A 56,289-nucleotide genomic window follows, 5' to 3' on the forward strand; every position below is an offset into this window, starting at 1 on the left:
CGTTGGCCGAGGACACGGACCTCACCATGAAGGTGCTCCGGGCCGGCTGGCGGGTGGTCTACGAGGAGTCGGCCATCGCCTGGTCGGCCCTCGACTGCGTAGCGCCATTGGTGGCGCAATCAGGAAGGATGTACCTGTGAGTTCAGGACCGCAGGGCGGAGACCGTCCCCGTCGCTACGAAGACCGTACTGACGGTGCGGGCGGACGCGACCGCGGCCCGCGCCGCGATGACCGAGACCGGCCCCCGTACCGGGGAGACCGCGACAGCGGCGGCGGCGCCCGAGGTGGCTACGCCGGCGGCCGCGACTCTGGTTCCCGTGGTGGAGACCGGGACAGCTCGCGTTCCAGCGCTCCCCGTGAGGGCGGTTACCGGGGTGGTGACCGCGACGGTTCGCGTTCCGGCGCCCCGCGTGAAAGTGGTTACCGGGGCGGTGACCGTCGTGAAGGCGGTTTCCGCGGTGGTGACCGCGACGGCTCCCGCACGAGTGCCCCCCGCGAGGGCGGTTTCCGCGGCGGTGACCGCGAGGGTGGCTTCCGCGGTGGTGACCGTCGTGAGGGTGGCTTCCGCGGCGGTGACCGCGACGGTTCGCGTTCCAGCGCCCCGCGTGAGGGTGGTTTCCGCGGTGGCGACCGCGACGGTTCGCGTTCCGGCGCCCCGCGTGAGGGTGGTTTCCGTGGCGGCGACCGCGAGGGCGGCTTCCGCGGCGGTGACCGTCGTGAGGGTGGTTTCCGCGGTGGTGACCGCGACGGTTCGCGTTCCGGCGCTCCGCGTGAGGGTGGTTTCCGTGGCGGCGACCGCGAGGGCGGCTTCCGCGGCGGCGACCGTCGAGAGGGCGGCTATCAGGGTGGCGATCGCACCCGTTCCGGCTCCTCCCGCGAGGGCGGCTTCCGCGGTGGTGACCGCGAGGGTGGCTTCCGCGGTGGCGAGCGTCGTGAGGGTGGTTTCCGCGAGGGAACCCGACCTGGTGCCCCCCGCGAGGGCGGCGGCTTCCGGGGCGGCGACCGTCGTGAAGGCGGCTTCCGTGGCGGTGACCGGGACGGCTCCCGCACGAGTGCCCCCCGCGAGGGTGGTTTCCGTGGTGGCGACCGCGAGGGTGGTTTCCGTGGCGGCGACCGTCGCGAGGGCGGCTTCCGCGGTGGTGACCGTGAGGGCGGCTTCCGTGGTGGCGACCGCGATGGTTCGCGTTCGGGCGGCCCGCGCGAGGGTGGCTTCCGTGGCGGTGACCGTGAGGGCGGCTTCCGCGGTGGTGACCGTCGTGAGGGCGGCTTCCGTGGCGGTGACCGGGACGGTTCCCGGCCGAGCGGCCCGCGTGACGGCGGCGCACCGCGCGAGGGTGGCTTCCGCGGTGGTGACCGCGAGGGTGGCTTCCGCGGTGGTGACCGTCGTGAAGGTGGCTTCCGTGGTGGCGACCGCGATGGTTCGCGCTCGGGCGGCCCGCGCGAGGGTGGCTTCCGGGGCGGCGACCGCGAGGGTGGCTTCCGCGGTGGTGACCGTCGTGAAGGCGGCTTCCGTGGTGGCGACCGGGACGGCGCCCGTTCCAGCGCCCCGCGTGAGGGTGGCTTCCGGGGCGGCGATCGGGCCGGTTTCCGGCCGAGCGGACCGCGTGACGGCGGCGCGCCTCGTGAAGGCGGCTTCCGTGGCGGTGACCGTCGTGAGGGCGGCTTCCGGGGCGGCGAGCGTGAGGGCGGCTTCCGGGGCGGTGACCGCCGTGAAGGCGGCGCATCTCGCGAAGGCGGCTTCCGCGGTGCTCCCCGTGAGGGTGGTTTCCGGGGCGGCGACCGTGACAGCTCTCGGCCGAGTGGACCGCGTGACGGCGGCGGCTACCGGGGCGGCGACCGCGAGGGTGGCTACCGGGGCAGCGACCGGGCGGGCGCTTCCCGTGCCGACGAGCGGCCTCGTCGCGAGGGCGAGTTCCGTCGCGACGACCGTGCTGGCGGCTCCGACTCGTTCGACGGTGGACGTAGCTCTGCCCCTGCCCTGCCGGACGACATCGTCGCGACCGACCTCGACAAGGACGTTCGCGCTGAGTTGCTCTCGCTGAACAAGCCGGTCGCCGAGACGGTGGCCCGGCACCTGGTCGCGACCGGTCAACTGATCGACGAGGACCCGGCCGAGGCGCTGGCGCACGCGCTGGCCGCCCGGCGGCTCGCATCGCGCATCTCCGCGGTCCGTGAGGCCGTGGGCTTGGCCGCGTACCACGCGGGGGAGTGGCAGTCGGCGATCGCCGAGCTGCGCACGTACCACCGGATGAGTGGTCTGCAGAGTCATCTGGCCGTGCTGGCGGACTGTGAACGGGCTCTCGGCCGGCCGGAGCGGGCCATCGACCTGTTCCGTGGCGCTGACCGGGAGAAGCTGGACCAGGCCGTCGCGATCGAACTGCTCATCGTCGCCGCGGGTGCCCGGGGCGATCTCGGGCAGAAGGACGCCGCTGTCGCGATGCTCCAGGTACCCGACCTCACAAGTGAGGCCACGGTGCCGTGGACGGCTCGGCTGCGGTACGCCTACGCCGACGCGCTGCTCGCCGTGGGCCGACGTGAGGAAGCCCGCGAGTGGTTCTCCCGCGCTGCTGACGTGGACACCGAGGGCGAGACCGACGCCGCCGAGCGGCTGCTGGAACTCGACGGAGTGGTCATCGAGGGCGACGACGAGGACGAGGCCGCCGAGGAGATCGCCGCAGGACCGGGCGCTCCCGGAGCGGTTCCGGCCCACCCGGACGCCGACCTGACCGGCGAGGACCGCGACGACGACGACGAAGAAGACGACGACCGCGACGACGACGAAGACGACCGCGACGAAGACGACTTCGACGAAGACGAAGACGAAGACGAAGACGACGACGAAGACGACGACGAAGACGACGACGACGACGACGACGAGGACTTCGACGACGACGAGCAGGACGGCGCTGTCGGCAGTCCTGGCGACGACGAGGACCGCGTCGACGAGGATGAGGACCGTCACCCGGACGCGGCCGCCAACGCCGACGCGGACACCGCCGTCGACGGCGGTGTGACGTCCGGCGACACGGTGAACGCCGACGAAACCGCCCCCACCCGGGGCGACGAGTCGGAGCCGACGCAGCGGTGAACGCGGGCGCGGGGGAGCGGCTGGTCGACGGGTACACCCTTGTCGTTTTCGACCTGGACGGGGTGATCTACCTGATCGACCGGCCGATCCCCGGCGCCGTCGAGGCGGTAGCCCGGCTGCACGACGAGGGTCGGGCGGTGGCGTACGCCACGAACAACGCGTCCCGCCGGTCCAGCGAGGTCGCCGACCTGCTGACCGGGATGGGTGTGCCGGCCCGGCCGGAGGAGGTGCTCACCTCCGCGGCGGCGTCGGCCGAGCTGTTGCGGGATCGGCTGCCCGCCGGCGCGCCGGTGCTGGTGGTCGGGGCGGAGGCCCTGCGTGCGGAGCTGCGCGCGGTCGGCCTGACCCCCGTCGACAAGGCCGACGAGAACCCGGCAGCGGTGGTGCAGGGGTACGGCCCGCAGGTCGGCTGGGCCGAACTGGCCGAGGCGTCGATCGCGGTGCGCTCCGGTGCGCTCTGGATCGCCACCAACACCGACCGGACGCTGCCCAGTGGGCGAGGACCGTTGCCGGGCAACGGGTCGCTTGTCGCGGTGCTGCGCACGGCGTTGGAGCGGGACCCGGACGTGGTGGTCGGCAAGCCGGAGTCGGCGCTGTTCGAGACCGCCGCTCGGCGTGCGGGAGGTGGCCGGAGCCTGGTGGTGGGTGACCGGCTGGACACCGACATCGAGGGTGCCCGGCGTGCCGGGCTGGACAGCCTGCTCGTGCTGACCGGCGTCCACGGCGTACCGGATCTGCTGGCCGCCGTCGCACAGCGGCGTCCCACGTACGTGGCGAGCGACCTGGCGGGGCTCTTCGACCCGGCGGCCGCCGTGCGGGTCCCGGGTTCGCCGGACACTGGCGGCTGGTCCGTGACCGACCGCGACGGCACCCTGGAGCTGGCCGGCTCAGGGCGGCCACTGGACGCGCTTGCGGCGCTCTGCGCGGTGGCCTGGTCGGCGTCGGAGCCGGCGCTGCCGAAGATCCGCCCGATCGGCCCGGACGCGGCACACGCGGTGGAGAGCTTCGGTCTCCCCGCCGCTGCCTGACCTGGGTCGGGTGACCGGGTTCGTCAGAGCAGTTTGCGCAGCTTCAGCAGATCGAACGGGTTGGCCTTGATCGACACCCGGCGGGAAGTCACGGCGCTTGTGACGTCCAGGTCACCACGGACCAGAGCGAGCAGGTCATCGCTTGACGTGCTCAGCGCGATCTTGGCCTTGGGGTCGTCGCCGTCGGTCAACTCGACAAGCCGACCGCCGGTGATCCGGCCGTGGAAGGCGGTGTCCAGGTCGGTGATCCGGCAGGCCAGTGTCCGGTCCAGGTCGATCCGTTCGCGCACCGTCTCGGCGTTGCGATCCAGTCGGGCGGCCAGCTCCTGCAAAGCCTGCCGGCACTCGTCCACGCTGGCCACATCTCCCCCTCGTTGATCGCCACGCCGTCCTCGGCACCGTACCGCACGGCACAGTCCGGGGTGCCCGGTAGCGTGACACCTGCACACCCCGCCCCGTGGAAGGACTCAGGCATGCAGGACGCGTGGCGCGCCTACCTCGAACTGGCCATGGGCCTTGCGGAGGCGCCCCGGAAGAAGGCCCAGGACGTGGCACGTCGTCTCGTCGGCTCGGGCGGCGCGACCGCCGCCCAGCTCCAGGCCCTCGGTGAGGAGCTGGTCACCACCGGCGCCGCCAACCGGGAGGCGCTGACGAAGCTGGTCCGTTTCGAGGTCGACCGGGCCCTCGGCGCGGTCGGGCTGGCAACCGCCGACGAGGTGGCCGAGCTGACCCGCCGGGTGCACGACCTGGAACGGCAGCTCCGCGAGGCGCGCGCCGTGGAGTCGACAACCACACCGGCTGCCGCGCCGGCCGCCGGCGGCGCGACACCGCACGCCGACCCCACGTTGGCCGCGCAGCCCGGCACCGGTCTCGTGCCCTCCGACGCCTCGGCGGGTGCCCCGGTGGCCAAGAAGGCCGTCGCGAAGAAGGCCGTGGCGAAGAAGGCGATCGCCAAGAAGGCCATCGCCAAGAAGTCGCCAGCGACGATCAGCACCACCGACGAGGCTCCCACTCCCGCAGACATGCCGGCCAAGAAGGCGGTCCGCAAGCAGCCTCCGGACGACGCCGAATGAGCCAGCCCGGTGCACCGGCCGGCGGGTCGTTCCCGGCCCGGCCCGGCCCACCAGCCGGCGCAGCGGCCCGGCCCGGCCCACCGCCCGGCGCGGCGGCCCGGCCTGGCCCACCGCCCGGCGGAGCGGCCCGACCTGGCCCACCGGTCGGCGGAGCAGCTTGGCTCGGCCCGCTGCCCGACGGCGGAGACGAGGACGCGGCGCGGCATCCGGCGGTGGACGCCGCGGTGCGGGCCATGGACAACGCGGCGACGCTGGCCCCGGCCGATCAGATCGCCCAGTACGAGGCGGCCTACGAGACGTTGCGCGAAAGCCTCGCCACCATCGACCAGACCTGAGTGCGACGACCAGGCCTGAGCAGACCGGAGAACCACAGATGGCACGTCGTAACCGGCTGGACGCCGAACTCGTCCGCCGCGGTCTGGCCCGCTCCCGGGAGCAGGCCGCCGCGTTGGTCGAGGCCGGCCGCGTCCAGTTGCGTGGGGTCGTGGCGCGCAAGGCCGCCGCGATGGTCGACCCCGCCGATCCGCTGCTGGTCACCGGCGAGGACCCGACCGAGGAGTACGTCTCCCGAGGCGGGCACAAGCTCGCGGGCGCGCTCGCCGCGTTCGGGGCCGGTGGGCTGCGCGTCGCCGGCCGGCGCTGCCTGGACGCCGGCGCGTCGACGGGTGGCTTCACCGACGTGCTGCTGCGCGCCGACGCCGCCGAGGTGGTGGCCGTTGACGTCGGCTACGGGCAGCTCGCCTGGTCACTGCGCACGGATGAGCGCGTCCGCGTCCTGGAGCGCACGAATGTCCGTACCCTTGATCCGGACGTGATCGGCGGGCCGGTCGACCTCACGGTGGCCGACCTGTCGTTCATCTCGTTGCGGCTGGTGCTGCCGGCGTTGGCCGGTTGCACCCGGGACGACGGTGACCTGGCGTTGATGGTGAAGCCGCAGTTCGAGGTCGGCAAGGACCGGGTCGGCGCCGGTGGCGTGGTCCGCGATCCGGAACTGCGCGCCGAAGCGGTGCTGGACGTGGCGGCGGCGGCCGAGCGACTCGGCCTCGGGCTCGCCGACGTGGCGGCCAGCCCGCTGCCCGGGCCGAGCGGCAACGTGGAGTTCTTCGTATGGTTGCGCCGAGGCGCACCACCGGCCGACCCACAGCGGGTGCGGGCGGTGGTGGCGGCCGGGCCGGACGGTCCGACGGCCGGCGACGTGCCGGACGTGGCGGCGGAGGAGGTCGCAGGGTGAACGCGCGTAGCGAGGGCACCGCAACGCCCCGCGGGGGTGCACGCGGTCGGGCGACGACGACGGTGGCGCGACGCCGCCGACCGGGCCGGGTCGGGCGGGCGGCCCGATGAGCCGGACCGCGCTGCTGGTGACCCACACCGGCCGACGGCGCAGCACCGAGCACGCCCGGTCGGTCGCCGCCGACCTGATCGCCGCGGGTTTCGAGGTACGGGTGGTCGCCGACGAAGCCGACGACCTCGACCTGCCCGGCGTGGTGCCGGTCGCCGGTCCGCAGGCCGCCGAGGGCGCCGAGATCGTCTTCGCGCTCGGTGGGGACGGGACCTTCCTGCGCGCCGCCGAGCTGGCCCGGCCGGCGAAGGCGCCGCTGCTCGGCATCAACCTCGGCAAGGTGGGCTTCCTGGCCGAGGCGGAGATCGACGACCTGGACAGCGCGGTGCGGGACGTCGTCGACCGCAACTACACGGTCCACGAGCGGCTCACCCTGGACGTGACAGCGGAGTTCGACGGTGGGCCGACCATCGAGTCCTGGGCGCTCAACGAGATCAGCGTCGAGAAGGGCGAGCGGGCGCAGATGCTCGAACTGCTCGTCGACGTGGACGGGCGGCCGCTGTCCCGCTACGGCTGCGACGGTGTCGTCTGCGCCACCCCCACCGGCTCCACCGCGTACGCGTTCTCCGGCGGCGGCCCGGTGGTCTGGCCGGAGGTGGAGGCGCTGCTCCTGGTGCCGATCAGCGCGCACGCGTTGTTCAGCCGCCCGTTGGTCACCGCCCCGACGTCCACCTTCGTGATCACCGTCGACCCGTTCACGACCCTCGCCGTGCTGTCCTGCGACGGGCGGCGCGTCTACGACCTTCCCCCCGGTGCCCGGGTGACGGTGCGTCGGGGTGCCCTGCCGGTGCGCATCGTGCGGCTGCGGGCCCGCCCGTTCACCGACCGGCTGGTCGCCAAGTTCGGCCTTCCCGTGCACGGGTGGCGCGGCAGCCGCCGGTGACCGCGGCGTACACCGTCGGTGGACGGCGGTTGTCCACCTGACGACATGTCGCCGCTGCGGCGGCTGGCGACTAGTGACCTGGTGACAGGCTCCGTCGCAGACTCCGATCGGCCCTCGTCTACGGATGGGGGCCTGGAGGAGTAGAGGAGCACATCGCATGCACTGGTCCCCCCGCTGGCTCGCCGTCGGCGCGGTCGGCGCGTTGGTGGTCGGCCTCGCCGCACCGGCGTCCGCCGACCCGCCCGTCCGGCCCACCGGCCCGAACTCGGGCACTCCCACCTCGGGCGCCGCGCCCGTTCGTGTCACCCTGATCACCGGCGACCAGGTCGACCTGCTGCAGGCGGCACCCGGCCGGGTCACCGCCAGCGTCCGCCCCGGCCCCGGCCGGAACCGGGTCACCTTCCAGACCGTGCAGGTGGACGGCGGGCTGCGGGTGCTGCCCAGCGACGTCATGCCGTACCTGTCCGCGGGGGTGCTCGATCCCAACCTGTTCGACGTGCAGGAGTTGGCCGCCGCCGGCTACGGCGACGCCGCGCAGGGCAACCTGCCGCTGATCGTCCGCTACCAGGAGCCGGCCGCCGGCCGGGTCCGGCCGCTCGCCGGCGTCACCGACGCCCGTCCCCTGCAGAGCATCAACGGCGCGGCCCTGCGGATCGGCAAGGGTGACCTCGGCGGCCTGTGGAGCACGCTCGCCGGCACGCCGACCACCCGGACCACGACCGCCGCGCCCCGGCTGGGCAGTGGCATCGCCCGGATCTGGCTGGACGGGAAGGTCCACCCGACGCTTGAGCACAGCGTGCCGCAGATCGGCGCCCCGATCGCCTGGGCGGCCGGCCGGGACGGCACCGGCGTGAAGGTGGCGGTGCTCGACACCGGCGTCGACGCCACCCACCCCGACCTGGCCGGTCGGATCGCCGAGGCGCGCGACTTCTCCGCGAGCGGCAGCGCCCGCGACGGGCACGGCCACGGCACCCACGTGGCGTCCACCATCGCCGGCAGCGGCGCGGCGTCCACCGGGCTGCGCAAGGGCGTCGCCCCGGGCGCGCAACTGCTGATCGGCAAGGTCCTCGACGACGGTGGCTCCGGCTACGACTCGTCGATCATCGCGGGTATGGAGTGGGCCGCCCACTCCGGCGCGAAGGTGGTCAGCATGAGCCTCGGTGGCTCCCCGACCGACGGCACCGACCCGATGAGCCAGGCCGTCAACGACCTGACCGCCGAGACCGGCGCACTGTTCGTGATCGCCGCCGGCAACGAGGGCGCGGCGCGTACCGTCGGCGCTCCGGGCGCGGCCGCCGCGGCGCTCACCGTCGGCGCGGTGGACCGGGACGACAACCTGGCGGAATTCTCCAGTCGTGGTCCGCGCGTCGGTGACAACGGCCTCAAGCCGGAGATCACCGCGCCGGGCGTCGGCATCGTCGCCGCGCGGGCCGCCGGCACGACAATGGGTACGCCGGTGGGCGACGCGTACACGACCGCGTCCGGCACCTCGATGGCCACTCCGCACGTGGCCGGGGCGGCGGCGATCCTCGCCCAGGAACACCCGGACTGGCCCGCCGCGAAACTCAAGGACGCGCTGGTCAGCACCACGAAGGCGAACCCGGCACTTACTGTCTTCGAGCAGGGCGCCGGCCGGGTCGACGTGGCCCGGGCGCTGGGCCAGCGGGTGTACGCGTCGGGCACCGCCGACTTCGGTCGGGTCAGCACCGGCGGTGCGACGGTCGAGCGGGCCGTGACGTACACCAACGGCACCACGGCACCGCAGACCCTGCGGTTGGCCCTGGAACTGCGCAACCTGGACACCCGCGCGGCCGAGACCGACGGGGTCACCGTCGGCGGCACCGAGGTGACAGTGCCGGCCGGCGGCAGCGTCGCCGTGCCGCTGCGCGCCGACCCGGCGAAGCTGGACCGGGGTCTGCACAGCGGATGGCTGGTGGCCACCGGCGCGGACGGCGTCGCGGTGCGCACCGCCGTCGCGCTCACCCTCAGCGGCCCGCTGCACATCGTGACCGTGCGGGCGCTGGACATGCAGGGCCAGCCGGGTCTCGCGTCGGTGCTCACCCTCTTCGGCGAGCAGCCCGAATCCGACTGGCTCGGCTGGGTCGGCGGCGAGGTACACGTGCAGGTCGAGGAGGGCCCGTACCTGCTGGAGGCGCTGATCGAGCACGGTGCCCCGCTGGACGAGCAGGTCACCCTGGTCACCGACCCGGAGCTGCTGGTCGACCGGGACCTCACCGTCGTGCTCGACCCGCGCAAGGGCACCCCGGTGCGGATCGAGACGCCGAAGCCCTCGGAGCAGCGGTCGACGATCAGCTTCTACGAGCACCGGGTCTTCGGCAACGGCCGGCAGGTCGACCACGGGGTGATGACCTTCAGCACCGTCCAACAGGTGAACGTCACCCCGACCCGTCCGGTGCGCGAGGGCGAGTTCGAGTTCTCGTCGCGTTGGCAACTTGTCGCGCCGATGGTGGACGCGACGATCAGCGGGGTGTCCGGTCCGCTGGACATCAACCTGATGGGCTACTCGCCGGCGCCGGCCGACCGGCGCAAGCTGCCGCTGGTCTGGGCGGGCACCGGCACCGCCGCCGAGCTGGCCCGGGTCCGTGGCGCCGCGGCGCTGCTCACCGCCAGCCCGGACGCGTCGGAGGAGGACCAGATCGCCGCGGCGGCCGCCGCCGGTGCGAAGGTGGCGCTCATCGTCCGGCCGGCCGACCAGAGCGCCTGGACGTCCTGGACCCCGTTGGGTGACCGGTTGCCCATTCCGGCCCTGGCGGTGGCGTACGACGACGGGCAGGAGGTGATCGCGGCGGCCCGGAAGGGCCGCACGACGCTCGACCTGACGCTGACCGTGGAGAGCCCCTACCTGTACGACGTGTGGCAGGTCTCGAAGGACCGGATCCCGGAGCGGATCACCCACCGGGTCACCGCGCAGAACACCGCCGAGGTGACCGCCCGCTACGGCGGCGTCGGCGCCGAGTGGGCCAGCGAGCAGCGGTTCGGTTGGCGTCCGTGGCAGGAGACCTCCTGGAACGACAACCAGCGGCTGGTGCGGGCCGGCACCACCCGGCAGGAGTTCGTCAGCGCCGGTGACTCCTGGTGGCAGCACCAGGTCATGCACAAGATCATGTTCATGAGCTGGGGGCGGTTGAACGGCGGCCTGAGCCAGCAGCCCCGGCGGTACGCCGCCGACGACCGGGAGACCGAGACCTGGCACGCCCCGGTGGTCCGGCCGGCCGTGCCGGCCGGCGGCGGGGTGCCGGTGCCCACCCGTAGCGGGGACACGCTGGACCTGCGGGTGCCGGAGTTCGTCGATGCCGAGGGGCACTACAGCCCGGCCGGAAGCAGTGAGGAGTCGGACACCGTCGAGGCCCGGGTCAGCCGGGACGGCGAGCAGCTCGCCGACCTGTCCGCCGGGTGGGCGCCGGTGCCCACCACCGCGGGTCGGGCCCGCTACCGGCTGGACCTGACCACGAAGCGGTCCTCGGCCGACTGGCGCTACGCCACCCGGACCGACACGGCCTGGGAGTTCACCTCGGCCCGCCCGACGGGCGACACCGCCACGCCGTTGTCGCTGTTGCAGGTGGACTACCAGGTGCCGGCGGACCTGCTCGGCACGGTACGCGGCGACCGGCCCCACCAGCTGGGGCTGACCCTGCGTCAGCCCTCCGGGGTGCCCGCGCCGACCGGCGCCAGCGTCCGCGTGCAGGTCTCCTTCGACGGGGGCGTCACCTGGCGGGACGCGACAACCAAGGGGTCGGGTACCCGGTACACCGCGACCGTGCCGGCCGGGCGCGGAACGGTGTCGCTGCGGGTGCACGCCGCCGACCGGGCCGGGAACACCGTCGACCAGACGGTGCTCCAGGCGTACGGGCTGCGCTGATCCGGGAGGGCGGGGCGGTCACGCCGTCCCGCCCACCCGCCGAGGGGTCCGCCGTTCTCCGACGGCGGGCCCCTTCGGCGTCAGAGCCAGCCGCGTCGGGCGACCTGGAACGCCAGCCCGGGCCGGGTGTCCACGCCGGCGGCGGCCATCAGGTCGGCGATCCGCCGCTGCACGGTCCGCCGGCTCACCCCGAGCTGGGAGGCGATGGACTTGTCCGGTACGCCGGCCACGAACAGCGACAGCAGCCGTGCCTCGTCGGCGTCGGGCTGGTAGCCGTCGCTCGGATGGTCCTCGGGCTCCGGCCGCCGGTTCTCGGCGGCCGTGACGTTGAGGGGGTCGTCGAGCCGCAGTCGGGTGGCGACCCGCCAGTGGCTCTCGAAGAGGGCGAGCAGCGCGTCGAGCAGTTGGCTACGACCGATCACGGCGGCGCTCGGTTCACCGCCGTCGCGGTCCGGCACCAACGGGCAGATGGCGATGCGGGCGTCCACGATGGCCAGTCGGACCGGCAGCCGGTCCAGGACCCGGGCCTGCTCTCCGGCGGCCACACCCTTGGCCAGGTCGGGCAACGCGCCCGGTTCCAGCAGCAGGTCACGCTCGTAGATGGCCCGGTAGCTCACCCCGCGGGCCAGCGCGTCGAACTCCTCGACGTTCTCCGGCCCCGCCATGGCCAGGGGGTTGGCGCGGCAGAACCAGAGCACCTCGGTGCGTGCCGCATTCTGCAGATCGCGCAGACGGTCCCGGAGCACCCGGGCGCCGGCGATCACCTCGACGAGGTGGTCGACGTGGTGCCGTCGCAGCCCGGACCGGTACTCCTCGGCCAGTTGGGTGACCCGTCGGCGGGCCGCCTCCAGGTCCTCCTGGCGGCGCAGGAGCGTCCCGCCGAGGGCGACGTCCGGGGCGGTCGGGCGCAGCGGCGCGTCCGGGTCGTTGTCGGTGGGCTGCACCAGGCCCTTGGCGCGCAGCGCCTGGACCTCGGCGACGACCTGGTCGCGGGGCCGGTTCAGCCGGCGGACCAACTCGTCGATGCGGGCCGTGGTGAGCTGGAGCAGGCAGCGGTAGAGCTCCTCCTCAGCCGTGGTCAGGCCGATCACATCCAACACGGGGCAGAACTGTACGGCGGCCGGGTGTCGGCCGCACCCGGGCCCGTCGGCTGGTCAACTGTCGGGCCTCGCGTCTACTGTCGGTGGCTGTGCTGGAAGAGCTGCGCATCACCGGACTGGGCGTCATCGACGACACCACGCTGCCGTTGACCGGCGGGATGAACGTCATCACCGGCGAGACCGGTGCGGGCAAGACGATGGTGGTGACCGGCCTCGGCCTGCTCTTCGGCGGCCGGGCCGACGCCGGGCGGGTCCGCGCCCAACCCGGCCGGGCGGTGGTTGAGGGGCGGTTGCGCCTGAACGGGCGGGTCGCCGACGCCGTGCACGCGCGGATCGTCGAGGCCGGTGGTGAGCCCGACGAGGACGGCTCGGTGCTGCTGAGCCGCACGGTGACGGTGGAGGGGCGTTCCCGCGCCCACGTCGGCGGCCGGAGCATGCCGGTGTCGATGCTCGGTGAGGTCGGCGAGCAGGCCGTGGCCGTGCACGGCCAGTCCGACCAGTTGCGGCTGCTGCGCCCGGCCGAGCAACGCGCCGCACTCGACCGCTTCGCCGGCCCCGCGCACGAGAAGCTGCTCGACGCGCTGCGCGAGGCGTACACCGGGTGGCGGCGGGTCGTCGACGACCTGGCCGACCGGCGGCGCAACGCCCGTGAGCGCAACCAGGAGGCCGACCTGTTGCGGCTCGGCCTCGACGAGATCACCCGGGTCGATCCGCAACCGGGTGAGGACGACGAGTTGAAGACCGAGGCGCAGCGGCTGGAGCACGCCGAGGGGTTGCGGACCGCCGCGCAGATCGCCCAGCAGTGCGTGGCGGGCGGTGCGGAGGCCGCCGAGGAGGCACCCGACGCGACGGCGCTGCTCGGCACCGCCCGGCGGACGTTGGAGGCGCAGTCCGGCACCGACCCGGCGCTCGGCGAGCTGGCGGCCCGCCTGGAGGAGGCGGCCACGCTTGTCACCGACGTGTCGGCGGAGCTGTCGGCGTACCTGGCGACGCTCGACGCGGATCCGGCCCGGTTGCAGCACGTCTACGAGCGGCGGGCGGCGCTGCGGGCGCTGACCCGCAAGTACGCCGACGACGTCGACGGGGTGATCGCCTGGGCCGATCGGGCGCGGACCCGACTGTCCGATCTGGACACCTCCGACGATCTGCTGGACGAGTTGGAGCGGGAGGGTCAGCGGCTCGCCGTGGAGGTGGCCGACCTGGCCGGGCGGGTGTCGGCGTCCCGGCAGGAGGCGGCGGTCCGGTTCGCCGACCAGGTCACCGTGGAGCTGGCCGGGTTGGCCATGCCACACGCGCGGATCGAGGTGGCGGTGGTGCCCCGCCCGGCTGGTCGTGCCGAGCCGACGCTGTCGGTCAACGGCGTCGAGGTGGGTGTCACGCCGGACGGTGGTGACGAGGTGGAGTTGCGGTTGCTGGCGCACCCGGGCGCGCCGTCGTTGCCGTTGCAGCGCGGTGCCTCCGGCGGTGAGTTGTCCCGGGTGATGCTCGCCATCGAGGTGGTCTTCGCCGGCTCGGGTGGCCCGCCCACGTTGGTCTTCGACGAGGTCGACGCGGGCGTCGGCGGTCAGGCGGCGGTGGAGATCGGCCGGCGGCTGGCCCGGCTGGCCCGCAGCCACCAGGTGCTCGTCGTCACGCACCTGCCGCAGGTGGCCGCGTTCGCCGACCGGCACCTGGTGGTGGCGAAGGACACCGGCGGCGCGGTGACGACAAGCGGGGTGCGGGTCGTGGAGGACACCGAGCGGGCCCGGGAGTTGGCCCGGATGTTGGCGGGTTTGCCCGATTCGGATCTGGGTATCGCTCACGCTGAGGAGCTTCTGGCCGTGGCCGCCAAGGAAAGGCGGCTGTGACGCCGCGTATTGTGAGCGCAAGCACACCGGCTTGTGCCGTCGTGTGCTTCCCTGGGTAGGCGGCCCTGCTCAGGCATGTCGCGACAGAAAAGCCTGCCTCACATGCCAGGATGGTCACGATGCGTCTACCCACGTTGCGCCGGAACCGGAACTCCGACCCGGGCAGAGTCCTCGGCACCGCGCGCCTTGATCGCCGGACGAAACGCCTGGTCGGTCGGCTGCGCCCTGGTGACATCGCGATCATCGACCACGTCGACCTGGATCGGGTGGCGGCCGATTCGTTGGTAGCGGTCGGGGTCGGCGCGGTGCTCAACGCCAAGCCCTCGGTGTCCGGCCGTTACCCGAACCTCGGCCCGGAGGTGCTTGTCGCCGCCGGCATCCCGCTCCTCGACGACCTCGGGGAGGGCGTCTTCGAGCAGATCCGCGAGGGCGACCAGGTGCGCATCGAGGGCAACACGGTCTTCGCCGGTGACGAGCCGGTGGCCCACGGCAGTCTGCAGGACGCCGAGTCGGTCGCGAAGGCGATGGCCGACGCCCGGGAGGGCCTGTCGGTGCAGTTGGAGGCGTTCGCCGCCAACACGATGGACTACCTGCGCCAGGAGCGCGACCTGCTGCTCGACGGTGTCGGGGTGCCGGACATCGAGACCCAGATCCAGGGGCGGCACTGCCTGATCGTGGTGCGCGGCTACGACTACAAGGCCGACCTGGACGTGCTTCGCCCGTACATCCGGGAGTTCAAGCCGGTGCTCATCGGCGTCGACGGCGGCGCGGACGCGCTTGTCGAGGCCGGCTACACCCCGGACATGATCATCGGGGACATGGATTCGGTCACCGACGACGTGCTGCGCTGCGGCGCCGAGGTGATCGTGCACGCGTACCCGGACGGGCGGGCGCCCGGTCTGCCCCGGGTCAACGGTCTCGGCGTACCGGCGATCACCTTCCCGGCCGCCGCGACAAGCGAGGACCTGGCCATGCTGCTCGCCGACGAGAAGGGCGCCTCGCTGCTGGTCGCCGTCGGCACCCACGCCACCCTCGTCGAGTTCCTCGACAAGGGCCGCGGCGGGATGGCCTCGACCTTCCTGACCCGGCTGAAGGTCGGTGGCAAGCTTGTCGACGCCAAGGGTGTGAGCCGGCTCTACCGGCAGAGCATCTCCGGATCCTCGTTGCTGTTGCTGGTGCTGTCGGCGATCGCGGCGATGGCGTCCGCGGTGGCTGTCTCGACAGTCGGGAAGGCGTACCTGGGCGTGGTCGCCGAGTGGTGGGACAATTTCGTGTTCCAGCTGTACCGGCTCTTCTAGTTCCCGACCGATCAAGAGGCTGCAAGCGTGATCAACTTCCGCTACCACGTGGTGTCCCTCACCGCGGTGTTCCTGGCTCTGGCGATCGGCCTGGTGGTCGGCACGGCCGCCCTCAACGGCCCGGTCGCCGATTCGCTCGAGGGGCAGGTCACCGGGCTACGCAAGGACAACCAGTACTGGCGCCAGCAGGTCAACAACATGGAGAAGCAGCTCGGGCTGGAGGAGGAGTTCGCCGAGAAGATGTCCCAGGTCGTCCTCCCCGGCGAACTGACCGGGCGTCGCGTGCTGGTGCTCACCCTGCCCAACGGGCGCGACCACACCGAGGGTGTGCTCAAGAAGCTCCAGCTCGCCGGGGCCACCATCACCGGCCGGGTCGATCTGCAGGACAAGCTCGTCAACCCGGACAACAACTCCAACCTGCTGGAGTTGGCCGTCACCGCGGCCCGCCCGACCGCGCAGACCACCGGCCTTCCGGGCAACGGGCACGGTGTGGAGACCTCCAGCGCGCTGCTGGCGAGCGTCCTGCTGGACCGGGCCCAGGGCACCGCGCCGGTCAGCGACGCCGACCGCCGGGCGGTGCTCGCCGCGTACAACAACGCCGGCTACCTGACCACCGACAACAACAAGGTCACCGGCTCGGCGGAGGCGGTCGTCGTGGTCAGCGGTCAGCCGTACGTCGACAAGGACTCCGACAAGCGGGACGAGTCGGTCGTCAAGATCGCCGAGCAGTTCGACCGGACGGGTTCGATCGTGGTGGCCGGCAACGGCTCCGCCGGTGGCAACCTGGTGTCCGTGGTCCGCGGTGACCCGGTGCTCTCCCAGACCATCTCCACCGTCGACAACGCCAACACCGTGCAGGGCCAACTGGTCACCAGCCTCGCCCTGGTGCAGCAGCTCACCGAGAAGAAGGCCGGCCAGTACGGCGTCGGCGACAACGCCGCCTCCGGCCTGTTGCCTACACTGCCCCAGTGAGCGAACGACGTACCCCCGTGTCCGTAACCGACGCCCCGGCGATCCTGAGGCACCGCGGGGCGGCGGCGTGAGCGCGCTCGGCCGGCTGCTGATCGCCGGTGCCGGTGCCGCGGCGGCCCGGTACGCGCTGCGCGAGGTGCGTACCTCCCCGGCCGGACCCGCGCTGGAACGCACCAACTTCCGGGGCCGCACGGTGACCCTGGCCGCCGGCCCGGCGCTCGCCGCCGGGGCGACCGCCGTCGGCGCGTTCGGTGCCACCAGCGGCCCCTCCGGTGCGGCCGCCCTGGTCGCCGGCCTCGGTGCCGGTGGCGTCGGCCTGTACGACGACGTGGTCGGCGCGCGACCGGAGCAGAAGGCGGCCAAGGGCTTCGCCGGTCACCTCGCCGCGCTGCGCACGGGACGCGTCACCGCCGGCCTAGTCAAGATCGTCGGGGTGGGCGCCGCCGGGCTGGGCGCCGCCGCGCTGCTCGCCGCCGACCCCCGCGTCGCCGCGCACCCCCGTCGGCAGCGCCACGGCGCGTTCGGCCGGAGCGTCGACGTGCTGCTCGGCGCCGGCGTGATCGCCGGCACTGCCAACCTGCTCAACCTGCTCGACCTGCGGCCGGGCCGCGCCCTCAAGTCCGGGCTGCTGCTCGCCGCGCCCCTGACCGGCGGCCCGCACGGCGGGATCGCCGCCGGCGCGGCCGGCGCCGCCGCCGGCCTGCTCCGCGACGACCTGGCCGAGGACGTGATGCTCGGCGACAGCGGCGCGAACGCGCTCGGTGCGCTGCTCGGCGTCGCGCTCGCCGCCCGTACCGGCCCCCTCGGCCGGGCCGGTCTGCTCGCGCTGCTCGCCGGTCTCACCGCCACCAGCGAGAAGGTCAGCTTCACCGCGGTGATCCAGCGGACCCCGGGGCTGCGGGAGCTCGACGCTCTGGGCCGGCGCGCCGACTGACGTGACCAGACCGGCACCCCTCGCCGGCGCCGGCCGGTTGGCCGGGGCAGCCGCGCTCATCGCCGTCCTCACCGTGGCCAGCCGGCTCGCCGGGTTCGGCCGCACCGCCGTGTTCACCCTCGGTCTGGGGCACACCGACCTCGGCGGCACCTACGTGGTGGCCAACGCGGTGCCGAACTTCATCTTCGAGATCGTCGCCGGGGGAGCGCTGGCCAGCCTCGTCGTACCGCTGCTGGCCGGCGCGGTCGCGGCGGGCGACCGGACGGCCGTCGCCCGGACCACCGGGGCGCTGCTGACCTGGACGCTGGCCCTGCTGGTCCCGCTCGCGCTGCTCGTGGTGGTCGGCGCCGGGCCGGTGATCGGGCTGCTCGGCGACGGGCTGACCGCCGCCCAGCAGCAGAGCGGCGTCCGGATGCTGCGGGTGTTCGCGCCGCAACTGCCGCTGTACGGGGTCGGCATCGTGCTCGCCGGCGTGCTCCAGGCCCACCGCCGCTTCGCCTGGCCGGTGCTCGCCCCGTTGCTGTCCAGTCTCACCGTCATCGTCGTCTACCTCGTGTTCGGCGCGACGCAGGGCCGCTACGCCACCGTCGCCGGGGTCAGCGCCGGTGGCGAGTTGCTGCTCTCCGCCGGCACGACCCTCGGCGTGCTGGTGCTGTCGCTGTCCCTGCTGATCCCGGTGCGCCAGCTCCACCTGGGGTTGCGGCCCGGCTTCGGGTTCACCGCCGACGTGCGGGCCCGGGTCGGCGGGTTGGCGGTGGCCGGCGCGGTCACCGTCGCCACCCAGCAGATCGCCCTGATCGTCAGCCTGAACCAGGTCACCTACGGCGCGGCGACAAATCCCAGCGTCTACAACCTGGCGCAGACCGTCTACCTGCTGCCGTGGGCGGTGTTGGCGGTGCCGCTGGCCATCGCGGCCTACCCGACCCTGGCGGCGGCGCGGGCCGCCGGTGACGAGGACACCTACCGGGCGACCCTGGCACCGGCCGTGCGCGGGGTGCTCCTGTTCAGTTGTCTCGGCACGGCCGCGCTGATCGGGACGGCCGGCCCGGTCGGGCACTTCTTCTTCCCCGCGGCCACCGCCGCGACCGCCACCGCCGCGATCATCGGGTACGCCCCGGGCCTGCTCGGCTACGGCCTCTTCGCGGTGCTCACCCGAGCCCTCTACGCCAGGGGGGAGACCCGGGCGGCGACGACCGCCACCGCCGTCGGCTTCCTGGCGGTGCCGGCCGTCGCCCTGCCGCTCGGTGCGCTGCTGCCGCTGCGGGACCGGGTGCTCGCGGTGACCTCCGCGAACTCGGTGGGGATGCTGGTCCTCGGGGCGTTGCTGCTCCTGGCGGTGGCGCGCAGCGCCGGCCGTCCGGCACTGGCCGGCGCGGCCCGTGCCGGGGCGGCCGGTGGCCTCGCCGGTGTGCTCGCCGCGCTCGCCGGGCTGGGCCTCACCCGCTGGCTCGACACACCCGGCGGCGGCACCCCGACGACGGCGGCGGCACTCGGTCAGGGCATGCTGTCCGGGGTTCTGGTCGGGGCGGTGTTCCTCGCTGTGGTCTGGTTCGTCGACCGGCGGGACGTGCAACCGCTGCTCGCCGGGGTGCTGCGGCGTCTGGGTCGGCGGGGGCCACGGGGCGGGGACGGCGGATCGAAGCCGGTCTCCCCGGAACGGGGCGACGGGAAGGAGACGGCAGCGCGATGACTGAGCCAGCTCTGCCGGCCGGCTGGTCGGGAAGCGTCGCGTTGGTGCTCGCGTCAAGCACCGGCGGGGTCGGCCAGCACGTCCGCTCGGCGGCCCGGGGCCTCGTCGCGGGCGGCGCGACAGTCCTGGTCTGCGGGCCGGCCGCCACCCAGGAACAGTTCGACTTCACAGGTGTGGGTGCGCGTTTCGAGCCGGTGGAGATCCCGGCCAGCCCGACTCCCGCCGACGCCCGAGCGGTGCTGACCCTGCGGCGGGTGCTCTCCGCCGCGGGCGTCGACGCGGTGCACGCGCACGGCCTGCGCGCCGGGTTGGTCGCCGTGCTGGCCCGCCCCGCCGCCCCACTGGTCGTCACCTGGCACAACGCGGTGCTCGCCGGCGGAGTGCGGGGCGGGATGTCCCGCCTCGCCGAACGAGTGGTGGCCCGCGGTGCCCGGGTGGCGCTGGGCGCCTCCACGGATCTGGTGCGCCGGGCCGCCGCGCTGGGCGCAGCCGACGCCCGACTCGCCCCGGTCGCCGCGCCGACGCTGCCCGCGCCGCGCCGACGCCGGGCGGCGGTACGCGCCGAGTTCGGCGTACGCCCGGACCAGCCGCTGATCCTCTCGGTCGGCCGGCTGCACCCGCAGAAGCGCTACGACGTGCTGATCGACGCGGCGGCCCGCTGGCGCACGCGTACCCCACCGCCGGTCGTGGTGATCGCGGGCAGTGGCCCGGCCTACCTGCCGCTGGCCGCCCGGACCTCCGCGGCCCGCGCGCCGGTGACCCTGCTGGGGCACCGCACCGACGTGGCCGACCTGCTCGCCGGCGCCGACCTCGCGGTGGTGACAAGCGACTGGGAGGCCCGGCAGCTCTTCGCCCAGGAGGCGTTGCGCGCCGGCGTACCACTGGTGGCCACCGCGGTCGGCGGGCTGCCGGAGCTGGTCGGCGACGCCGCCACGCTTGTCCCTCCCGGCGATGTGGACGCGGTCGACGCGGCGGTGCGTGCGCTGCTGGACGACCCGGCCGCACGGGCCGAGCTGGGCCGCCGTGGCGCGGACCGGGCGGCGACCTGGCCGACCGAGGCGGACACCGTCGCCGCGTTGGCCGCCCTCTACGCCGAGCTGGCCGGGCACCCCACCGGCCCGGCGGCCACCCCGGACTCCGACGCCCCGAGAACGGGACACCGGTGATGCTGCGCCGAATCGCCCCCGCCCTGCTGACCGTGCTCGTGGTGGCGCTCGGCGTCACCGCGCTGGCCGCCCGCCCACCACAGAGCGTCCCGCACCGCACCGCCGACTTCGTGGTGCTCGCCGGGATCGCCGGGCTGCGCTGGGAGGACGTCGATCCGCAGAGCACCCCGACGTTGTGGCGGATGGCCCAGGAGGGATCGATCGGCTCACTGTCGGTGCGGTCCGCGCACCGACCCACCTGCCCGGTGGACGGCTGGCTGACCCTGGGCGCGGGCAGCTTCGCCGCGTGGAACGGCAGCCGGCCGCCCGACGGGTGCCCGCCGGCCGGGGTGGCCGTGGAACAGCCCGACGGCATCGGCGCGAACCTGCCCGACCAGGAGAGCGTGGTGCAGTACAACCAGCAGCGCCTGTCCTGGGGCGCCATGCCCGGTTCGCTGTCGGAGTCGGTCCGCTGCTCGGTCGCCGTGGGCCCGGGTGCGGCCGTGGCGGCCGCCCGACCGTTCGGCCGCGTCGACAGGTACGCCTCGGCGTTGCCGGCCGATCCGCAGGTGCTGCTCGGCTCGTGCGTGCTGAGCATCGTCGACCTCGGCACCGTCGAGGGGACCGATCCGGCGTCGCGCGCCGGGCAGGCCCGCGCGGCGGACGCCCAGTTGGCCCGGGTGCTGGCCGCCCGGCCACCACGGTCGTTGGTGCTGGTCGCGGGGATCTCCGACACCGCCCAGCCGTCGCGGCTGCACGTGGCGGTCGCCGACGGTCCGGGCTGGGAGCGGGGGTGGCTCACCTCGGCCAGCACCGGCCGCGACGGGTACCTGCAACTTGTCGACCTCGCGCCGACCGCCCTCGCCGCGCTGGGCCGCCCGATGCCGGAACGCCTCTTCCTCGGCCGGCCGGCGATCAGCACCGGCGGTCGCCCGGCCGACCTCGCCGACGCGATAAGCGCCCCGGCGAACGCCGATCGGGAGGCGGCCGCCCAGCGGACCGTCTCCGGCCGGTTCTTCACGCTGCTCGCCGGCGTGCAGGTGCTGCTGGCCCTGGCGGTCCTGCCGCTACTGCGCCGTGCCCGCCCGCACGCCGGGCCGACCGGCCCGACCGCCGTCTCCGGGCGGATCGTGGCAGTGGCGGAGTTGCTGCTTGTCGCCGTGGCGTTGACGGTGCCGGCGGCGCTGCTGGCCGACGCGGTGCCCTGGTGGCGTGGCGACCACCCCGGCTGGCTCTTCGCCGGGATCACCGGGCTGCTGGTGGCCGCCGGCACCGCGGCGGTCCGGTTCGTCCCTGGGTACGCGGGCACCCTCGGCCCCCTCGGCGCGGTGGCGGGCCTCACCACGCTCGTCGTCGGGCTGGACGTGCTCACCGGGGCCAGCCTCCAGCTCAACGGAGTGGTCGGCTACTCCGCGTTGCAGGGCGGCCGGTACGCCGGGTTGAGCACTGTGGGGCTGGGCGTGTTCCTCGCCGGGGCGCTGCTCACCGGGGGCTGGTTCGCCCAACGGGTGCACCGTGGTTGGCGGCCGGCGGTGATGGTGGCCGTGGGTGGCCTCGCCGTGGTGGTGGTCGGCAGCCCGTACCTGGGCGCCGATCCGGTCGGCGCGATCGCGCTCACCGCCGGGGTGAGCGTCGCCGCCGTGATCAGCGCCGGGGGCTGGTTGACGATCAGTCGGCTGGCCTGGGCGGCCATGGCCGCCCTGGCGGTCGGCATCGGGTTCGCCGTGGTGGACCTGCGGCGTTCGGCGGCCGAGCGGGGCAGCCTGGGCAGGTTCCTCTCCGCGCTCGGCGACGGCACCGGCGGGTTCACCGTGCACCGATCCAGCACGGAGAATTTCGAGACGTTGGTCAACAGCCCGCTGACCGTGCTGGCGCTGGTGGGTGGGTTGCTGGTGTGGTTCGCCCTGTTGCAGCCGTGGGGTGGGCTGATGCGGTTGTTCGGCATCTACCCGGCGGTCCGGGCAGCGATGGCCGGCACCGTGGTCGCCGCGGTGCTCGGTGGTGTGCTCGACGGCGCGGCGCTTGACGTGCTGGGCGCCGCCGCCGCGCTCGTGGTGCCGATGGCCGCTCTGGCGTCGCTGCGGGTCCTCGGACACGCCGCCGACCGGACCCGCCCGCTGCCGGGTCGCTCCCGCGCGGACGGCGCCGACGACTCGGGGTCCGGCGGGGTCGCTCCGGTCGGTGGGGGTGACGGTCCGACAGGTGGTGGGGGTCCGCTGGGCGCGGTCCACCCCCGTCCGATCAGCGGGCCGCCCTCGGGCGCACCGGAGGCGGTCACGCCGCCGGCGACACCGGACGACCCCCCGACCGACGCCGACGAGCCCCCGCCCGACGCCGACGAGCCGGCGGGGCCGACCGCGCGCCTGTCGACGCCGGACGCCACCTCGACGGTGCCCGTGCCGCCCCGGCAGGTCAACCGGTCATCGACCGAGGTTGCCGCTCCCTGAGCGCCGGACGACCCGGTGGGGTCGCAGCCGGGGTGCGGCCTGCGGGTACCCACCCGGGAGGTGTTACCGTCGAATCCCGTGGATCGCGTGATCACTGAGCTGATCAAGCACGGCGGTCTGCATGACCGCGACAGACGACACGGGAGCAGGCCTTGGCCCCATCAGCACGGACGACCAGGCACATTTTCGTCACCGGGGGCGTCGCCTCCTCGCTGGGTAAGGGCCTCACCGCCTCCAGCCTCGGCAACCTGTTGACCGCACGCGGGTTGCGGGTGGTGATGCAGAAGCTCGACCCCTACCTGAACGTCGACCCGGGGACGATGAACCCGTTCCAGCACGGTGAGGTCTTCGTCACCGAGGACGGCGCCGAGACCGACCTCGACGTCGGGCACTACGAGCGCTTCCTGGACCGGGCGTTGTCCGGCAAGGCGAACGTCACCACCGGCCAGATCTACTCCGACGTGATCGCCAAGGAGCGGCGCGGGGAATACCTGGGCGACACCGTCCAGGTCATCCCGCACATCACCAACGAGATCAAGTCGCGGATCCTGGCGATGGCCGACCCGGACGAGGACGGCCAGCTCCCCGACGTGGTGATCACCGAGGTCGGCGGCACGGTCGGCGACATCGAGTCGCTGCCGTTCCTGGAGGCGATCCGCCAGGTCCGCCACGACCTGGGCCGGGACAACTGCTTCTATCTGCACGTCTCGCTGGTGCCGTACCTGGCGCCGTCGGGTGAGCTGAAGACCAAGCCGACCCAGCACTCGGTGGCGCAGTTGCGCAACATTGGTATCCAGCCGGACGCGATAGTGCTGCGCTGCGACCGGGAGATCCCGGTGAAGCTCAAGGAGAAGCTGTCGCTCTACTGCGACGTGGACACCGAGGCGGTCGTCGCCGCCCCGGACGCCCCGAGCATCTACGACATCCCGAAGGTGCTGCACCGGGAGGGGCTCGACGCGTACGTGGTGCGCCGGCTCGGTCTCTCCTTCCGGGACGTGGACTGGGCGAGCTGGGACGACCTGCTGGAGCGGGTGCACCGGCCCCGGCACACGGTGACCGTCGCGGTGGTCGGCAAGTACGTCGACCTGCCCGACGCGTACCTGTCGGTGAGCGAGGCGATCCGCGCGGCCGGGTTCGGTCACCGGGCCCGGGTGCAGCTCCGCTGGGTGCCCAGCGACGAGTGCGTCACCCCGGCCGGCGCCGCCGCGGCGTTGGCCGGCGTGGACGGCATCCTCATCCCCGGCGGCTTCGGCGTGCGCGGCATCGAGGGCAAGATCGGCACCGCCCGGTACGCCCGCGAGAACGGCATCCCGCTGCTCGGCCTCTGCCTCGGCCTGCAGTGCATGACCATCGAGGTGGCCCGGCACCTGGCCGGCCTGGACGGCGCCAACTCGTTGGAGTTCGACGAGCAGGCCGCGCACCCGGTCATCGCCACCATGGCCGACCAGGAGGACATCGTCGCCGGCCGGGGCGACCTGGGCGGCACCATGCGGCTCGGGGCCTACCCGGCGACGCTGACCGAGGGGTCGATCGTCGCCGAGGCGTACGGCAGCGCCGAGATCAGCGAGCGGCACCGGCACCGGTACGAGGTGAACAACGCCTACCGGGACGCGTTGACCAAGGCGGGCCTGCACATCTCCGGCACGTCGCCGGACGGTCGGCTCGTCGAGTTCGTCGAGCTGGACCGGAGCCTGCACCCGTTCTTCGTGGCCACCCAGGCGCACCCGGAGCTGAAGAGCCGACCCACCCGCCCGCACCCGCTGTTCGCCTCGTTCGTCAAGGCCGCGGTGACGTACTCGCAGGCCGACCAGTTGCCGGTCGACCTGGACACGGCGTCGGAGGCCCCGACGACGCGCAAGGCCGCCCGCAACGGCGCCGCGACCAAGGCGGCATCCGCCTCGTGAGCGAGCAAACCAGCGGGGCGCCTCGCGCCGTCGTCGAGCGCAGCGAGGCGACAGCGTGAGCGGGGTCGAGCACCGCTACGAGGTGCGGTCCCGCGAGGAGCGGTACCGGGGGCGGATCTTCGACGTGGTCACCGAGGAGGTGACCATGCCCGGCGGCGGGACGGGGGTGCGTGACCTCGTCCGGCACGTCGGGGCGGTGGCCGTGGTGGCGCTCGACGACGCCGGCCAGGTGGTGCTGATCCGGCAGTACCGGCACCCGGTCGGCCGGCACCTGTGGGAGCTGCCCGCCGGGCTGATGGACGTCTCCGGCGAGGAGTTGCCGGCGGCCGCGTTGCGGGAGCTGGCCGAGGAGGCGGACCTCACCGCCGGGCAGGTCGACGTGCTCGTCGACCTGCACAGCTCACCCGGGTTCACGAACGAGCTGGTGCGGGTCTTCCTGGCCCGGGACCTCGCCGACGTGCCGGCCGACGAGCGCCACGAGCGCCGCGACGAGGAGGCCGACCTCCAGGTCGTCCGGATCGACCTGGACGAGGCGGTGGCCATGGTCCTGGCCGGCGAGATCACCAACGCGTCCGCGGTGGCCGGGCTGCTGGCCGCGGCCCGCGCCCGGGACGCCGGCTGGTCGGCGCTGCGCCGGGCGGACGCGCCGCTGCCACGCTGAGCGCCGTCGCCGGTCCCGCACCGGCGAGAGGAGTACGCGCAGAGGGGCCCCGCGGTTGACCGCGGGGCCCCTCTGTGGTCGGTCAGTCGCGCAGCGGGCGGCCCTGTGCGTCCGTGCCGCCGTTGACCAGGACGAGGATGCCGTCGATCAGGCCCCAGAGGGCGCCGAAACCGCAGGTCACCAGGCTCACCACGAGCTGGAGGACCGCGATCTTGGTGTGTCCGGTGTAGAACCGACCGGCGCCGAAGGTGCCGAGCAGGATGCCGAGGATGCCCGCGACGACCTTGCTTTTATCTGAGTAACCCGGGGCGTACCCGGGCTGGTAAGGAGGAGTGGTCATGCGCGGACACTTTAGTGATCAACTCTTGCGCTGTCCGCACCGCCACCCCGTAGATGGGACGATAGTGGTGGAACAGTGTGCGGACGGCTGAGGCGGTGATCCGCCGGCGCATCCGGGTGCTGCCCTGACACTCCGTCAGGACACCCGGGCACCGGATGCCACTGTGCTGGCTCGCGGCGGCACCGGGCGCGCCTAGACTGCCGCCGGCGGGACCGGTGGACCGTGGTGGCAAAGGAGCCGCCGCGGCACCGAGCAGTCGGGGGAGAGCAGCCCCGAAGAGAGGTGTCTGCATCGTGAAGGTCGGAATCCCACGCGAGGTCAAGAACCACGAGTACCGCGTGGCGATCACGCCAGCGGGCGTCAACGAGTTCACCCGCAGTGGTCACCAGGTCTTCGTCGAGGCCGGTGCGGGAGTCGGCTCCAGCATCACCGACGAGGAGTTCGCCGCCGCCGGCGCGAAGATCCTCGCCACCGCCGACGAGGTGTGGGAGACCGCCGAGCTGGTGCTCAAGGTCAAGGAGCCGATCGCCGAGGAGTACCACCGGATGCGCGAGGGGCAGGTGCTCTTCACCTACCTGCACCTGGCCGCCTCCAAGGAGTGCACCGACGCGCTCGTCGACCGCAAGGTGACGGGCATCGCGTACGAGACGGTCGAGCTGCCCGACCGGTCGCTGCCGCTGCTCGCCCCGATGTCCGAGGTCGCCGGCCGGCTCGCCCCGCAGGTGGGCGCCTTCTACATGATGCGTACCGGCGGTGGGCGCGGTGTGCTGCCCGGCGGTGTGTCCGGCGTGTACGCGGCCAAGACCGTCGTCATCGGCGCCGGCGTGTCCGGCATGAACGCCGCCGCGATCGCGCTGGGCCTGCAGTCCGAGGTGCTGCTGCTGGACAAGAACGTCGCCCGGCTGCGCTCGGCCGACGCCATCTACCGGGGCCACCTGCAGACCGTCGCGTCCAACGCCTACGAGGTCGAGCGGGCCGTGCTCGACGCCGACCTGGTCATCGGCGCGGTGCTGGTGCCCGGCGCGAAGGCGCCGACGCTGATCTCCAACGAGCTGGTCTCCCGGATGAAGCCGGGCAGTGTGCTCGTCGACATCGCGATCGACCAGGGCGGCTGCTTCGAGGACTCGCGCCCCACGACCCACGCCGACCCGGTCTACAAGGTGCACGAGTCGATCTTCTACTGCGTCGCGAACATGCCCGGCGCGGTGCCGAACACCAGCACGTACGCCCTGACCAACGTCACCCTGCCGTACGCCCTGGAGCTTGCCAACCACGGCTGGCGGGAGGCGCTGCGCCGCGACCCGGCGTTGGGGCTGGGCCTGAACACGCACGACGGCCGGGTCACCTACGGTCCGGTCGCCGAGGCGCACGGCATGGACGTGCTTCCACTCACCGAGGCACTGGCCTGAGCGGTGGCGGGCTGACCGGCAGCACGGACTCCGGCGCCGGCGTGGTTGAACAGCCCACGCCGGCGCTGCGCCGTGCCGTGCGCGGCTACCTCGACCACCTCACCGTCGAGCGTGGACTGTCGGCGAACACGCTCGCCTCGTACCGCCGGGATCTGGACCGTTATCTCGCGACCCTGGTCGAGGCCGGCGTCGCCGACCTCGCGTCGGTCGGCGCCGGTCTCGTCGAGTCGCACCTGGCCCGGCTGCGCGCGGGCGACGACGCGCACCCGCCGCTGGCGGTCTCCTCCGCCGCCCGCGCGGCCAGCGCGGTCCGCGGCCTGCACCGGTTCGCGCTGCGCGAGGGGCTGGCCGGCGCCGACCCCAGCCGCGACGTCCGCCCGCCCACCCCACCCCGCCGGCTGCCGAGGGCGCTACCTGTCGACGACGTGGTCCGGCTGCTGGAGACCGCCGGCCCGACCAGCGCGGTCGGCGCGGACGCCCCGCTCGCGCTGCGCGACCGGGCGCTGCTGGAGTTCCTGTACGGCACCGGCGCGCGGATCTCCGAAGCGGTCGGCGCCGCCGTGGACGACCTGGACACCGACGAGGGCACAGTGGTGCTGCGCGGCAAGGGCGGCCGGGTGCGGCTGGTGCCGATCGGCGGGTACGCCGTCGACGCCGTGCGCGCCTACCTGGTCCGGGCCCGCCCCGGCCTGGCCGCCGCCGGCCGGGGTACCCCGATGGTCTTCCTCAACGCCCGCGGCGGCGCGCTGACCCGCCAGGGCGCCTGGGGCATCCTGCGCGCCGCCGCCAGCCGGGCCGGGCTGCCCGTCGACGGGCCCGCGGCGGTCTCCCCGCACACCCTGCGCCACTCGTACGCCACCCACCTGCTCGACGGCGGCGCCGACGTCCGGGTGGTCCAGGAGTTGCTCGGCCACGCGTCGGTGACCACGACGCAGGTCTACACACTTGTCACAGTCGAGCGGTTGCGCGAGGTGTACGCCACCGCCCATCCGCGCGCCCGGGACTGAACCCGGTCAGTGTCGGCTCCGACACGCCGGGCCGGTGCCGAACCCCCTGCTGGTCGGTGGCGTACAGTCGGCATCGGCGCGGACCTCCTGGAGCGATACGACCGGGGTGCGCAGCGGCGCCGCGAAGGACGTCGGACGGCTCCGACGCCGGGTGGGGTCGTCGGGAGGGGGCAACGAGCACATGGCTGGCAACGGTGACCGTGCCGAGACCTGGACGTCGGAGCTCCGCGAGCAGCAGGCCACGCTCGGCGCGGATCTGGGTCCGGCGGACCCGGCTGCCTACACGATGCGCAAGCCCATCCCCGAGCCCATGCCCACCGACCGGCACGGGCCGGCGCGCATCATCGCGATGGCCAACCAGAAGGGTGGCGTGGGCAAGACCACCACCACCATCAACCTGGGCGCGGCCCTCGCTGAGTACGGCCGCAAGGTGCTGCTCGTCGACTTCGACCCGCAGGGCGCCCTCTCGGTGGGGCTGGGGGTCAACCCGCACAACCTCGACCTGTCCGTCTACAACCTGCTCATGCAGGACGACGTGACCGCCGAGGACGTCCTGATCAAGACCGACGTGGCGGGCCTGCACCTGCTGCCGGCCAACATCGACCTCTCCGCCGCCGAGATCCAGCTCGTCAACGAGGTCGCCCGGGAGATGGCGCTGGCCCGGGTCCTGCGGTCGGTCCGCAAGGAGTACGACTACATCCTGATCGACTGCCAGCCGTCGCTCGGCCTGCTGGCGATCAACGCGCTGACCGTCGCGCACGGCGTCCTCATCCCGCTTGAGTGCGAGTTCTTCAGCCTGCGCGGTGTGGCGCTGCTGCTGGACACCATCGACAAGGTGCGGGAGCGGCTCAACTTCGACCTGGAGCTCGAAGGCATCCTCGCCACCATGTACGACAGCCGCACCACGCACTGCCGGCAGGTCCTCCAGCGGGTGGTCGAAGCGTTCGGCGACAAGGTCTACCAGACGGTCATCACCAAGACGGTGAAGTTCCCGGAGTCCACCGTGGCCGGTGCCCCCATCACGACGATGGACCCGGCCTCGTCCGGAGCACGCAACTACCGTCAGCTAGCCCGCGAGGTGATCGCCGCCCAGTCGGAGCGGTAGCCGGAACGCCTGGTGCCCGCCTCGTGGACTACGGTCGTGCGGTGACCGCGCCACCCCTCGACCCGCCTGACGCCGCTACTCCGGCAGTGGTCGACGGCGTGCCGCCCGCCGCGACCGGCTTCACGGTTCGCCTGGCCAACTTCACCGGCCCGTTCGACCTGCTGCTGCAACTGATCGGCAAGCACAAGCTCGACGTCACCGAGGTGGCCCTGCACACGGTCACCGACGAGTTCATCGCCTACATCCGGGCCATGGGCGACAACTGGGACCTCGACGAGGCCAGCGAGTTCCTGCTCATCGCCGCGACCCTGCTCGACCTGAAGGCCGCCCGGCTGCTGCCCGCCGCCGAGGTGGAGGACGAGGCCGACCTCGCCCTGCTGGAGGCACGGGACCTGCTCTTCGCCCGGCTGTTGCAGTACAAGGCGTACAAGGAGGCGGCAGCACACATCGCCGAGCTGGAGGCGGTCGGCGGCCGGCGGTATCCGCGGGCGGTCAGCCTGGAACCCCGCTACGCCGAGGCGCTGCCCGACCTGGTCCTCGGCATCGGCCCGCAGCGGCTGCTGAAACTTGCCGTGAAGGCGATGACCCCGAAACCGGTGCCGGAGGTCTCCATCGCCCACGTGCACATGGTCCGGGTCAGTGTCCGGGAGCACGCGGCGATCCTCACCGCCCGGCTGCGGCGGGCCGGCACGGCCACGTTCTCGCTGCTCTGCGCCGACTGCGAGGCCACCCTGGAGGTGGTGGCGCGGTTCCTCGCGCTGCTGGAGCTGTACCGGGAGGGGCTTGTCGCCTTCGTGCAGGAACAGGCACTGGAGGAGCTGACCGTGCGCTGGACCGGCCCGGCCGACGGCGACACGGAGCTGCACGTCGACGAGTACGCCGGCACCGCGGCCGACCCGGAGCCGGCGGGGGTTGGGTCTGAGCCGGCGGGGGTTGGGTCTGAGCCGGCGGGGGTTGGGTCTGAGCCGGCGGGGGTTGGGTCTGAGCCGGCGGGGGTTGGGTCTGAGCCGGCCGGGGCTGGGGTTGAGTCGGTTGGGCCTGAGTCGGTTGGGGCTGAGCCTGCGTCGGTGCGGGTTGGGCCTGAGTTGGTAGGGGAGGCCGGTGGGCCGGACGGGACGGGAATGACGGAGGGTGCGCGGGATGAGTGACGAGGAACGCCGGGATTCGCTGGCCGACCAGGCTGCCGCCTGGGTCCCCCCGTGGGACCGCCCCCGCCCGCCCGCCGCCGCGAACATCCCCGACAACACCGACGGCCCGTCGGACGAGTCAACCCCACCGCCGGACGAGTCGTCCCCACTGCCGGTCGAGTCGTCTCCACTGCCGGACGAGTCGGCTACGGCTCCGCTGTCGGATCAGGGAGATCTTGGACGGAAAGCGCCCCTCCAGGGGCCGGAACCTTCCAAGATCTCCGCCGAGCCGAGCGCGAACGCGTCGGGCTCGACGAAGTCGGGCTCGGACTCGACGGAGTCGGGGACGGGTTCGGTGGCGGGGACCGGCTCGGATTCGGGGGAGTCGGGTGACGTTTCGGGCGTACCCCGTCGGGAGGGCGCGGGGCGACGGCGGGTGACGGCCGCGCCGGAGCCGGCGCCGGAGCTGTCCGACGCCGAGCTGCGCGGCGCGCTGGAGGCGATCCTGCTGGTGGTCGACGAGCCGGTCAGCGAGCTGGTGCTGGCCCAGGTGCTGGAGCAGCCCGCCGAACGGGTCGGGCCGCTGCTCGACGAGATCGCCGCCGGCTACACCGCTGCCGGCCACGGGTTCGAGTTGCGCCGGGCGGCCGGCGGGTGGCGGCTCTACACCCGGCCGGAATACGCTACGTACGTTGAACGGTTCGTGTTGGACGGGCAGTCCGTACGACTGACCCAGGCGGCGTTGGAGACGCTCGCCGTGGTCGCCTACAAGCAGCCGGTGACCCGTTCGCGAATCTCAGCCATCCGGGGTGTGAACTGCGACGGGGTCATCCGTACGCTGGTCACCCGCGGCCTCGTCGAGGAGTGCGGCACCGAACAGGACAGCGGGGCGTTCCTCTACCGGACCACCACGTTGTTCCTGGAGAAGCTCGGGCTGAACACCGTTGCCGAGCTGCCGCCCCTCGCACCCTTCCTGCCCGACGACGTAGAAGAGCTTGCTGATGCGACCCGATAACCGTTCCCCGAAAACCGACGCTCCCGTCTACGAGGGGGCTGAGCGCCTGCAGAAGGTGCTCGCCGCCGCCGGCGTGGGTTCCCGGCGCGCCTGCGAGGACCTGATCTTCCGCCGCCGGGTCACCGTCGACGGGCGGGTCGCCAAGCTCGGTGACAAGGTCGACCCGGCCACCGCGGTGATCCACGTCGACGGGGAGCGCCTCCAGGTCGACATCCGCCTGGTCTACGTGGCGATGAACAAACCGCGCGGCGTGGTCACCTCCATGGCTGACGACAAGGGCCGCAACGAGCTGGCCGAGTTCATCGGCAACCGGGTGGAGCAGCGGGTCTACCACGTCGGGCGGCTCGACGCGGACAGCGAGGGCCTGCTGCTGCTCACCAACGACGGCACCCTCGCGCACAAGCTCATGCACCCCTCGTACGAGGTGCTGAAGACCTACCTCGCCGAGGTGGTCGGGCCGATCCCGCGCAACCTGAGCAAGCGGCTGCTGGCCGGGGTCGAGCTGGAGGACGGGCCGGTCAAGGTCGACTCGTTCAAGGTGGTGGACACGCTGGGCAAAAGCGCCCAGGTGGAGCTGAGCCTGCACGAGGGCCGCAAGCACATCGTCCGGCGGCTGATGGAGGAGGTCGGCCACCCGGTCACCCGGCTGGTGCGTACCGCGATCGGGCCCATCCGGCTGGGTGAACTGCGTACCGGGCGGATCCGGCGGTTGACGAACGCCGAGGTCGCCGCCCTGTTCAATGCGGTGGGTGACTGACCCCCGAAGTTCGGGGTACGGCTGCCGGTAGGCTCCACCGATGGCCGGGACGCGGCCCCCGGAGGTGGCGTGGGTCGCCCCCGGCGGCGGCGCACGCGGGTCCGCGACGGACCGCGGGCATGATTGATGACGATTGACAAACCGCTTGCGGCGCCAGATCACCGGGCGATCCGTGAGGTACGGGCTGAGGAGGACACGGTGGAGGAAAACGTACGGGCCAGGCGATGTGTGGTCGCCGTGGACGGGCCATCCGGTTCGGGTAAGTCGACAGTGTCGCGGCGGCTCGCCGTCGGGATCGGCGCGCGCTACCTGGACACCGGGGCGATGTACCGGGCGATCACGTGGGCCGTGCTGCGCTCCGGCGTGGACCTCACCGACGCCGCGTCGGTGGCCAAGGTCGCCGGCGAGGTCAAGCTGCACATCGGCACCCACCCGCAGGGGTACGCCGTGACCGTCGACGGCGTGGGCGTGGACGCGGACATCCGGGGCCCGGAGGTGACCGGGGCGGTCTCCGCCGTCGCCGCCGTGCCGGCCGTCCGTGAGCTGCTGGTCACCCGGCAGCGCGAGATGATCGCCAACGCCAATCGGATGGTCGTCGAGGGTCGGGACATCGGCTCGGTCGTCGCGCCGGACGCCGACCTGAAGGTCTTCCTCACCGCCTCCGAGGCGGCCCGCGCCGCCCGGCGCAGCGCCGAGGACGCCGCCGACGTGGCGGCCACCGCCGCCGACCTCGCCCGACGAGACCATCTCGACTCGACCCGCAAGGTCAACCCGCTCGCGCAGGCCCCCGACGCGGTCGTGCTGGACACCACGGAGCTGGGGATCGACGAGGTCGTGGCGCGGCTGCGCGACCTGCTCACCGAGCGGGGCGTGGCATGAGTAGCGATGGTGGTGGGTGGGTCGAGCTGCGTGAGCCCGACGTCGCCGTCGAGGAACCGAGCGGCCCGCAGCCGGTCGTGGCCGTCGTCGGCCGCCCCAACGTGGGCAAGTCCACGCTCGTCAACCGGATCATCGGCCGCCGCCAGGCGGTCGTCGAGGACGTTCCCGGGGTGACCCGGGACCGGGTGCCATACGACGCGCAGTGGAACGGCCGGGCATTCACCGTGGTGGACACCGGCGGCTGGGAACCGGACGCGAAGGACCGGGCCGCGGCCATCGCGGCGCAGGCCGAGACGGCGGTCGTCACCGCCGACGTGGTCCTCTTCGTAGTCGACGCGATGGTGGGCTCCACCGACGTGGACGAGGCCGCAGTGAAGATGCTGCGGCGCAGCGCCAAGCCCGTGATCCTGGTGGCGAACAAGGCCGACAACACCTCCATCGAGATGGAGGCGACCTCGCTCTGGTCGCTCGGCCTCGGTGAACCGTTCCCGGTCTCCGCGCTGCACGGACGCGGCTCCGGCGACCTGCTGGACGCCATCCTCGCCGCGCTGCCGGAAGCTCCGGCGATCATCGAGAACCGGCCGCGCGGACCCCGCCGGGTGGCGCTTGTCGGGCGGCCGAACGTGGGCAAGTCCAGCCTGCTCAACCGGTTCTCCGGTGAGGACCGGGCGGTCGTCGACTCGGTCGCGGGCACCACTGTGGACCCGGTGGACAGCCTTGTCGAGATCGGCGGTCAGACCTGGCAACTGGTCGACACCGCCGGGCTGCGCAAGCGGGTCGGCAAGGCCAGCGGCACCGAGTACTACGCCAGCCTGCGCACCGCAGGTGCCATCGAGGCCGCCGAGGTGGCCGTGGTGTTGCTGGACTCCAGCGAGCCGATCAGCGAGCAGGACCAGCGGATCCTGTCCATGGTGACCGAGGCCGGCCGGGCGATGGTCATCGCGTTCAACAAGTGGGACCTCGTCGACGCCGACCGGCGGTACTACCTGGACAAGGAGATCGACCGGGAACTGCGTCGCATCCCCTGGGCGATCCGCCTGAACCTGTCCGCGATGACCGGCCGGGCGGTCGACAAGCTGGCCCCGGCCCTCAACAAGGCCCTGGCCAGCTGGGAAACCCGGATCCCGACCGCGCAGCTCAACCAGTGGTTGACCGCGCTGGTGCAGGCCACCCCGCACCCGGTACGCGGCGGTCGCGCGCCGCGGATTCTGTTCGCCACGCAGGCCGGGGTGGCGCCGCCACGGTTCGTGCTGTTCACCACCGGCCCGCTCGACGCCGGTTACCAGCGCTTCGTCGAGCGCAAGCTCCGCGAGGAGTTCGGGTACGAGGGCAGCCCCATCGAGATCTCGGTCCGCCCGCGCAAGAAGCTCGGCCCCGGCGGCCGAGGCAAGGCGCACGGCTGACCTGCCTGTTCTCCCGAAATGCCGGACGGGTGATCCTCGCCCGTCCGGCATTTCTTCTACCCCACCCTCCTAGGACGCTTTAGGGGTTGTGCGGTGGTTCGGCCACCTGGCGATGCGGGTGGGGCCTGTGCGGATGACCCGGGGTGGCTGCGCTAAGCTGTATCGGCTGCCGCGAGGGAAACCGCGCGGGGGCGGGACGTGGCGCAGCTTGGTAGCGCACTTGACTGGGGGTCAAGGGGTCGTCGGTTCGAATCCGGCCGTCCCGACAGAGTTTCGGCAGGTCAGAGGCCTTGATTCACTTCGGTGAGTCGGGGCCTTTTGCCGTTTCGTCTCACAATTTCTCACGTACGCGCGTACTGCTGAATTTCGGGCGCTTGAGTCACCCGAACAGCCCTGATTCGAGGTGCTCGGCAGCCACCTTGAGATGGCTGCTGTCGGGGTGGACGTAGACGCGTTTGGCGAGCGTGCCGCCGTCGGCGTGGCCGGCCCAGGCCGCGAGGACGACGTCGGGCACTCCGGCGCCGGCGAGGTAGGTCAGGCAGGCGTGCCGCGCGTCGTACGGCCGGACCTTCCGGACTCCGACCTTGGCCATCAGTTCGTAGACCCGGCGGCGGAGCCAGTCGGTGCGCTGCGGCTGGCCGAGTTCGTTGACCAGGACGTAGCCGCTGTCGTTGTAGGCGTTACCGGCCTTCAGGCGTTCCTTCTTCTGCAGGATGTGGAACGCCTTGAGTGCCTTCGTTACCGTCGCGGGCATCGGCAGGCCGCGTTTGCCAGCCGCCGACTTGGCCTCCTTCTCCTCGATCTCTCCGTCAACGAGCGTCCGGGTGTTATCACCGGCCGCGATTGTCCCGGCTTCGAAGTCGACATCGGACCAACGCAGCCCGCACACCTCGGCCGGTCGGAGGCCCATCAGCGACAGTAGGCAGGCGGCATAGAGGCGTTCGCTTGTGATGCCGGTCAGGAACGCCTTCACCTCCTCCTGGGTCCAGGGCTTGCGCTCAGCCTGCGCCTCGGCCGCGGCCTTCGCCGCAGCCCTGGGGATGGCGACGAACGCGGCGACGTTGCGGACCACGAGCTGACGGCGAACCGCCACGTTCAGCGCGGTCCGAAGTCGGCCGAGCGTCAGGCGCACTGACCGGACACCGAGCCCCGTTCCCGGCTTGCCACCACGTTTCCGGCCCTCCGTCAGCATCCAGTCGATCAGAGTCTCGATGTCGGCCTCGGTGACGTCCTGGAGTGGCTTGCTGCCAAGGCGGGCGCGGACCGGCAGCAGCGCGTCGCGGTAGTTGGCGGCGGTGGCCTTCTCGACATCGCGGGTGGCGGATGCCAACCACTCGTCGAGAAAGTCGTTGACCGTGATCTTGCCGGGTTTGACGTACGTGCCGCGGTCGGTCTCGTGCTTGATCCGGGCGTACTCCGCCTTTGCCTCCTTCCTGGTGTCGAAGGTGTACGTCCGCTGGTCCCGACGCCCGTCCGGCTTGCGTCCGACGTCGAGGACGAACCGGTAACGGGTCTTGCCGCTTCGAAGCGTGATCTTCTTGATCGGGTCCGAGGTGCTCATTCTGCTTCTGCGCCTTTCGTGGAGGGGGTTTTCGTCGGGGCCTGCGACGGGGAGGATGCGTCTTCAAATGGTACCGAAAAGTGGTACCAAATTCCGGCCCCGGCGTCCGACTCATGGCGGATGGCGATAGGCGATGTGAGATGTGGGACCCTCGACTCGTCATGCGGCCGTTCGATCTGCTCACCGAGGAGTTGAGGTATGCCGCGACAGCGCCCTGTCGCTGACAACCTGCCGCCGTTACCGGCGCGGGAGAAGCGGGATCAGCAGGTCAAGATCAGGCTGACGCCGTCGGAAATGGAGAAGTTGGGTGTGCTGCGGCCCGACCTGACCCCGCCCGGGATCGTCGCCTTGCTCGTTGACGATGTGCTCACCGGTCGGTACCGGCCGGCATGGGCTGCCACTGCGCCCGACAAGGATGAACCTCAGCGATCGGCGTAGCGCCGGTCTGTCCGGTCCGGACGGTCGTCAGGGGGTGGTCGTCGGCTGCCGATCGACGCCGACGAGCCGGAGCAAATCTGCCGTGCGCACGCGGTACGAGGTTCCGATCCGAAGTACCGGGCAGGGGAAGGCGTTGCTCTTTGCCAGGTCGTAAGCCTTTGTGCGGCCAACACCGAGAGCGCGGGCGGCGGTCGTCAGGTCGATCATCGCAGGAAGCTGCAGTAGCTCGTCGTGGTTGAAACTGCTGCTGGTCATCACCCTGGTCCTTTGGTCGAGGGGAGCGGACGCCAGGGGGCGTCTGGCTGGAGAGACACGGTCTGGCATGCCTCGACACAACCATCCGGTATGGGCGTTGTTCGTGGCGCTACCCGTTTCTGGTAGCGGTGTTCGAGGGAGCGCGGTAACACGGCTTGCGTTCCAAGTTCGGACCCTGTTTCTTCGCGGTCCGGCCGTTCTGTCCCGGGCCTCTAGCCGTCCAGTGAGTGTGGCGACGCTTCAGAACGGCGCTGACGGCTGGTGCCGCTTCCGGGCTTGCGGAAGGGCGTCAGTCCGCTGCAGCCGTCGGCGGCACTACTGGAACGACGGCGACCATGATCCTGCTGATGGCCTTCAGCATTATCTTCTGGCTGCTCGGCAACACCACCATGGCCGTCGTCGCCGGCATGGGTGCCTGCACTCTGGCGGCCGACGAGATTCGCCCCGCTACCTCGGCGTTGCCGTTGACCAGGAACTCCGTCCGCACAAGTTCAAGGCGTCCGACGATCCCAGGCGGGATGACGAATGAGCGCGGGGATCGGCCGGCCCGAGAAGCCGCTTGACCCAACCGCCGGCCCCGGCGCGCATTCGCCTACTCCTTGCGGAGGCTGCGCCACGAGGCCGGTAGCCCGTCGTACCGGACCCTGGCGAACCGCACGTACTACTCGGTGTCCGCGCTGTTCGTCGCCGCTAGCGGAAGCAGTTTGCCGAGCGGGGCATGCGCTGAGGCATACGTCCGGGGCGTGCGGGGTCGGTGGCGACCCCTAGATGAGTTCCTCACCGCGCTGGACCAGGCTGGGCAGCGCAGGTCCGGATCCGGCAGGCGCTGTATGACTACGACGACCGGATCTGGGAGGACGCTAAGGCCCGCGGCATGGACCCGGCGGTCCGGCCGGACTGGAACGTCGTGGCCGGGCTGCGGGACCTGACCGATGCGTTGGTCGAGCAGGCCGGGCAGGCGCAGGCCGACGCCGGCGAGAACTGACCTGCCGATGACCGACACTGGCTCGCGTGATGCCGAGATCCGGGACCTGGTGGACAGCATGGCGGTGCTCGGGTGGGTGTCCGGGCATAAGCCGTGGGCGCGAGCTGCTCCTGCGGTTCACCGGAGGCCGGTGGCCGCGCCGGTCCGGCTCGCCGGTCGTGCCCCGGCTGACCACGCCGTGGCAGGACACCGTCTCGAACGAGCGGATCGGCTGGCGGATGCGCGCGGCGAACCTACGCGGCCACGACTCCGATGACACTTCCGTACGGGACCAGTTCGTGTTCGAAATCGACTACCAGATATGTCATCGGTGCCGGATCTGCTGGGTCGAGCAGCCCCACACCCTGCCGGCCTACCGCCGCCGCGGACTGGCCGCCGCCGGCCTCGCGGCGCCGGGCAGGGAGAACCCCGGCTACGCCTGGCACACGCTCGGCGGGCACATCGGCGGCTCGCCAGCGTTCTGGGACACCGTCGACGCCGACGTCCCGGGCGGCTGCCGGCCCCGCCGGGCGTGCGAGCAGGTCACCGCCGGTGGCTGAACGGCCAGGACGTCACAACGGCGCCTGAGGATGTGGACTCCAGGTAGGGGCAGCGGCCGGGAAGGCGCGGGTGCGTCAGACCCCTTCCGTAGGCTGGACCACGGTAGGTCAGAGGAGAGGATCTTGGCGAAGGTGACCATCAACAAGCAGGGGATCGCCCGGATGATGCGCGAGATGCAGCGCGAGTTCGACAAGCACCCCATCCAGGTGACGACGGTCGCCGATGCGCCGACGGGCCTGCGCGGGGTGGAGCGTACTACCGGGCCGACGACGATCACCTACAACGGGCCGGTGATCCACGGCGGGGCCGCAGGCGCTCAGCTGGCATGGAACAACACCGGCACCGTCAACCAGCAGCAGACACGCAACGAGCAGATCACGCCTGGCTTCGAGGCCCTGGCCCAGGCCGTGGTCAGCACCCGACAAGGGCTGTCGGCGGTTGGTCTGTCGGAGCAGGACCTGCAGGACGCAGAGGCTGCCGCCGACGAGGTCCTCACCGAGGTCACTCAGGAGACGCCGGACCCGAGCCGGCTGCGGCGCGGCGTCGCCGCGCTCAAGGGACTGCTTGCCCCAATCGCCACCGGCCTGGCCATCGGTGCGGGTGAGGGAGCCCAGGCTTGGGCACAAACCGCCATCGAGCAGCTGGGCAACGCCGCGATCGGCTGACTCAGATCCAGGAGCCTCGACCACGTGCAGAACCAAACCCTCACGGCCGACGAAGTTCGCGCCCTACCCCTCGACGAGCTCGCCCTGCGGGTGCTGGCCTTCGCGCAGGATGCGTGGAACTGGCGCAACTGGCTACTCGAAGTCCGGCAGGACCACTATCCCCGGGATCCGGAGACGGTTCAGCTCCTGTCGGAGGCATGGGGCTGGCTGCAGGCCAAGTGCCTGATCGCCTGGACCGTTGACCAAAGCGCCGCCGAGGCATTTACCACCACCAGGCGCGGTCGTCAGTTTCTATGTCACGGTGCTCACTGGCTCCGGGCGGTCGAGCGGCTCGACGTCGACCTCGTTCCTGAACTGGAGTTCACCGCCCGGCCCCAGTTCCTGCGCGGCGACTACGAGACGGCGGCGTTCACGGCGTTGAAGGAGGTCGAGGTCCAGGTCCGTCGCCGCGCCGGGCTCTCCGACAGCCTGGTGGGGACGAGGCTGATGCAGGAGGCGTTCCGCCCGCCGAAGAACCCCAGCGGCCAAGCCGGCCCCCTCTGGCGCGATGACCTTGACCCAGGCGAGTCGGTGGCCCAGATGGAGCTGTTCAAAGGCGCCATCGGGCTGTTTAAGAACCCATCGAGCCATCGCCGCGTCGACTACTCCGACCCCACCGAAGCCGCCGAGACCGTCCTCCTGGCCGACCTACTTCTCAGGCTGCTCGGCAAAATCCCCGATGGTTCCGTCGCTGGTGAAGGCGTGGACCTCCACGGCGACTGACCCTTCCCATCGCGTGAGTGCCAGACGGAGCGCGTCGGGGTCAAGCCAGGCACTATTGTTCCATTGTGGACGTCAAGGAGCGGTCACGGCGGGCGGTAGCGTCGCTGCAGGGCTACCTGGCGCCACTGGAGTTCACCGACTGGTCCGCCGCCCGGGTCACCTCCGAGTTGACTCGCCAGGTCTTGAACTGGGGCGCGGAGCGCGGATGGCGAGTGCGCCGCGAGGTGCCCAGCATCGCCGGTCTACCTGGGCCACACCCTGACCGACCCGGCTACCTGGACGTCGTGTGTCAACGGCTCGACGGCCCGCCGATCGCTATCGAGATCGACCGCACCGACAAGCAGTGGTCCAGCCGGAAACTGCGGTGCGAGGCCGACGCCGGCGCGATCCCGCTCTGGGTGCGCTGGAACGACGCGAAGACATGGATCGTGCCCGACCCGATTGGAGTAGTCCAAGTCCCTACCATCCGCCGGAGGGCCGCCGGGCGACTGCTCTACTCCCGGGCTGCCGCCGAGCACACGCGCCGCACGCCGTTGACGCAACCAGTGCCACCAGTCGAGGAAACGGTCGTCCTTCAGCCTGCAGGTTCGGCGTGGCCGAGCGCACACTGCTCGGCTGTCACCACCAAAGGCGAGCCCTGCATGATCGACCCACGACCGTCCGGCCTGTGCCACGTTCACGACCCTGCGGTGCAGTGTGGAGCCATCAATCGCAAGGGCAGACGCTGCACCATCGCCACCGGCGGAGGCCGCTGCAAACGTCACCAAGATGTCGACGGGGACGGTGCAGGGCTGTTCGCTCGCCCCGACACCCTGCTCTGACAATCATCACCTGATTTCCACCCCGGCTGGCCGATCCGGAGCCCGTTCGGCATTCGCTGGATCCGCCTCGAACGGATGTGCGCCGTCACCGGCGTGTCGAACCTGGACAGGGTCGGGGATGTGCAGGGTCTGCGGGAGAGGATCACTCCTCTGCACTGCGGATGTCACCAACCGTGGACCTCCTACCGTTCGGCGCCGCTTCTCGGAGCGAGCACGGGGATCCGAACTCCGGAGCCGAAGAGGAGGAACAGATGCGACAACAGCCGGAGCAGGACCCTTCGCGCGGGTCACCTCGTGAACCGAGCTGTCGGCGTGCGCAACTGGTGTGTCTACGGTTGTGATGCAAGGCGCCGGTTGCCCGCGGTCCTCGGGTACTCTCAGAGTGTTCTCGGCAGTCGGACTTGGGAGGGGCTACTAGGGATGAGCCCGCCGGAGAGGCTCTTTACAGCAATTTTCGGCTAATGTCCAGTTAGCCGATGCTGCCCAAAATCCGGCCGAGATCATCAAGATTGGCCTCGCGTTAGCGCTGGTCACTGGGGCTCTGACCTTTTCCTACCACTTCTCCAAGCAATTGGCTTCGATCCTCTGCGCGGTGATCCGCGCGGTGGCCGCTGGCAAGCTCCCTGAGGCCACGTCCACTAGGTCGGCTCGTCCGGAAGGCTGTTACTGCCACGGTCAGCGGTGTCGACCGCCAGTCGTACTCTTTCCGCAGCCCTGTAGCGGGGATCATGCGGCCACGGTGAGAATGCAGGACGCCGTGTCGCATGCAGGGTTCGGCACGACCATCAACTACTATGGCCCGGTCATCCACGGCAACGTGGACAGGACGCAGTTGGCTTGGGGGAACAACACCGTCAGCCAAGCGCGCAGCCATACGGAGCAGGTCGCTCCGGGGTTCGAGCTCATTGCTGAAGCGGTGGCAGACACGGTAGAGAAGCTGGCCGCCGTTGGCTTGAGTGAAGATGATCTCCGTGAGGCACGGATGGCGGCTGCCGATGTCTTAGTCGAGGCTGCGCAGACTGAACCTGACAGGGGAAAGGTCCGTCGCGCCGTCAACGCGTTGAAGGGCTTTCTCGCTCCGGTGGCTCTGGGCGCGGTGGCTGGCAGTACGGCAGGTGCTCAGGATCGGGCTCGTGCGGCAATCGAGCAGCTTAGCGTGCCGTTCTGACGGCCTGGTGGAGCAACACGCACGCCTGTACGACGGGCCGCCGCTGCGCGCGTCACCGAGCGGATAAGCTTCGTTATCCACTGAGTGGCGCTACCATCTCAGCGGATAACGTGGTTTAGCCCTGGCCGAAAGTCCGGCCGGCACTCAGTGGATGGGAGATCTCACCTCGTTGGCAGCGCTGATCTCTCATCGGGCTGTCAGCAGTTCTCTCATGCAGTGGCAGCCGCGTATGGAGATCACTGAGGTGGGGGTCATCTCGGAGCAACTGGCAGCCGAGGATGATCCGGGCCTGGGACTTTGGTGCCGGGATTGATTGGCCGGCATCAGCCTTGGTAGCGCAGCTGCGGTATTGGTCGATCTTGCCGTCGGGTCTCGGTGACCTGTTGTGGGCGAGCACTGGTGGAAGCCGCAGGGTCCAATGGAGTCGTGCTGACCTTCCGTGCTCGCCCGACTGCCGTTCGTACCGCGTGGAGAACCGGCCGACATCGGCTGTGGTTGTGGCTTACCTTGGCCGCCGCCCCGGCGGTCTTGATTGGCTATGCGTGGGTGGTGTGGCAAGCCCCGGCTCTGTTGGTCCCTGACCTGGCTGCCCCGGCGCCATCGGCGTCACCGATGAGCCGAGCTGAGCGCGCGACTGCCTCTCACAACGCCCGCCTGCTCTTCATCACCGGCGCCGGCGCCCTGGTCGTGGCCATCGGCCTGTCTTACACCGCCCTCACTTACCGCCTGTCTCACCGCGGCCAGGTTACCGACCGCTTCACCAAGGCCCTCGAACGTCTCGGCTCTGCCGAGCTGTACGTACGCATCGGCGCCATTCACTCCTTGACGCACGTGCTGCGCGACAGCGCTGATCACCACGCCGACGTCCTTCAAGTCCTGGTCGCGTTCGTCCGCCAGCGTGCCCCTCGAGTAACTGGGAATGACTCCCCGAATCCGATCTATCCCCGCCCGAACCTGCGGACCGAACCCGACTCGGACGTCCAAGCCGCCATGACGGTCATTGCCGCCCGCGTTCGCCGCCCAAGACACGAACCGCCAGGCATCCTGGACCTTGCCCGGCTCGACCTCACTGGCGTTCGACTCCCGAAGGGCCAACTGCAGGGGGCGTATCTGGCCGGGGCGCAGATGCAGAGGGCGGACCTGCGCGGGGCGCAGCTGCGCGGGGCGGACCTGCGCGGGGCGCAGATGCAGAGGGCGGACCTGCGCGGGGCGCAGCTGCGCGGGGCGGACCTGACCGAGGCGCAGCTGCAGGTGGCGGAGCTGAGCGGGGCGCAGCTGCAGGGGGCGAACTTGGCCAGGGCGCAGCTTCAGAACGCGCGCCTGTTCAGGGCGCAGATGCAGGGGGCCAACGTGGCCGAGACGCAACTGCAGGGGGCGTACCTGGCCGGGGCACAGCTGCAGGGGGCGTACCTGGCCGGGGCGCAATTCGAGAAGACGAACCTGGCCGGGGCGCAGCTGCAGAAGGCGGACCTGAGCGGGAGCGGGCTCGGCATTGCAGCGGTCCAGGGTTTGAGCATCGACTGCCTTGCCAAAGCTGATATTGACGAGGGCACCGAGCTCCCGTTCGGGATGCGAGAGGATCTACAGGCGTACCTCAAACAGCTCAAGTAGTCGATCAGCCGCCGGGTAGTGATCCGTCCCCTGTGGCGTCGACGGCTGCCGCTGGGAGATGCTCGCCAGCGGACCGCTACGGCTGGCCGTCACCGACCAGCACCTCGCCTGTCTAGTCCGCCCCGGCATGGTGCCCGACGACATCCGCGCCCGGTTCACCGACAGCCAACGGTTGCTCGCCCCGTTGACCGGCCACGAAGCCCACGAAGTCCTGCGCCTGATCCGCTGGTCCTGGTCCTTGAACTGCCGTTTCAGCTTCCGCCGGGCCGGGCCCGGCCCGTAGCCCTCGTACTCGTCCGACGAGCCGTCCTCGTCAGGCCATGGCCTGCAGTTGGCACTACCAGCAGGTCTACCCGGGCGGTTTCGGCGTGCCGCCGGACGCGTTCGCCGGTGTGGAAGCGTGGGTGCGCTGGTGTGTCTCCTGATGACCGGCTGCGGTCCCTGCTGGCCGGGGCGGACTCAGTCCACCTCGTAGTCGACGGTGCAGGTGTGGCCGGCGGCTTGCATGACACCGGCGAATGCCGTGGCCCAGGCGATGGCGGGTTCGTAGTCGAAGGTCGGGCACCCCACCGTGACGCGTCCCTCGCCGAGGGTGCCGTGGTGGTGCGCGACCAGCCAGGCGGCCAGCGGCGCCACCGGGTCGGGAAAGCGAACCCAGGCGAACCCGACGAGTCCTTCGGGATGGATCTCGTCGCCGTCGGGTCCGCCGGCCACGGCGAGCGGTGTCGGCCGGCAGGCGAGCCGGGCCGCGTCGGCGACCTCGACGGCGATCGCGTAGAGCCCGGCCAGATTGCCGTCCTGCAGCGCGTCGTCCTGCTCGACGATCCCCTGTTTCTTGCCGGGGGTGACGGTCACGAGCTGAACCGGCCCGTCGTCCTCGATCTTCCACGCGGCGGTGACGATCGCCGTCCGGCCGTTGAGGCCGAACACGGGAGCGCTGATCTCGAATCGCAGATGCTGCTGGCTGCCGAAGCGGCTCTCGTCGCGGAATTTCTGCGGTGCGCCGGCGTCGAGGGCGGAGATGAGTTGGACGGCCAGTAGCCGCCAGTCGTTCTGGCGCAGGCCCAGAGCGGTGGCGAAGAAGACGGCCTTCGGCCCGCCGACCGAGTGGGTGGGGTTGAGGGCGTAGCCGTGCAGTTTGCCTTCCAGGTCGGCGATGACCGGTGACCGGCGACCGACGGCGAAGGTGAGCGGCCGTTCGGCCTCGCCGTAGCGGGCGACGGCTTCGGCCAGCGCCTCCTGGTAGGTCTGCGGGTGTCGGGGACCGGGCAACGTCGCCGGCCGCCAGCGCAGGGCCAGGTCACAGCCGGGCCACTGATCGGGTCCGGGGCCGAACTGGACGGGCAGCCCGTCGAAGACCTCTTGCGGTCTCAGATGGACGGGATTATCGGCGATGAACCCGCGGTTGTAGCGCCAGGCCTTGATCAGGTCGAACACCTGGTGGTGCAGCGCGTTGTCCGTCTCGACGTTCATCATCCCGAGGTACCAACCCTGGTCGGTGAGCGCCGTGTGCAGTGCCTCGTGCAGGCCGACGGGCAGGCCGGTCAGGATGCCGAGGTAGATGCGGGTGCTGGTGCCCAGCAGCCACGGCACTGTCGCGGCCGGTCGTGACCAGCATGCGTCGCCGTCGTGTACGAGCCGGGTGGCCGAGGACCAGAGCAGGAAGAGGTCCTGGTCGAAGGTCACCGCACCAGCGGTGTCCGCTTCGGCCAGCCGGAAGACCGGCAGCATCAGCGAGCCCCACCAGGTCTGCACCTGCAGCTCGCGGCGCGGATCGAGCGGAAGCAGCGCGCCCAGCACGGCATGTTTCACTGCGGGCCCGTACTCGCTGAGCTCGCGCAGGGTCGGGTCGTGGGCGTCGACGAACAGGGCGATGGGAGGACCGGGCCGGGCGGGAGCGGAGGTCACCGAGTGAGTATGGCGGCTCAGCAGGCCCGGGTCGCCCGGCCATGGATCGGAACCGGCGGGTGCGGCGGTGGGGCTCCTCGGCGCCTGGCCCGACGCCGACAGCCTCGACTGGGAAGAAGGTCCCGACCCGCTGCGCTTTCCCGACCTCTACAGCCCCGCCGAGCCCGAGGACGACCGGGACGAAGACGACGACCTCGAACCGCTCGACCGCCACGAGCGCGACGCCGTCCACTGACACCACCGCGATCAGTAGCGACCGGCCCCGCCAGCACGAACTGCTGCGCGGGGCCGAACCGTCTGTAGCATCCTCGACCAAGATCAGATATTTGGCGGGCTGGGACAGCTACCCAAGCGCGGGGCCCACCAGCGAGACACCCCAGCGTCCCCTGCTGTTCAAGGTGCGCCTCCGCCTCACCTGCTCGACCGCCGCGGCGTATCGGAGCAGTTTCTCTTGGGGGCCCCATCCTTGCAGGTCCGCAAGGCCTGCCTCGCAACGCTCGCGAGGTTCGATACGCTTCCAGGCCATGAAGCCATGGCAGGTCAGTGTCGTTGTCGTGATTCTTCTGCTGATCGGGTTCCTCGGATGGCTCGTGATTTCTTATCGCAAGGGTCGCGACGAGCGGTGACCTTGATCCGCGAGCCCGGGGTTCCTGGCTGCTGACGATGCGGGGTGCCGGAAACAGCGTGTGGCCGGCACCCCCCGGGGGGTGCCGGCCGTGCTGCACGTCGTCGACGTTGCGGTGCGGCAGAGGTGGCACACAACCGTCGAGGCACGAGCCCTTGTCGACGTTGCGGTGCGGCAGAGGTGGCACACAACCGTCGAGGCACGAGCCCTTCGCCTTGTGCATCGATCGGGCGCTGCCCGCGAGTTGCCCTCCCTGACGCTGCCTTACGAAGCCGACCCTCCGCAGTGGCGGAAGACGCGGGTTTTTCGTTCCTGGCGGGGCGACGTGGAGGTCACCTCCTGGAGGCGGCGCTCGATGTCGGTGGTGGCGCGCAGCGTCTCCAGGGTGTCTGCGGCGACGCGCGCGAGGATCTCGTCAAGGTCAAACTGTTCGTCCTTCAGCATGACTGCCTCCTGCGTGAGCTGGCGCTGCGGCCAGGTCGGCCTGCAGCACCTGGGTCAGTCGGGCGCGGGCGTATCGGATGTTTGACCGCACCGTTTCGGCCGGGCTGCCGATCATGTCAGCAATCTCCGGTGCCTCGTAGCCGTCTATTTTGAGCGCCATCACTTGGCGTTGAGCGGGTGGTAGTTGCTGGAGCCGCGCGATGACCCACTGCGTCTCCTCGCTGCCGCCGTCGAGGTCGTAACGTCGGGGCGGCATGCCATTCCAGGCGGTGCGAGTGGCGGCGTCGTCGCAGACGGGCTGCATGTCGTCGTGCAACTGTTCCCGGCGCTGCCGGTCGACGCTGCGGAGGAAGTGACCTTTTGCGGCCTTGAAGATCCATGCGCGCGGCTGTCGGATCAGGGTCCAGCGGCGATACAGGTCGTGCATTGCCTGCTGGGTGGCGTCTTCCGCGTCGTGTCGGGTCGCGCCCTGGTTCACGAGGAACCTCTCGACCCGCAGGGTGTACGTCCGAAAGAAGGCTCGAAATTCCTGTAGGGCTTGGTCGGTTACCGCGTGTGTCGTGTCGCCGGTACGAGCCATAGGAATGGCCTCCATTCGATGAGGTGTGTCGTAGATGGGCTAGCCATTACGTCTCCTTCCGGCGATGAGGTTTGGTCAGCCCGGCCCTCGGCCGGGACTGCCAGGAAGCCCGCCGGCGGCGGGCTTCCTCGGTTCTATCAGGGGAGTGCAACGAGGTGACGGTGCCGTGCAACGGCTCGTCAAGATTCTTTAACCGGTCTGGCGCCGGTGCTCTACGCGGCTCATCATTCGGCGTGACGACCGAGCCGCAGGTAGAAGAGGACAGTCAGGCACGCGGTTGTCACCGTGAGCGCGGTGACCGCCAGCGACCCCGACGCCAGATAGGCGCTGGGGACCCCGATCAAGATCGCGTTCACCAGCACCAGCACCTTGCCGGCTTCGTCGGCACCGCGGCGCGGACGACTTACCGTCCTGCTACCGGGCGAACCTGGATCGGCCGGAACCGTGTTGGCGCGTGTCTTACGAAACATGGGCAGACCTCCTCGCTCTCAGGGGCTGCCGGCACCTCTTGCCGGCACGCCCCGTCTGCCGAGTTAGTGCAGGTCCGGTAGACGCTGGTGCAGGCGTGAGGGCTAGCACACAACGTTGCACGACCGCGATAACCGGCCGCCCGAAGGTCTAAGTCCTCACCGTGCAGCACCTAGCGATGCGGCGAACAGCGTGCAGTAGGTTCTCGGACGATTGATCATCGGCGGTCATCACCCTCGCAGGGGAGCCTCCAGGGTGGGCGGAAGGCGGGAGTGTGATGTCGGGCTCCGCAGAGCGGCGGGTGCTGCGAGAGGCAGCGGTGCGCCGGCTGGTGGACCTGGATCGTGCCGGACGGCTGACCTCGGCGCACGTGAAGCTCGCGGCGTCGAGCGTAGGCGTGGTGGAGCGCACGGTGTGGCGGTGGCTGCGGCTGGCGCGGGCGACTGATCAGTTGGGTGCGACAGCGCGGCCCCGGTTCGTGGTCGACGATCAGTTGCGGCGCCGGCTGGCCTATTGGCGGGGGAACGTGGCCGCGTTGCACCGCGACCTCGTCGCCCAGGCCGCCGAGGGTGGGCCTGCGGCACCGAGCATGGCGACGTTGCAGCGGGCGGTGGCCCGGGATCTGCCGCCGGGGGCGCGGGCGGGGCTGCGCAAGGGCGAGCACGCGGCGCGCCGGTTCGATGTGTTCCTGCAACGGCCGGCGACGTACCGCAACGCGGTGTGGGAGACCGATCATGTGGAGGCACCGGTCGAGGTCGACGTTGACGGCCGCCTGGTGAAGCCGTGGGTGACGTGGTTCGTTGACTGTGCGAGCAACGCGGTGTGCGGGACTGCGGTCACCCCGGGGCCGCCTTCGCGGGAGTCGATTCTGACGGCGTTGCGCGCGGCGATCAGCCTGGACGAGCCGTACGGGCCGCCGGGTGGGCTGCCGGAGAAGGTGCGGGTGGATCGGGGCAAAGACTTCCTGTCGGCGGCGGTGCGCGCGGCGCTGGGAGTGTTCGCGGTCGGGTTGGAGGACCTGCCCGGGTACACCCCGCACCTGAAGGGGTCGGTGGAGACGCTCAACGGGGCGGCCAAGGCGATGTTCTTCGCCGGGCTGCCGCGCTACACGGCGGCGCCGACGCTGACGAACCGGCGGGTCGCGGACCCGGACGCTCCGGCGTTGACGTTCGAGGCGTTCGTGGTGGCGCTGCTGGACTGGGTGCGTTGGTGGAACACCGAGCACCGGATGGACGCGCTCGACGGGCGCACACCGTTGCAGGCGTGGCTGGCGGACCCGACACCGCTGTCCACGGTGCCGGCGCAGGACCTGCGCCTGTTCACCCTCGAAGACGACGGGCGCCGCCGGAAGATCACCACCAAGGGGGTGGAGTGGCGGCGGCGGCGTTACGTCGGCGCGTGGATGACTGGGCAGGTCGGCCGGACGGTGCGGGTGCGGTGGATGCCGCACCATGATCACGAGGTCGAGGTGTTCGACGCGACCACCGGTGAGCACCTGGGCGCGGCGAGCCTGGCGGATCAGGCCAGTCGGGAGCAGATTCGCGCGGTGCGCCGGGCCCGCGGCGCGCGCAAGGCGCGGCTTGAGGCGGACCTGCGGGCGGTGGAGAAGACCCGGCGGCAGCGGTACGCGGCGCAGACCACACCCGGGCCGGCGCGCCCGGTGGGGGCGGTGACGGCGGCCGAGGCGCAGGCGGAGCTGGACGGCGTCGGCGACACCGAGCTGGTGCGGGTGGCACGGCCGCGGCTGCTGCCGCCCGGGCCGCCGGCGCCGGGCTGGGTGCTGCCTCGGCCGGTCCAGGGGGGCGGCTCGTGACGGGCTGGCTGGACGTCGACGAACGCGATGACCACTACCTCGGTCTGGCCGGGGCGAACATCTCGGCCACCGAGGCGTTGCTGAGCACCCGCGACAACCTGGCCGACGTGGTCGAGGCGAGGGCGATGATGTGTGTGCACGGCGACGCCGGGCTGGGCAAGACACTGTCGGTCAACGCGTCGCTGCGGACCCTGGCTGCGGAGGACGTGTACCGGGTGCAGTTCCGGGCCCGGCCGACCCCGCGCGACATCCGGCACGTGCTGTTCGACGCCCTCGGCTGTAGCGGGCGGCCGCCGGCCTCGCCGATCGAGTTCGACACGCTGCTCAAGGACGTTCTCGCCGAACGGCCGCGGGTGTTGGTGTGCGACGAGGCGCAGTGGCTGTCGCGGGAGTGCTTCGAACTGTGGCGGCACCTGTGGGACGACCGACGCACTGACATCGCGATCGTGTTCGTCGGCGGCGGCGACTGCTACCAGGTGCTGCGCCGCGAGCCGATGCTGTCCTCCCGGGTCTACGTGTGGCAGGAGTTCCGGCGCATGCCCCGTGAGCAGGTCGTCCAGGTCATCCCCGCGTTCCACCCGGTGTGGGCGAACGCCGAGGTCGACGACATCGCGTACGCCGACGTGCACGCCGGCCACGGCAACTTCCGCGCTTGGGCGAAGATCACCGCGCACACGCTGACCGCTCTCACACGCCTGGAGCGCGAGGTTCCCGACCGCGAGATCCTGCAGTGGGTGTTCAGCCGACTCGGCGGCCGCCGTGACTGACCAGCCGACGGTCACGCTCCTCGTCGACGCCGAGGACGACGTGGCCGTGACCCGCGCACTGCTGGACGCGCACGACCGGCGTGCCGGGCGGGTGGTGGTGCATCCGACACCTGCGGTGAACAGCACCACGACGCTCGCCCGCGACGTGTTGCATGCGCTGGGCTGCCCGATCGGTCACCTGTCCGCCGAGCGGATCTCCACGGCCAGGCCCGCGTTCACGACCGCCGGTTGGCTTCGCGGTCGCCGCCACGGTGTAGGCGGTGGCGGTCGGTGCGTCCGGAGCTGGCTGGGATGGGGGCGACGCCGCAGAGCCGGGCGAAAGCTGCTTCGGAGTGCAAGCGGTGAGGGTTGTCGCCGGCGGTGACGAGGAGTTGCCCAGCGGTGTCGACTCCGACGCCAGGCAGGGCGACCAGATCCGGGGCGGCGGCGGTGACAAGGGCGGCCAGGTGGCCGTCGAGGTCGTCGATCTCGGCTTGGAGTGCGAGCCAGCGTCGGGCGAGGCTGCGCAACGCGACCTTGGTGGCGGTCGTCGGATCGGACATGGTGCCGGGCCTGAGAGCGGCGCAGGCGCAATATGTGTTTGGCGTACCGGAGACCCTCGCGCACGCCGCGAGACGTCTTGGGGAGCTGGGTGAGCTGGTCCAGGAGGTTGACCGAGAGCGGGCGACCGACGTCCTCCGGTACTTCTTCGGAATCCACTCCTGGCCGCGTTGTCCGCGACGCGAGCTGGAGCTGGGAGGAGGATGGCGCCTGGCTGCAAGCCGCAGCGGTCCGGGTGTTGCTGCATGAGGATCGATCGGATGGCGGCCACAGGGGTTCACCGAGAGGGCTGTCCCTGTGGCCGTTCATGTGTGAGGACGGCCCGCGCGCGGGCCAGTTCAACCGGAAATTCGACCGGATTCGGCGGGTCGTGACCAGAGCAGCAATGCCTGGTCGACCGTGCGGTCCAGGTGAGCCCGTCCGGCTCCGCTGCCGGCTTGGACGGAGAGGCCGTGGTTGAGGGTCACCAGGTAACTCGCGAGGGCCGCCGGGTCGGCGCCGGCGGGTAGGTCGCCTTCCTCGGCGGCACGACGGAAACGCTGCTCGAGCAGGGCGATGCCGGCCAGTCGCTTCTCGGCCAGCTCGACCTGCACCGGCCCGGACTCTGCGCTGCAGGTCAGGCCGGCCTGCAGCGTCATGCAGCCCGGCGGCAGATCCGGTGATGTGTAGCTCAACACGGCCAGGCGCAGGTAGGTCTCCGCGACCTCGTACGCCGTCGGTTGCTTCAGCGCCTGGTTGATGAACGCGCCCGGGCCGGATAGATAGCGTTTCAGGGCCGCGTTGAACAGCCCCTCCTTGCTTCCGTACGCCGCGTAAACGCTGCGCCGGTTGATCCCCATGGCGGCGGTCAGCTCGGATAACGACGTGCCGTCATAGCCATGCTCCCAGAACAGTCGCATCGCGACGTCGAGCACCCTGTCCTCGTCGTAGCCCCGGGGTCGTCCGCGCTGCGCCATGTCTACCTCCCTCGGTAAGGGTAACCGATCGGTTCGTATGTGATCAGGGTCAAGAAATAGTAACCGACCGGTTCGGTTACATTGTGTGTTGTTGGAAGCGGGACGCCACGCGCCGGCGTTGCTTCCGCCCCCATCGCCAGACATGCCTACCGGATGCCCACCAAGGGAGTTCTTGTGCACGACAAAGCTTCGGCACCGGCCTCGTGGGTGGCCGTCGCCTCCATCGGCATCGGCGCCTTCGCGCTGGTCACCACCGAGTTTCTGCCGATCGGGCTGCTGCCGATGATCGCCGACGACATCGGCGTCAGCGAAGGCGCGGCCGGGCTCATGGTCACCGTTCCCGGACTCGTTGCAGCGTGTGCGGCGCCGGGAGTCATCGCCCTCACACGAGGCATCGACAGACGCGTTGTGCTGAGCGCACTGCTCGGTCTGCTCGCCCTGTCGAACATCCTCGTCGCCACCGCGACGACCACTCCGATGCTGCTGCTGGGCCGTGTCCTGCTGGGTATCGGGGTGGGTGGGTTCTGGACTGTCGGAGGTTCGCTGGGACCCCGACTGCGGCCCGGTCCCGAGGGCGTCCGCGCCACGTCGATCATCTTCTCGGGCGTGTCCTTCGGCGCCGTCGCCGGTCTGCCGGCCGGATCCCTCCTGGGTAACGCCTTAGGCTGGCGTTCGGCGTTCTTCGCCTCCGCGGCCCTGGCCGTCCTGGTCGTCGGCGCCCTGCTCGTTCTGGTTCCCTCGATGCCGCCCGAGCCGGGTTCCGGGATCCGGGAGATGCCCGCGATCCTGCGACTGCCTCTCGTCCGGGCCGGCCTGATCGCCACCGTCTTGATCTTCGCGGGGCACTTCGCGGCGTATACCTACATCACGCCGTTCCTGAACGACTTCCCGCACATCGACGGGACACCGCTCAGCGCGGTACTGCTGGCCTTCGGGATCGCCGGTTTCGTCGGCAACATGGCTGGCGGCTGGGGCTCCCGCAAGGCCGTACGCACGGTGACGGCCAGCGCGGCGGGGCTGCTCGGCCTGTCGGTGGCGGTGCTGCTGATCACCGGGAGTCACCCGGTATCGGCGATCATCGCCGTCGTGGCCTGGGGCTTCGCCTTCGGCATCATTCCGATCGCCATGCAGACGTTCCTGTTCTCGGCCGCGCCGGACAAGCTCGAGAGCGCGGCCGCGGCGTTCGTCTCCATCGCACAGTTGTCGATCGGGGCCGGTGCCTTCGCGGGAGGGCTCGTCGTCGACAACACCGGCCTGCGCAGCGCGTTGTGGCTCGGTGCGGTCCTCGCCGTGGTCAGCGCTGTCGCCCTGGTGGGACTCGGCCGGCCGCGCGCGGCCCGGCCGGAGGTCTCAGCCCCTGCCCCGGCCGTGGCCAGTGAGACAGCCTGACGTCCGAAACGGGGCAGCTCCCGGGGGAGCTGCCCCCGTTCTGCCTGCTAGATGTCGGGCTGTCTCAGGGAACGCGCCCGGACCGTCGACGTAGCGGGCCAAGGCGGCCTCGAACAGGGGCTCTCCTTGCTGCCGTATGCCGCGCGCCGGTTGATGCCCATTGCCTCGGTGAGGTCGGACATCGACGTGCCCTCGTAGCGGTGGTCCCAGAACAACCGCATGGCGACGTCGAGCACCTTGTCAGGTTCGTAGCCCAACGGTCCTTGTTGTGCCATGGCACCTCCTCGCCAGCAGTAACCGATCGGTTCGTAATGTGACCAGCGTCAACTAATACTAACCGAACCGATCGGTTACTATTACTCCGTCAGCAGGAAATCGAACGAAGGGCAGAAAATTGACTCAGCACCTGAAAGGCAAGGTTGCCCTGGTCACGGGTGGGTCCCGGGGCATCGGCGCGGCGATCGTCAAGCGGCTGGCGGCCGACGGCGTCAAAGTCGTGTTCAGCTACGCGGCGTCCCCGGAACGAGCTGACCAGGTGGTCAAGGAGGTCGAGGCGGCGGGCGGGAAGGCTGTGGCGGTCAGGGCAGATCAGGCGTCGACCGTCGAGGTGCGGGAGCTGGTGCAGAAGGCGCACGACACCTACGGGCGGCTCGATATCCTGGTCAACTCGGCCGGCGTGTACGTCACCGGGCACATCGGCGACGAGAGCGCGGACGAGGACATCTTCCACCGCCAGCTCGACGTGAACGTCAAGGGCGTGGCGAGTGCTGTACGCGCGGCGGTCCCGCTGATGGCCGACGGCGGCCGGATCGTGTCGATCGGTAGCACCGGCGCCGCGTCCATGCCCTTTGCAGGTGGGGCGGACTATGTGGCGTCCAAGGCGGCGGTGGCGGCCTACACCCGGGGCTGGTCCCGGGATCTGGGCGCCCGCAACATCACTGTCAACGTCGTGCAGCCCGGCGCCATCGACACCGAGATGAACCCGGCATCGGGACCAGGGGCCGAAACGATGACGAAATTGACCTCGCTCGGCCGCTACGGGCGGCCCGAGGAGATCGCCGGTGCCGTCGCGTTCCTGGTCGGACCGGACGCGTCCTACATCACCGGGGCCACCCTCAACGTGGACGGGGGCCAGACCGCCTGACCATCCGCATCCGCATCCACGAGCACGGCGGCCCGTCGGTCGTGCGCGTCGAATGGGCCGAGGTGGGCGAGTTCGGACGCGGGGCTAGGTGCTGCTGCGGTAGCAGACCATGGCGTCAACTTTTGACGCCATGGTCCGCCGCGCGACGTCGGATTCCCGCTCCCGGCGGTGCTCGGTGTTGAGAGGGCTGGCGTCGTCGAGGTGGTCGGCTCTGGCGTGTTCGGCTTCGCGGCCGGCAACCGGGCTGGCTACTTCTTTCACCCCGGCGCGTACGCCGAATAACGTCTGGTCGACGCGGCTTCGCTCATCGCGCTGCCGGACGATATCAGCGCCGAACAGGCGGCGGCGTTCCTGGCCAGCGGCCTGACTGCGTGGATGGGACTGCGCGCGCTGCACCAGCAAAAGCCTTCGAAAACCGTGCTGGTCCAGGGCGCCTCGGGCGGCGTCGGAGCGATACTGTCACGCTGGGCGAAAGGCTTGGGAGCGACGGTCATCGGCGTAACCGGCTCGCTCGCGAAGGTAGCCAAGGTATCGGCCCACGCGCTGTGGTCGGGCGATCCGGAGTTCCCCGAGAAGCTCCAGTCCATCGCGCCGGGAGGGGTGGAGGGGGCCTACGACGTGGTGGGCAGGGCAACCTTCGCCCAGGTCACCAGTAGCGTCCGCGGCGGCGGCCTGCTTGTCACGATCGGTGGCGCTTCGGCCAGCCCGAGGCTGGCGCGGACCTGCAACGGCGTGGCGTCGAGGTGCTCGGCGGTGGGTGGAGCTTCCGCTGAGTTGTTCGAGGCCGTCCGCGCTTGTGTTTTCGCCGATCTCGAACTGGTCCGCTATCCGCTCGCGCGGATGTGGCGCGGGTGCACCAGGACATCGCTGCCAGGGCACTGACTGGCGCGGTGAAACGGCACCAGATAAACCGCCAGCGCCGGCGGTCCGTCTGCGGGCTCATACAGACCGCCTGGCATCCCGCACCGGACACCGCGCAGCTGCCGTCGTGACGCCGATGTTGGCGGGATTGGAGATCCGTGCCCGAGTTTGTTCCACAAGCCGACGCGTCCCCTCGGGGTTCCGTGGCCGACATGCCCCGACCGGCGGGGATCCGATGGCCGGTCATGTGACGGCTGCTCCGGTCGTCCGGCCGGCGGGTACGATTACACATGTCCACCGCGACCAGTGCGGAAGCACCTGGCTGGTCGCTTAGGGTGCCCACCGCAGTGTTCGCGATAACGGCGGCAGGAGCGCTGCTGACCATTCCCGCCACCGTCGTCATCCCTTTAGTGGACTGCGCGAGGACCGCGCATTACGCCGCACGAGGACGCTGGCCAAATCCGCCACCGCCGCCGGCAATAAGAAAGCCTCACGATAAATCAAGGAGTCTTCAATATGGCGAACCACGCCGCTGACCTCGCTCACAAGAACCTGCTGAACGTCTTCGGCGAACGCGATCCCCAAACGCGTGCCACGGTGATTCGCGAGATCTACGCCGAGAACGTGACCTTCGCCGATCCGGAGGAGGTCGTCGTCGGCTGGGACGCGCTCGACAACAAGGCCCAACGCCTGCTGGACGAGGCACCCGGGTTCGTGTTCCGCTCGGTCGGTGAAGTCCGGACCGTCGACAACCTCACGTACCTGGCCTGGACCTTCGGCCCAGAGGGCGTGCCGCCGGTGGCGACCGGCGCGGACATCTCGATCGTGGAGAACGGCCGGATCACCCACCTGTACACGATGCTCGACGCGGCACCGGGATCGGAGTAGCCGGCGTGAGTCTGCTGAACGATCGGCAGATGCTGCGCGACCTCGTCGACGCCTACGGGAAGCGATGACAAGTTGGTCGTCCTTTCAAAGAGGCGCGGATTGCGAACAGGCCGCGGACCCGTCCCGCGGTGAAGGCCACAGGGCCGCAGAGGGGGTGGGTATCCGTGGTGCGTGGACGCCCACCCCCTGCTGGGCGGTTTGGGTCAGCGCGATGCGTGAAGGCGACTGAACGCGGGATCTGGAAGTCCACGGAGATGCGCCGGTTACTGGCCGAGCACGGGCTGGAGATCAGTGCGGGCAAGGTGTCGGCCCTGTGGACGACGACGCCGACGTCGATCCGTCTGGACGACCTCGACGTTTTCTGCGCCGTGCTCGACTGCACCCCGGCGGAGCTGCTGTTGCATGACCTGCGCAGGTGAAGGCACGCCGCGACGAGCTTTAACGCGCCGCCAGCGCCGACGTGGCACGAGGCGCGGTGAACGCGCGTTGCCAGCGGCAGATCCGGACGCCACCCTGTTCAAAGATTCTTAAAGATCGCAGGTTCGTCAACCTGAACGTCCGAGGTGTACGGGCTACCTGCTGGGGTGGCCGCGCGTCCTCGTTCAATCGCTTCACGCCGTCTCGGGTGGCGTGGCGGCGAACAGCTGCGCGACCAGTTCGCGTCGGCTGCGCACGGAGGTCTTGGCGAAGATGGCCTTCATGTGGTCCTGGACCGTGAGGTTGGTCAGCGAGAGGATGCGGGCGATGTCGCTGGTGCTCCTGCCGCGGA

At 71.3% G+C, this 56,289-nt stretch carries 54 protein-coding genes, 1 tRNA gene and 2 pseudogenes (1 of these 57 only partly in view); 42 read left to right on the top strand and 15 right to left on the bottom strand.

Going from position 1 to position 56,289, the window contains the following annotated elements; translation table 11 throughout:
* Positions 1–142: 142 nt before the first annotated feature.
* On the bottom strand, positions 143–2,074 hold the full coding sequence (locus AB0F61_RS13235; RefSeq protein ID WP_357808153.1) for a hypothetical protein: 1,932 nt from the start codon (positions 2,072–2,074) through the stop codon (positions 143–145).
* On the opposite strand from AB0F61_RS13235, the gene AB0F61_RS13240 reads away from it, so the two are divergent.
* Together AB0F61_RS13240 and AB0F61_RS13245 are read left to right on the top strand one after the other, a co-directional pair.
* On the top strand, positions 2,063–3,088 hold the full coding sequence (locus tag AB0F61_RS13240) for a hypothetical protein (protein ID WP_357808563.1): 1,026 nt from the start codon (positions 2,063–2,065) through the stop codon (positions 3,086–3,088). The two genes, AB0F61_RS13235 and AB0F61_RS13240, sit on opposite strands and share 12 nt — an antisense overlap.
* On the top strand, positions 3,085–4,116 hold the full coding sequence (locus AB0F61_RS13245; protein ID WP_357808156.1) for an HAD-IIA family hydrolase: 1,032 nt from the start codon (positions 3,085–3,087) through the stop codon (positions 4,114–4,116). The genes AB0F61_RS13240 and AB0F61_RS13245 overlap by 4 nt, the downstream gene beginning before the upstream one ends.
* Before the next feature lie 23 nt (positions 4,117–4,139).
* On the opposite strand, the gene AB0F61_RS13250 is transcribed toward AB0F61_RS13245, so the two are convergent.
* Complete coding sequence (locus AB0F61_RS13250; RefSeq protein WP_088947517.1) at positions 4,140–4,478, bottom strand: SCP2 sterol-binding domain-containing protein; 339 nt, start codon at positions 4,476–4,478, stop codon at positions 4,140–4,142.
* A gap of 111 nt (positions 4,479–4,589) precedes the next feature.
* Here AB0F61_RS13250 and AB0F61_RS13255 point away from each other — a divergent pair, with 111 nt between their 5' ends.
* The 5 genes from AB0F61_RS13255 to AB0F61_RS13275 all read left to right on the top strand — a co-directional run bounded on the left by AB0F61_RS13255 (position 4,590) and on the right by AB0F61_RS13275 (position 11,291).
* On the top strand, positions 4,590–5,189 hold the full coding sequence (locus tag AB0F61_RS13255; protein WP_357808160.1) for a hypothetical protein: 600 nt from the start codon (positions 4,590–4,592) through the stop codon (positions 5,187–5,189).
* A complete protein-coding gene (locus AB0F61_RS13260) occupies positions 5,186–5,524 on the top strand; it encodes a hypothetical protein (protein ID WP_357808163.1) in 339 nt (112 codons plus the stop codon). Before AB0F61_RS13255 ends, AB0F61_RS13260 begins: the two co-directional genes overlap by 4 nt.
* Positions 5,525–5,562: 38 nt before the next feature.
* Complete coding sequence (locus AB0F61_RS13265) at positions 5,563–6,420, top strand: TlyA family RNA methyltransferase (protein WP_357808166.1); 858 nt, start codon at positions 5,563–5,565, stop codon at positions 6,418–6,420.
* Between the two features lie 106 nt (positions 6,421–6,526).
* Complete coding sequence (locus AB0F61_RS13270) at positions 6,527–7,411, top strand: NAD kinase (RefSeq protein ID WP_357808168.1); 885 nt, start codon at positions 6,527–6,529, stop codon at positions 7,409–7,411.
* 157 nt (positions 7,412–7,568) lie between these two features.
* Positions 7,569–11,291, top strand: coding sequence for a S8 family serine peptidase (locus AB0F61_RS13275; protein WP_357808171.1), 3,723 nt, complete (start codon positions 7,569–7,571; stop codon positions 11,289–11,291).
* Positions 11,292–11,371: 80 nt separating this feature from the next.
* Here the strand turns inward: AB0F61_RS13275 and AB0F61_RS13280 are convergent, their stop codons facing one another.
* Complete coding sequence (locus AB0F61_RS13280) at positions 11,372–12,391, bottom strand: helix-turn-helix domain-containing protein (protein WP_357808174.1); 1,020 nt, start codon at positions 12,389–12,391, stop codon at positions 11,372–11,374.
* A gap of 89 nt (positions 12,392–12,480) precedes the next feature.
* Here AB0F61_RS13280 and recN point away from each other — a divergent pair, with 89 nt between their 5' ends.
* From recN to AB0F61_RS13325, 9 genes are all read left to right on the top strand, one after another.
* Complete coding sequence (recN, locus tag AB0F61_RS13285) at positions 12,481–14,238, top strand: DNA repair protein RecN (protein ID WP_357808566.1); 1,758 nt, start codon at positions 12,481–12,483, stop codon at positions 14,236–14,238.
* 119 nt (positions 14,239–14,357) lie between these two features.
* Positions 14,358–15,536: a putative cytokinetic ring protein SteA gene (gene steA, locus AB0F61_RS13290; protein WP_357808177.1), complete on the top strand. Its 1,179-nt coding sequence runs from the start codon at positions 14,358–14,360 to the stop codon at positions 15,534–15,536.
* Positions 15,537–15,563: 27 nt separating this feature from the next.
* The gene (locus AB0F61_RS13295) at positions 15,564–16,508 is read left to right on the top strand and encodes a copper transporter (RefSeq protein ID WP_357808180.1); all 945 of its coding nucleotides are present in this window, start codon (positions 15,564–15,566) and stop codon (positions 16,506–16,508) included.
* Positions 16,509–16,575: 67 nt separating this feature from the next.
* On the top strand, positions 16,576–17,442 hold the full coding sequence (locus tag AB0F61_RS13300) for a hypothetical protein (RefSeq protein WP_357808183.1): 867 nt from the start codon (positions 16,576–16,578) through the stop codon (positions 17,440–17,442).
* A gap of 1 nt (position 17,443) precedes the next feature.
* Complete coding sequence (locus AB0F61_RS13305; protein ID WP_357808186.1) at positions 17,444–19,132, top strand: lipid II flippase MurJ; 1,689 nt, start codon at positions 17,444–17,446, stop codon at positions 19,130–19,132.
* The gene (locus tag AB0F61_RS13310) at positions 19,129–20,298 is read left to right on the top strand and encodes a glycosyltransferase family 4 protein (RefSeq protein ID WP_357808189.1); all 1,170 of its coding nucleotides are present in this window, start codon (positions 19,129–19,131) and stop codon (positions 20,296–20,298) included. Before AB0F61_RS13305 ends, AB0F61_RS13310 begins: the two co-directional genes overlap by 4 nt.
* Positions 20,298–22,724, top strand: a complete 2,427-nt coding sequence (locus AB0F61_RS13315) for a hypothetical protein (protein WP_357808192.1) — start codon at positions 20,298–20,300, stop codon at positions 22,722–22,724. The genes AB0F61_RS13310 and AB0F61_RS13315 overlap by 1 nt, the downstream gene beginning before the upstream one ends.
* 152 nt (positions 22,725–22,876) lie before the next feature.
* Positions 22,877–24,628 carry a CTP synthase gene (locus AB0F61_RS13320; RefSeq protein ID WP_357808195.1) on the top strand — a complete coding sequence of 584 codons (1,752 nt, stop codon included), beginning with the start codon at positions 22,877–22,879 and terminating at the stop codon, positions 24,626–24,628.
* A 55-nt stretch (positions 24,629–24,683) separates the two neighbouring features.
* Complete coding sequence (locus AB0F61_RS13325; RefSeq protein WP_357808199.1) at positions 24,684–25,289, top strand: NUDIX hydrolase; 606 nt, start codon at positions 24,684–24,686, stop codon at positions 25,287–25,289.
* 82 nt (positions 25,290–25,371) lie between these two features.
* On the opposite strand, the gene AB0F61_RS13330 is transcribed toward AB0F61_RS13325, so the two are convergent.
* Positions 25,372–25,629: a TM2 domain-containing protein gene (locus tag AB0F61_RS13330; RefSeq protein WP_357808202.1), complete on the bottom strand. Its 258-nt coding sequence runs from the start codon at positions 25,627–25,629 to the stop codon at positions 25,372–25,374.
* A 293-nt stretch (positions 25,630–25,922) separates the two neighbouring features.
* Between AB0F61_RS13330 and ald the strand changes: the two genes are divergently transcribed.
* The 9 genes from ald (at position 25,923) to AB0F61_RS13375 (ending at position 34,597) form a co-directional block, all read left to right on the top strand.
* A complete protein-coding gene (ald, locus tag AB0F61_RS13335; protein ID WP_357808205.1) occupies positions 25,923–27,038 on the top strand; it encodes an alanine dehydrogenase in 1,116 nt (371 codons plus the stop codon).
* A 41-nt stretch (positions 27,039–27,079) separates the two neighbouring features.
* The gene (locus tag AB0F61_RS13340; protein WP_357808208.1) at positions 27,080–28,045 is read left to right on the top strand and encodes a site-specific tyrosine recombinase XerD; all 966 of its coding nucleotides are present in this window, start codon (positions 27,080–27,082) and stop codon (positions 28,043–28,045) included.
* Between the two features lie 181 nt (positions 28,046–28,226).
* On the top strand, positions 28,227–29,150 hold the full coding sequence (locus tag AB0F61_RS13345; RefSeq protein ID WP_088990243.1) for a ParA family protein: 924 nt from the start codon (positions 28,227–28,229) through the stop codon (positions 29,148–29,150).
* A 41-nt stretch (positions 29,151–29,191) separates the two neighbouring features.
* The gene (locus AB0F61_RS13350; RefSeq protein WP_357808210.1) at positions 29,192–30,298 is read left to right on the top strand and encodes a segregation/condensation protein A; all 1,107 of its coding nucleotides are present in this window, start codon (positions 29,192–29,194) and stop codon (positions 30,296–30,298) included.
* Positions 30,291–31,292, top strand: coding sequence for an SMC-Scp complex subunit ScpB (scpB, locus tag AB0F61_RS13355; protein WP_357808213.1), 1,002 nt, complete (start codon positions 30,291–30,293; stop codon positions 31,290–31,292). Before AB0F61_RS13350 ends, scpB begins: the two co-directional genes overlap by 8 nt.
* On the top strand, positions 31,279–32,049 hold the full coding sequence (locus tag AB0F61_RS13360) for a pseudouridine synthase (RefSeq protein ID WP_357808216.1): 771 nt from the start codon (positions 31,279–31,281) through the stop codon (positions 32,047–32,049). The genes scpB and AB0F61_RS13360 overlap by 14 nt, the downstream gene beginning before the upstream one ends.
* Positions 32,050–32,247: 198 nt before the next feature.
* The gene (cmk, locus tag AB0F61_RS13365) at positions 32,248–32,928 is read left to right on the top strand and encodes a (d)CMP kinase (RefSeq protein ID WP_357808219.1); all 681 of its coding nucleotides are present in this window, start codon (positions 32,248–32,250) and stop codon (positions 32,926–32,928) included.
* A complete protein-coding gene (gene der / locus AB0F61_RS13370; protein ID WP_357808222.1) occupies positions 32,925–34,331 on the top strand; it encodes a ribosome biogenesis GTPase Der in 1,407 nt (468 codons plus the stop codon). Before cmk ends, der begins: the two co-directional genes overlap by 4 nt.
* Before the next feature lie 192 nt (positions 34,332–34,523).
* Positions 34,524–34,597 (top strand) — tRNA-Pro (locus AB0F61_RS13375).
* 113 nt (positions 34,598–34,710) lie between these two features.
* Here AB0F61_RS13375 and AB0F61_RS13380 read toward each other — a convergent pair.
* The gene (locus tag AB0F61_RS13380) at positions 34,711–35,892 is read right to left on the bottom strand and encodes a tyrosine-type recombinase/integrase (protein ID WP_357808224.1); all 1,182 of its coding nucleotides are present in this window, start codon (positions 35,890–35,892) and stop codon (positions 34,711–34,713) included.
* A gap of 198 nt (positions 35,893–36,090) precedes the next feature.
* Here AB0F61_RS13380 and AB0F61_RS13385 point away from each other — a divergent pair, with 198 nt between their 5' ends.
* Positions 36,091–36,330 carry a hypothetical protein gene (locus tag AB0F61_RS13385; RefSeq protein WP_357808227.1) on the top strand — a complete coding sequence of 80 codons (240 nt, stop codon included), beginning with the start codon at positions 36,091–36,093 and terminating at the stop codon, positions 36,328–36,330.
* A gap of 27 nt (positions 36,331–36,357) precedes the next feature.
* Here AB0F61_RS13385 and AB0F61_RS13390 read toward each other — a convergent pair whose 3' ends face one another.
* Entirely contained in the window at positions 36,358–36,585 is a 228-nt protein-coding gene (locus tag AB0F61_RS13390) for a helix-turn-helix domain-containing protein (protein ID WP_357808229.1), read from the bottom strand.
* A gap of 335 nt (positions 36,586–36,920) precedes the next feature.
* Between AB0F61_RS13390 and AB0F61_RS13395 the strand changes: the two genes are divergently transcribed.
* The 8 genes from AB0F61_RS13395 (at position 36,921) to AB0F61_RS13430 (ending at position 43,420) form a co-directional block, all read left to right on the top strand.
* Positions 36,921–37,148 carry a hypothetical protein gene (locus AB0F61_RS13395; RefSeq protein ID WP_357808232.1) on the top strand — a complete coding sequence of 76 codons (228 nt, stop codon included), beginning with the start codon at positions 36,921–36,923 and terminating at the stop codon, positions 37,146–37,148.
* Positions 37,149–37,728: 580 nt separating this feature from the next.
* On the top strand, positions 37,729–38,109 hold the full coding sequence (locus tag AB0F61_RS13400; protein WP_357808234.1) for a hypothetical protein: 381 nt from the start codon (positions 37,729–37,731) through the stop codon (positions 38,107–38,109).
* A gap of 132 nt (positions 38,110–38,241) precedes the next feature.
* The gene (locus AB0F61_RS13405) at positions 38,242–38,775 is read left to right on the top strand and encodes a hypothetical protein (protein ID WP_357808569.1); all 534 of its coding nucleotides are present in this window, start codon (positions 38,242–38,244) and stop codon (positions 38,773–38,775) included.
* Between the two features lie 24 nt (positions 38,776–38,799).
* The gene (locus tag AB0F61_RS13410; RefSeq protein WP_357808237.1) at positions 38,800–39,537 is read left to right on the top strand and encodes a TIGR02391 family protein; all 738 of its coding nucleotides are present in this window, start codon (positions 38,800–38,802) and stop codon (positions 39,535–39,537) included.
* Between the two features lie 65 nt (positions 39,538–39,602).
* On the top strand, positions 39,603–40,358 hold the full coding sequence (locus AB0F61_RS13415; protein ID WP_357808240.1) for a hypothetical protein: 756 nt from the start codon (positions 39,603–39,605) through the stop codon (positions 40,356–40,358).
* 739 nt (positions 40,359–41,097) lie between these two features.
* A complete protein-coding gene (locus tag AB0F61_RS13420) occupies positions 41,098–41,526 on the top strand; it encodes a hypothetical protein (protein ID WP_357808242.1) in 429 nt (142 codons plus the stop codon).
* Positions 41,527–42,138: 612 nt separating this feature from the next.
* Positions 42,139–43,137: a pentapeptide repeat-containing protein gene (locus AB0F61_RS13425; RefSeq protein WP_357808245.1), complete on the top strand. Its 999-nt coding sequence runs from the start codon at positions 42,139–42,141 to the stop codon at positions 43,135–43,137.
* Between the two features lie 58 nt (positions 43,138–43,195).
* On the top strand, positions 43,196–43,420 hold the full coding sequence (locus AB0F61_RS13430; protein WP_357808247.1) for a hypothetical protein: 225 nt from the start codon (positions 43,196–43,198) through the stop codon (positions 43,418–43,420).
* A gap of 176 nt (positions 43,421–43,596) precedes the next feature.
* Here AB0F61_RS13430 and AB0F61_RS13435 read toward each other — a convergent pair whose 3' ends face one another.
* Positions 43,597–45,045, bottom strand: a complete 1,449-nt coding sequence (locus AB0F61_RS13435; RefSeq protein ID WP_357808250.1) for a DUF6883 domain-containing protein — start codon at positions 45,043–45,045, stop codon at positions 43,597–43,599.
* Between the two features lie 67 nt (positions 45,046–45,112).
* Between AB0F61_RS13435 and AB0F61_RS13440 the strand changes: the two genes are divergently transcribed.
* A complete protein-coding gene (locus tag AB0F61_RS13440) occupies positions 45,113–45,280 on the top strand; it encodes a hypothetical protein (protein WP_357808253.1) in 168 nt (55 codons plus the stop codon).
* A 654-nt stretch (positions 45,281–45,934) separates the two neighbouring features.
* Here the strand turns inward: AB0F61_RS13440 and AB0F61_RS13445 are convergent.
* The 3 genes from AB0F61_RS13445 to AB0F61_RS13455 all read right to left on the bottom strand — a co-directional run bounded on the left by AB0F61_RS13445 (position 45,935) and on the right by AB0F61_RS13455 (position 47,062).
* Entirely contained in the window at positions 45,935–46,114 is a 180-nt protein-coding gene (locus AB0F61_RS13445) for a hypothetical protein (RefSeq protein ID WP_357808256.1), read from the bottom strand.
* Positions 46,092–46,709 (bottom strand): RNA polymerase sigma factor, encoded by a 618-nt coding sequence (locus AB0F61_RS13450; protein ID WP_357808258.1) that lies wholly within the window; start codon positions 46,707–46,709, stop codon positions 46,092–46,094. Before AB0F61_RS13450 ends, AB0F61_RS13445 begins: the two co-directional genes overlap by 23 nt.
* 209 nt (positions 46,710–46,918) lie before the next feature.
* Complete coding sequence (locus AB0F61_RS13455) at positions 46,919–47,062, bottom strand: hypothetical protein (protein WP_357808261.1); 144 nt, start codon at positions 47,060–47,062, stop codon at positions 46,919–46,921.
* 419 nt (positions 47,063–47,481) lie between these two features.
* Here AB0F61_RS13455 and AB0F61_RS13460 point away from each other — a divergent pair, with 419 nt between their 5' ends.
* Together AB0F61_RS13460 and AB0F61_RS13465 are read left to right on the top strand one after the other, a co-directional pair.
* Complete coding sequence (locus tag AB0F61_RS13460) at positions 47,482–48,975, top strand: Mu transposase C-terminal domain-containing protein (protein ID WP_357808572.1); 1,494 nt, start codon at positions 47,482–47,484, stop codon at positions 48,973–48,975.
* Positions 48,972–49,742 carry an ATP-binding protein gene (locus AB0F61_RS13465; protein WP_357808264.1) on the top strand — a complete coding sequence of 257 codons (771 nt, stop codon included), beginning with the start codon at positions 48,972–48,974 and terminating at the stop codon, positions 49,740–49,742. Before AB0F61_RS13460 ends, AB0F61_RS13465 begins: the two co-directional genes overlap by 4 nt.
* Positions 49,743–49,966: 224 nt before the next feature.
* Here AB0F61_RS13465 and AB0F61_RS13470 read toward each other — a convergent pair.
* Positions 49,967–50,257, bottom strand: a pseudogene (locus AB0F61_RS13470) (transposase); the annotation flags it as partial.
* 363 nt (positions 50,258–50,620) lie between these two features.
* Complete coding sequence (locus tag AB0F61_RS13475; protein ID WP_357808267.1) at positions 50,621–51,238, bottom strand: TetR/AcrR family transcriptional regulator; 618 nt, start codon at positions 51,236–51,238, stop codon at positions 50,621–50,623.
* Between the two features lie 174 nt (positions 51,239–51,412).
* On the opposite strand from AB0F61_RS13475, the gene AB0F61_RS13480 reads away from it, so the two are divergent.
* Positions 51,413–52,627, top strand: a complete 1,215-nt coding sequence (locus AB0F61_RS13480; protein WP_357808269.1) for an MFS transporter — start codon at positions 51,413–51,415, stop codon at positions 52,625–52,627.
* 47 nt (positions 52,628–52,674) lie between these two features.
* Here AB0F61_RS13480 and AB0F61_RS13485 read toward each other — a convergent pair whose 3' ends face one another.
* Positions 52,675–52,902, bottom strand: a complete 228-nt coding sequence (locus AB0F61_RS13485; protein WP_357808272.1) for a helix-turn-helix domain-containing protein — start codon at positions 52,900–52,902, stop codon at positions 52,675–52,677.
* A 119-nt stretch (positions 52,903–53,021) separates the two neighbouring features.
* Here AB0F61_RS13485 and AB0F61_RS13490 point away from each other — a divergent pair, with 119 nt between their 5' ends.
* Entirely contained in the window at positions 53,022–53,771 is a 750-nt protein-coding gene (locus AB0F61_RS13490) for a 3-oxoacyl-ACP reductase family protein (protein WP_357808275.1), read from the top strand.
* 84 nt (positions 53,772–53,855) lie between these two features.
* Here the strand turns inward: AB0F61_RS13490 and AB0F61_RS13495 are convergent, their stop codons facing one another.
* Complete coding sequence (locus AB0F61_RS13495; protein ID WP_357808278.1) at positions 53,856–54,167, bottom strand: hypothetical protein; 312 nt, start codon at positions 54,165–54,167, stop codon at positions 53,856–53,858.
* Between AB0F61_RS13495 and AB0F61_RS13500 the strand changes: the two genes are divergently transcribed.
* From AB0F61_RS13500 to AB0F61_RS13510, 3 genes and pseudogenes are all read left to right on the top strand, one after another.
* Positions 54,147–54,653, top strand: a complete 507-nt coding sequence (locus AB0F61_RS13500) for a zinc-binding dehydrogenase (RefSeq protein WP_357808280.1) — start codon at positions 54,147–54,149, stop codon at positions 54,651–54,653. The genes AB0F61_RS13495 and AB0F61_RS13500 overlap by 21 nt on opposite strands.
* A 495-nt stretch (positions 54,654–55,148) precedes the next feature.
* Positions 55,149–55,520 (top strand): nuclear transport factor 2 family protein, encoded by a 372-nt coding sequence (locus tag AB0F61_RS13505; protein WP_357808282.1) that lies wholly within the window; start codon positions 55,149–55,151, stop codon positions 55,518–55,520.
* 254 nt (positions 55,521–55,774) lie between these two features.
* Positions 55,775–55,921, top strand: a pseudogene (locus AB0F61_RS13510) (helix-turn-helix transcriptional regulator); the annotation flags it as partial.
* A gap of 210 nt (positions 55,922–56,131) precedes the next feature.
* On the opposite strand, the gene AB0F61_RS13515 reads toward AB0F61_RS13510, so the two are convergent.
* On the bottom strand, positions 56,132–56,289 hold the final stretch of the coding sequence (locus tag AB0F61_RS13515; protein WP_357808285.1) for a helix-turn-helix transcriptional regulator. The gene runs 334 nt beyond the window's last position; only the last 158 of its 492 coding nucleotides appear in the window; the start codon falls outside the window, past its right edge; its stop codon occupies positions 56,132–56,134.

The sequence above is a fragment of the Micromonospora sp. NPDC023888 genome, from assembly GCF_040639415.1.
Taxonomy (GTDB): domain Bacteria; phylum Actinomycetota; class Actinomycetes; order Mycobacteriales; family Micromonosporaceae; genus Micromonospora.

What these genes read in the sequence shown, in the direction of transcription:
- AB0F61_RS13255 (WP_357808160.1), top strand. Translation starts at nt 4,590, where the DNA reads ATGCAGGACGCGTGGCGCGCCTACCTCGAACTGGCCATGGGCCTTGCG.
- AB0F61_RS13260 (WP_357808163.1), top strand. Translation starts at nt 5,186, where the DNA reads ATGAGCCAGCCCGGTGCACCGGCCGGCGGGTCGTTCCCGGCCCGGCCC.
- AB0F61_RS13265 (WP_357808166.1), top strand. Translation starts at nt 5,563, where the DNA reads ATGGCACGTCGTAACCGGCTGGACGCCGAACTCGTCCGCCGCGGTCTG.
- AB0F61_RS13270 (WP_357808168.1), top strand. Translation starts at nt 6,527, where the DNA reads ATGAGCCGGACCGCGCTGCTGGTGACCCACACCGGCCGACGGCGCAGC.
- AB0F61_RS13275 (WP_357808171.1), top strand. Translation starts at nt 7,569, where the DNA reads ATGCACTGGTCCCCCCGCTGGCTCGCCGTCGGCGCGGTCGGCGCGTTG.
- steA (WP_357808177.1), top strand. Translation starts at nt 14,358, where the DNA reads ATGCGTCTACCCACGTTGCGCCGGAACCGGAACTCCGACCCGGGCAGA.
- AB0F61_RS13310 (WP_357808189.1), top strand. Translation starts at nt 19,129, where the DNA reads ATGACTGAGCCAGCTCTGCCGGCCGGCTGGTCGGGAAGCGTCGCGTTG.
- AB0F61_RS13315 (WP_357808192.1), top strand. Translation starts at nt 20,298, where the DNA reads ATGCTGCGCCGAATCGCCCCCGCCCTGCTGACCGTGCTCGTGGTGGCG.
- AB0F61_RS13330 (WP_357808202.1), bottom strand. Translation starts at nt 25,629, where the DNA reads ATGACCACTCCTCCTTACCAGCCCGGGTACGCCCCGGGTTACTCAGAT.
- AB0F61_RS13345 (WP_088990243.1), top strand. Translation starts at nt 28,227, where the DNA reads ATGGCTGGCAACGGTGACCGTGCCGAGACCTGGACGTCGGAGCTCCGC.
- scpB (WP_357808213.1), top strand. Translation starts at nt 30,291, where the DNA reads ATGAGTGACGAGGAACGCCGGGATTCGCTGGCCGACCAGGCTGCCGCC.
- AB0F61_RS13360 (WP_357808216.1), top strand. Translation starts at nt 31,279, where the DNA reads ATGCGACCCGATAACCGTTCCCCGAAAACCGACGCTCCCGTCTACGAG.
- der (WP_357808222.1), top strand. Translation starts at nt 32,925, where the DNA reads ATGAGTAGCGATGGTGGTGGGTGGGTCGAGCTGCGTGAGCCCGACGTC.
- AB0F61_RS13380 (WP_357808224.1), bottom strand. Translation starts at nt 35,892, where the DNA reads ATGAGCACCTCGGACCCGATCAAGAAGATCACGCTTCGAAGCGGCAAG.
- AB0F61_RS13385 (WP_357808227.1), top strand. Translation starts at nt 36,091, where the DNA reads ATGCCGCGACAGCGCCCTGTCGCTGACAACCTGCCGCCGTTACCGGCG.
- AB0F61_RS13390 (WP_357808229.1), bottom strand. Translation starts at nt 36,585, where the DNA reads ATGACCAGCAGCAGTTTCAACCACGACGAGCTACTGCAGCTTCCTGCG.
- AB0F61_RS13395 (WP_357808232.1), top strand. Translation starts at nt 36,921, where the DNA reads ATGATCCTGCTGATGGCCTTCAGCATTATCTTCTGGCTGCTCGGCAAC.
- AB0F61_RS13425 (WP_357808245.1), top strand. Translation starts at nt 42,139, where the DNA reads ATGAGCCGAGCTGAGCGCGCGACTGCCTCTCACAACGCCCGCCTGCTC.
- AB0F61_RS13430 (WP_357808247.1), top strand. Translation starts at nt 43,196, where the DNA reads ATGCTCGCCAGCGGACCGCTACGGCTGGCCGTCACCGACCAGCACCTC.
- AB0F61_RS13445 (WP_357808256.1), bottom strand. Translation starts at nt 46,114, where the DNA reads ATGCTGAAGGACGAACAGTTTGACCTTGACGAGATCCTCGCGCGCGTC.
- AB0F61_RS13450 (WP_357808258.1), bottom strand. Translation starts at nt 46,709, where the DNA reads ATGGAGGCCATTCCTATGGCTCGTACCGGCGACACGACACACGCGGTA.
- AB0F61_RS13475 (WP_357808267.1), bottom strand. Translation starts at nt 51,238, where the DNA reads ATGGCGCAGCGCGGACGACCCCGGGGCTACGACGAGGACAGGGTGCTC.
- AB0F61_RS13485 (WP_357808272.1), bottom strand. Translation starts at nt 52,902, where the DNA reads ATGGCACAACAAGGACCGTTGGGCTACGAACCTGACAAGGTGCTCGAC.
- AB0F61_RS13500 (WP_357808280.1), top strand. Translation starts at nt 54,147, where the DNA reads ATGGGACTGCGCGCGCTGCACCAGCAAAAGCCTTCGAAAACCGTGCTG.
- AB0F61_RS13505 (WP_357808282.1), top strand. Translation starts at nt 55,149, where the DNA reads ATGGCGAACCACGCCGCTGACCTCGCTCACAAGAACCTGCTGAACGTC.